The following is a 57671-nucleotide window of genomic DNA, read 5'->3' on the forward strand; positions in this document are numbered from 1 at the left end:
GACGGCGTCCCCGGTGAGCCCGGCCATCACCTGCACGAACCTGGTGAGGACGTCGTCCACCGGCCCCCGATGGCAGGGCACGCCCAGGGCCAGGCACTCGGCCGCGACCGCGTCGTCCGCCGCCCGCGTCGTGGTGGCCACCACCAGCTCGTCGACCGCCTGCGACTCGCGTACGGCACGGACCACCCACCCCAGCACCGAGCGGCCGCCGAGGTCGCGCAGGACCTTGCCCGGCAAGCGCGTGGATCCCATCCGAGCCTGAATGATCCCGACAATACGCACCAGTGCCCCATTTCCCCGTGTGACTGTGCGTTATGCATTGATTGCGTTATGCTACCGGCCAGGCTTCTGGCATGTAGCCGTCAGTTCGGGGGACCCCTTGAGCATTCTCAGTGGATCGTCAGTGTTGGTCACCGGAGGCACGGGGTCCTTCGGCAGGGCGTTCATCCGCCACGCGCTCGACTCGCTCGGCGTGCGCAGGCTGGTGGTGTTCTCCCGCGACGAGCTCAAGCAGTACGAGCTCCGTCAGCTCCTCGGCCAGGACGAGCGATTGCGCTACTTCATCGGCGACATCCGCGACAGGGAGCGGCTGACCCGGGCCATGCACGGCGTCGAATATGTCGTGCACGCCGCCGCGCTCAAGCAGGTCGACACGGCCGAGTACAACCCGTTCGAATATGTCAGGACCAACATCGCCGGCTCGCAGAACGTGGTGGAGGCCGCCATCGACTGCGGCGTGCGCAAGGTCGTGGCGCTCTCCACCGACAAGGCCTCCAGCCCGATCAACCTCTACGGCGCGACGAAGCTGGTCGCCGACAAGCTGTTCGTGTCGGCCAACCACTACGCCGCCAGCCACGAGACCCGCTTCTCCGTGGTGCGCTACGGCAACGTGGTGGGCAGCCGCGGCTCGGTGGTCCCGTTCTTCCAGCGCCTGGCCGCGCAGGGCGGCGTCCTGCCGATCACCGACAAGCGGATGACCCGCTTCTGGATCACCCTCGACCAGGCCGTCCGGTTCGTGGTCGACTCCTTCGAGCTGATGCAGGGCGGCGAGCTCTACGTGCCGCGCATCCCGAGCATGCGCATCCTCGACCTGGCCGACGCGCTGGCGCCGGGCTGCCCGATCGACGAGATCGGCATCAGGCCGGGCGAGAAGCTGCACGAGGAGATGATCAGCCCCGACGACGGCCGCCGGACGCTGCTCCTGTCCGACCGCTACGTGGTGCAGCCGACGATCGCGGACTGGGGCTACGTGCCACCGGCCGGCGGCGAGACGCTGGCCGAGGGGTTCGCCTACCGCTCCGACGCCAATGACCTGTGGCTGTCGGTCGACGACCTGCGCGCCATGGTCCCGGCCGGCGCCTGATGCTCCCCTACGGGCGGCAGTCCATCGCCGAGGACGACGTCCGGGCGGTGACCGAGGTGCTGCGCGGCGACTGGCTGACCACCGGCCCCGCGGTCGACCTGTTCGAGGCGGAGCTGGCCCGGTGGACGGGCGGCGTGCCGTGCGTGGCGGTCACCTCGGGCACGGCGGCCCTGCACGTGGCCTATGTGGCGGCCGGGGTCGGGCCGGGCGATGAGGTGATCACCTCGCCGCTGACGTTCGTCGCCACGGCCGCCACCGCCGCGCTGCGCGGCGCCCGAGTGGTCTTCGCCGACGTCCAGCCCGACACCGGCAACCTCGACCCGGACGCCGCCGCCGCCCTGGTGACCGGCCGGACCCGGGCGATCACCGCCGTGGACTACGCGGGCCATCCCGCCGACTACGACGAGCTGCGGGCGGTCACCGACCGCTGCGGCGCGGTGCTGATCGGCGACGCCGCGCACTCCATCGGCTCGGCCTACAAGGACCGGCCGGTGGGCGCGCTCGCCGACCTCACCACGTTCTCCTTCTTCCCGACCAAGACCGTGACCACGGCCGAAGGCGGCGCGGTCGCGGCGGTGGACCCCGGCAGGTTCGCCACGGCGGCCCGCTTCAGAAACCACGGCCTGGTCAGGGACCCGGCCGAGCAGCGCGACCCCGAGCACGGCGGCTGGCACCAGGAGGTGCACGACTTCGGCCTGAACTACCGGCTGCCCGACGTGCTCTGCGCCCTGGGCGCCAGTCAGCTGCGGCGGCTGGGCCGCTTCCGTGCCCGGCGTGCCGAGCTGGTCGCCCGCTACAACGCGCTGCTCGCCGGGCTGCCGGGCCTCACCCTGCCCGCCCAGCGGACCTACACCGCGCCGAGCTGGCACCTCTACCCGCTGCGGATCGGCGACGGCCGCAGGCGTGAGGTCTACGAGCGCATGCGGGCGGCGGGCATCGGCGTGCAGGTCAACTATCTGCCGGCCTACTGGCATCCGGTGTTCGAGGATCTCGGCTACCGGCGCGGCCTGTGCCCGGCGGCCGAGGCCTACTACGCCGAGCAGCTCTCACTGCCGCTCTACCCCGACCTCACCGACGCCGAGCAGGGCTGGGTCGTCGAATGCCTGGCCGCCATCCTGACCTGACTCAGCGCTCCTGGTCGCAGGCTTGGCCGCCATCCTGACCTGACTCAGCGCTCCTGGTCGCAGGCTTGGCCGGCATCCTGACCTGACTCAGCGCTCCAGCAGCAGCAGGCAGCCGTCGTCGCTCCTGTCGACGAGGAAGCTGCGGCCCTCGACCCGCACGGGTGGCCGGTCCTGGGTGCGGACCAGGGTCCGGATCGCCCGTCCCTGGTCGATGACGACCTCCCACCACGACTCCTCGCCGACGGACTCGTCGATGCCGGCGAGCGGCACCCGGGCGTGGAACTCGCGCCCCGCCAGCGTCGCCGGGAAGTACATCTCCTCGCCGTCGCTCCTGCGCACCAGCCTGATCACCGGCTCGCCGTCGCCCGGATCCGTCAACTCGCCGGAGAAGACCAGGTCATCGCCGTCCACCTGGCACTGCCGTACCAGTGCTCCGGCCCGGCGCAGCCGCAGTCCCCACGCGCCCTTGACGGCGAGCGCGGGGACCAGCCACACCCCCGCGCGGCGGCGCGGCGGCGGGGTCACCGGCGGCAGCCGGCGATCGCCGCGCACCTTGCCCTCCACCCGCAGCCCCGGCCTCCTGAGCCCGACCCACAGATCCCAGTGGCCGAGCCGGGCGAGCTGCGCGGACGTCATCGCCGCCGGGTCGAAGGCGAACCGGAACGGGTACGCGTGCTCCGGCGCGCACCCCCCGTCGGGCAGCTCGGCGCTTCCCCACGCCGGGGACGCGCTCTCCTCCGACAGCGGCACCCGCTCGCCCGTCCTGCGCTCCTCCAGCCACACGCTCACCCGCACCCGGCCCAGCGCGCTCACGTCGAACCGGCCGACACTCACCCGGCCGACACCGTTCAGCACGCCGCCGCGCCACTCCAGCTCCACCAGCCTGCCCGTCGGACTCAGCTCCTCCGACACCTCCGACAGGGATCCCGGCAGGGCCGGATGCCGGCCGTACCAGCGCTTGCGCAGCAGCCCCGCGGGGCTGAGCGGGGGGTGCAGGAGGCCGTCGCGCGCCTGTGCGAAGACGTGCGCCACCTCCTCCAGGCGGCGCTGGTGCAGCAGGCGCACCAGCACGCGGAGGGCGAACGGCAGGCTCGTCAGCGCATCCGGCCGGACACCGTCGAGATAGCGGACGACCAGGTCCACCAGATCGTCGCCGGCGGTGGCGCCGAGGCCGGCGATGGCCTCGACCGCGACCGCCATGTCGATCTCCAGCGTGTCCCGGTCGAACTCCGGCCGCAGCCCGCGCGCCCGCGCGTCCAGCAACGCGGCCGTCTCCAGCACCGACAGCAGGCGGTCACGCAGATTGTCCGGCTCCAGGCGGCGCTGGGTGATCGAGGCGCCCGGCTCGTCACGCTGGCGCCAGTGGTAGACGACCTTGTGCAGCACGTCCACCGCGCCCGCGCCCACGTGGGCGGCGATGGCGACCGGCTGGTCCTCGTACATCCGGTCGGGGAAGCTCAGCCCGAGCGCGTCCCAGAAGGACCGCCGGTAGACCTTGTTCCACAGCATGCGGTCGCGGATCAGCAGCGGGTGGCGGGTGATGTGGGTGCGGGTGGCCGGCTCGGCGAACGCCTCCTTGTGCGCCCACGACGGGATGAGCAGGTTGCGGTGCAGGCGCATGACGTTCCCGCAGGCCAGGTCGGAGCCGGTCGATTCGAGCGAGGCCACCAGGCGCTGGAACGCCGCCCGTGGCACCAGGTCGTCGCCGTCGACGAAGGCCAGGTAGCGGCCGCTCGCCTGCCGTACGCCCGCGTTGCGGGCCCGCCCGACGCCGAGATTGGCCTGCCGGATGAGGCGGATGCGCCCGTCCGCCGCCGCCCTGGCGGCCGCGACGGCGGCGCCGTCGTCACGGCTGCCGTCGTCCACGCAGATCACCTCGAAGTCCCGGAACCGCTGCGCCGTCAGCGAGTCCAGGCAGGGGCCGAGGTACTTACCGACGTTGTGAAAGGGCACGATCACGGAGAGGACCGGCACGTGAGCTCCTTTTCTTCAGCCGGACAGCAGGCGCATGACCCTGCGGGCCACCTGCCGTGGCCGGGACAGACGTCGTGACAGGCGGTAGCCGAGCGTCCTGCGGTAGGCCGAGGCCTTGCGCTGGGTCCTGCGCAGCTTGGCGCGCGCCCTGACCAGCTCCCGCTCCCGGTAGGTGAGCTTGATCTCCAACCGGCCGATCCTGGCCAGGGCCATGGTGAGCTGGTCGGTCAGGCGGTCGCGGGTTCTGAGGAGGTCGCGGTAGGCGGGGACCGCCTGCTCCCCGGGCCCGCCGAGCTCGGCGTCCAGCTTGCGGGCCAGATCCAGCTCATCCTGGTCGTACGAGCGTCCGGCCATCCCGCAGAGCGTCAGCGTGAGCTGGTCGGCCTGCAGCGGCCACGGCCACGGGTGGTGATGCCCGGCGGCCAGCAGGCGGACCGCGAAGCGCCACAGAATACGGCAGAGCACCACATCCGGTGCGGGTGACGACTGTGGAGCGGGCCCGGCGCCGATGGCGGCGAACCGCTCGCCGTCCCACACCAGACTGTCGGTCGCGGCCGCCGCGTCCCCGCCCTCCTCCACCCACCCGGCCAGCGCGCCGAGCAACTTCCGCACGGCCCGCACGTCCTCACGGGCACACGCCTCGACGAGAATCTCCTCCACGACCCTCCCCGCCGGAATCGGCCGCACCTCCCCCGAAGGCAACCGCCGCACCCCGACCTGCCCTGTTCCGGCAGAGCCTCGGTGTACGGCCCGCGCCTGGGGGATCTCGTGGGCCACCTGCGCAGGCACCCCGTGTACGGCGCTCTCGTGAGCGGCCTGTGCGGGAACCTCGTGAACGGCCGTCTCGTGAGCGGCCTGCGCGGAAGTCACCTCATGTACGGCCTGGCCCTCTTCTATCAGGCCGAGCGGTAGGTTCATCGGCTCTGACGACGCCGGGGGCCTGGTGGCCACGGCGAGCCAGAGGGGGGCGAGCTCCTCGCCGAGCCGGTGCCTGAACACCAGGCGGGTCAACCGCAGCGGGTCGGCGACCAGCATGCGGTCCTCGGCGCGGGCGCTCAGCGCGAACGCCAGCGCCTCCGGCAGGTCATGGGCCAGCGCCTCACGTGACAGCAGCGCGCGCGGCGCCCGGCTGTCCGGGTAGGCCGAATAGCATCGCCCCACCTCAAGCCCGGCCGACTCCAGAGCGGCGTCGAGGGCGGCCGGCCCGTCGGGGTAGGTCGGGTCGAAACCGTGCGGCTCCCACTGGTCGTCACCGCCGTCCCGGTCGGGAGGCCGTGCCTCGACGAACCTGTCCACGCCCAGGTCGTTGCGGACCCCGAGGACCAGCCGCCCGCCCGGCGCGACGAGCGCGGCCAGCGCGGCCAGCGACTCCCGCCAGGCCGCCGCCGGCGCCTCCGCCGAGTGCGTGCGCCCCAGCCCGTCCAAGGCCAGCACCAGGTCGTACGGCTCATCGCCGGTGAACGCCTCCAGCCTGCCACAGTGCACGGCGAGGCCGGGGTGGCGTTCGCCGAGCGCGCAGGCGTCGGGGTAGGAGCGCAGCAACACCGCCGCGGCCGAGGCACGGGCGACCACCTCGTCGACGAGCGCCTGCGGATGCGGCCCGACCAACAGCACCCGCCCCGACCGCGGACCCGGCCCCGAACCTGGCTCCGACCCTGACCTCAGGCTTGCTTCCGGGCCTGGGGCTGGGCCTGGCCCTGACCTCAAGCCTGAGTCCGGGTCTGGGTCCAGGTGCGGGTCCAGGTGCGGGTCTGGGTCCGAGTGGGGGTCTGGGGGTGGGAGGAGTCTGGTGATCAGTTCCAGGGCCACGCCGTGCCAGCCGGTGAAGCCCGACGCGTTGGACAGGTCGGACCACAGCAGCATCTCGCCGCCGATCAAGCGGACGTTCTCGGATGCCTCGGTCATGCGCATCGCACCCGCTCCCAGCCGAACATTCGCCGTAGCTCCTCAGGTGTCGCCTGATAGTCGAATCCCAGCTCCCGCCGCGCGGTCTGACCGGCCAGCTCGGGGTCGACGCGGACGCCGTGCAGCTCGGGCCACAGGCGCAGGCGGCGCGCCGTACCGCCGTATTCGGGCCGTTCGTCCTCCAGCTGCATCGGGTCTCCGTAGACGGCCACCTCGCAGCCCACCGAGGCGCCGTAGAACACGGCGCTGCCGAGCCTGTTGGAGGCCACCCGGCGATGGCGTCTGAGCTGCGTGAGCTGCTTGCGCAGGAAGTCACGCCCGGCGCCGTCCCAGCGCGACCCCCGCTCGCCGTGGCTGATGACGCGGAACCCCTGCGACTCGTACGCCTGCCGAATGTCGGGATTCGCGAACTCCAGCCAATATAGGCATATTGTCACGCGACCGGACTCCACGTCCTTTATTTCGGCGGCGAGGCGCGCGTGGTCGCCGCGGACGGAGTGTTTCTCCCAGCCATGAAAGGGATACCAGATCGTGCCCTCCCGTTTGGCCTTGGCCCCGAGATCGGGCTCCAGGTCAAGCAGATAGATCCACGGTGCGCCGATGAGATAGTGGCCACGACGACCCATCGACCACCCTCTCCTGAGAAGCACCTCTGACCAGACAAAACGGGGATATCCTGGACTACACCAGTGATCATTCGGCGGAAACCCATGCAGATAGTTCCAGCCATGCTGAAGGAATCCATGGATTCGCTTAGGCGTTTCGTCCACCAATCCGCAGTATCGCGCGAATATGCGGGAGTGACCGTACCAGTGGTTGGATTCGTCCATTGTTTCCCCTTTAGCGGTTGGCGCGCCCCATCCGACGTTCCCAGCCCTTCAGGGACGCCACCCGCCGTTATACGGTTCCATTACTCGCGACGGGGGCTTGGTTTCAGTTGACCCAGGATCACAGCTACACTACGTCTCGTCTTGACGACAGAGAGTGAGTGCACATGAGCCATCTCGACCGCCTGCGTGCCGTCTTCCGCAGCTCGCTTAACCTTCCGTCCGACGCCGAGGTCGACGGCCTCGAATACCGTGCCATCCCCCAGTGGGACTCCCTCGCCCACATGTCGCTCATCGCCGCGATGGAGGACGAGTTCTCCGTCATGATCGACACCGACGAGATGATCGACATGAGCTCATTCGCCAAGGCAGCGCGGCTGTTGGAGAGACATGGCATCGGCGCAGCGGCCCTGTGACCCCCGGATCGTCCTGGTCACCGGCTCGACGACGGGCATCGGCCGCGCCGTCGCCATGAGGCTCGCCATCACCGGGCGCACCGTCATCGCGCACGGCCGCGACCTCGACCGCACGACCAAGGCCGCGGCCGAGATGGCCGCGCTCACCGGCGGCCACGTCGAGGCCGCGCACGGCGACGTCTCCGACCCCGCGGCGGTCTCCGCGATGGCCCGCGAGATCCACCAGCGTCACGGCCGGCTCGACGGCCTGGTGGTCAACGCCGGCATCCACGCGGCCGGTCTGCTCGGCATGACGCGCGGCGACACGGTCCGCGACCTGTTCGAGGTCAACGCGATGGGAGCCACGCACACCCTGCAGGCCACGGTCCGGCTGCTGCGCAGGGGCACCAGCCCGTCCGCCGTCCTGGTCTCCTCGATCGCCGGCCGGCAGGGCGCCCCCGGCCAGGCCGTCTACTCCGCCACCAAGGCCGCGATCCTGGGCCTGGCCAAGGCCGCCGCCAAGGAGCTCGGCCCGGCCGGCATCCGGGTCAACGCCGTGGCGCCCGGCTACATCCAGACCGGCATGCTGGCCACCCTCGACGACGACGCGCGCGCCGCCACCGTCGCCGCCACCCCGCTCGGCCGTCTCGGCACCGCCGATGACGTGGCCGCCGTCACCGCCTTCCTGCTCTCCAGCGACGCCTGTTTCATCACCGGTCAGGTGATCGGGGTGGACGGCGGGCTGGTGCTGTGACCGATGGACGACCCGATGGATTACCTGCCACACCCGCACGCCCGCCTCATCGTGGCCGGCGAGCCGGGCGACCTCGGCGGTGGGCGGCTCGCCGCCCGGGTGAGCCGCACCGCCCAGGCCCTGGCGGAGCTGCCGCCGGGCCCGCTGTTCTGCGGCATGCGCAACGACCTGCCCTCGGTGCTGCGTTACCTCGGCGCCTGGCAGGCCCGCAGGCCGGTGGCCCTGCTCGACCCGGATCTGTCCGCCGCCGCGCTGGCCGCGCTGGTCACCCGGTTCAGGCCCGCCGCCCTGCTCGGCTTCGCCCAGGCTCCGCACGGCCGCAACATTCCGCACGGCACGACAGCGATCCGCCGCACCCCGCGCTCGGGCTCGGGCGATGAGGTGGGCGAGCCGCATCCCGAGCTGGCCGTCCTGCTCGCCACCTCAGGATCCACCGGCAGTCCCAAGCTGGTGCGGCTGTCCAGGACCGCCGTGCTGGCCAACGCGCACTCCATCGCCGAGGCGCTGGCCCTCGGGCCCGACGAGGTCGCGCCCACCAGCCTGCCGCTGCATTACAGCTACGGCCTCTCGGTGCTCAACAGCCATCTGGTGGCGGGGGCGAGCGTGGTGCTGACCGACGCCGGGCTGCTCGAACGGTCCTTCTGGAGCTCACTCGACGATCATCGGTGCACCTCACTGGCCGCCGTCCCCTACCAGTACGACATGCTGCGCAGGCTGCGCTTCGACCCCGCCGAGCATCCCGCGCTCATCACCCTGACCCAGGCGGGCGGGCGGCTGCGGCCCGAGCTGATCGACGAGTTCGCCGCCAAGGCCGACTTCTACGTGATGTACGGCCAGACCGAGGCGACGGCGCGCATCGCCGTGCTGCCGCCGAAGCGGCTGGCCGATCGGCCCGGCTCGGTAGGGCAGGCCGTTCCCGGCGGACGGCTCGCCATCCAGGAGGGCGAGGTCGTCTACCACGGGCCCAACGTGATGATGGGCTACGCCGAGACGGCCGCCGACCTGGCCAGGGGCGAGGACCTGGACGGGGTGCTGCGCACCGGCGATCTCGGCCGGCTGGACGACGACGGGTTCCTCTACCTCACCGGCCGGGTCAAGCGCATCGCCAAGATCTTCGGCGTCCGGGTCAACCTCGACGACGTGGAGCGGATCCTGCGTGACTGCGGGCCCGTCGCGGCGACCAGCGGCGACGACCGGGTCACCGTGTGGGCCGAGGGCCTCGACGTCAAGGGCTGCGCCGCCCTCGCCAGGCGGCTCGGCACCGAGCTGCGCCTGCACTGGAGCGGTTTCGACGTGCGAGGCGTCGACCGGCTGCCCCTGCTCACCACCGGAAAGATCGACTACGTCGCGCTGGAGGCCAGGACATGACCGTTTTCACGCGGTCCGCAGCCGAGAGAGAGGCGGCTCTGCTGCCGGAGCTGGCCGCGCTCACCGAGCGGCATCGCCGTGCCTGCGAGCCCTACCGGCGGATTCTGGACGCGATCGGCTCCGCCGCGCCCTACGCGCGGGTGGCCGACCTGCCATGGCTGCCCGTACGCCTGTTCAAGACGCACGAGCTGCGCAGCGTGCCGGAGGAGCAGGTGTTCAAGGTGCTCACCTCCAGCGGCACCACCGGCCAGGTGCCCAGCCGCATCTACCTCGACAGGCAGGCGGCGGCCACACAGCCGCGCATGCTGGCGGCGACGTTGCGCGCGGTGCTGGGCGAGCGGCGGCTGCCCATGCTGATCGTCGACAGCCGCTCGGTGGTGCGCGACCCGACGCTGAGCGCTCGCGGCGCCGGCGTGCTCGGCATGATGAACCTCGGCAGGGACCACACCTTCGCCCTCGACGAGCGGGGGGTTCTCAACCACGAGGCGGTCAAGGGCTTCCTGGCGCGCCACGGCGGCAAGCCGTACCTCATCTTCGCCTTCACCTTCATGGCCTGGCTGCACCTGCGTGAGCTCGGCATGGACCTGTCGCAGGGCGTGCTGGTGCACTCCGGCGGCTGGAAGAAGCTGGCCGCGCAGTCGGTGGACAGCGCCGAATACCGCAGGCAGCTGGGCGAGGAGTGCGGCCTGCGGCGCATCCACAACTTCTACGGCATGGTCGAGCAGATCGGCACCGTCTTCCTCGAAGGACCCGACGGCGGTGGCCTCTACTGTCCGGACTTCGCCGACGTGGTGATCCGCGACCCCGACACGTGGCAGGAGGCGCCGCCGGGCGTGCCTGGGCTCATCGAGGTCGTCAGCACGCTGCCGACCTCCTATCCGGGGCACGTCCTGCTGACGGAGGACCTCGGTGTCGTGCACGGCGTGGACGACGGGATCTGGCCCGGCAAGCGCTTCTCCGTGCTCGGGCGGCTTCCCCGCGCCGAGGCGCGCGGCTGCAGCGACACCCACGGGCTGGCGGCCGCGTAATGCTCGACGTCAGGTTCCCCGCCGGTCCGCCCGTGCCCGTGGACGACCTGCTCGACCAGGTGACGGCGGGAGGCCGCCTCTCGGTCGGCGACGAGCGGATCCGTGACTTCCTCAGTGCCTTCGGCAGGCGGCTGCTGCGCCCCACCCTGTCGCGCCGGCACCCCGAGCTCGGCTCGCTCGGCTTCTTCCTGCGCCGCAGCGAGCTGCAGCGCACCATCGAAGGGCTGCGCGGCGAGCATGTACGGGTGCCGCGCGGCCTCGTCTTCCACATCCCCCCGGCGAACGTCGACACCATCTTCGTCTATTCGTGGGCGCTGTCGGCCCTGGTGGGCAACCGCAACGTGGTGCGCCTGTCGCCCCGGGCGGGCACCGTCGCCGCCACCATCGTGAAGACGCTGCAGGAGACGCTCGACGACGCCGATCCCATCGTGGCCGCGACGCAGCGCATCGTCTGCTACGACCGGTCCGAGTCGATCACGGCCACCCTCTCGACCGCCTGCGACCTGCGGGTCATCTGGGGCGGCGACCGTACCGTCGACGAGGTTCGCAAGCATCCGCTGCCGCCCTACGCGCGTGACCTCGCCTTCCCTGACCGGTCGTCGTTCGCGGCCGTCCGGGCGACGGCCTGGCTGTGCGCGCCGCAGGCCACCCGGCAGACGGTCACCGAGGGGTTCGTCAACGACTCCTACTGGTTCGACCAGGCGGCGTGCTCCTCGCCGCGTACCGTCTATTGGGTGGGGTCGCGCGCCGACTGCCACGCGGCCCGCGCCGACTTCACCACCCACCTGTCGCACACGGTGACCGAGCGGGGCTGGGCGGTGGACGCCGCGATGGCGGTGGAGAAGCGGGTGTCCACCTACGGCCTGGCGGCCGACGGCTCGGCCGGCGCCATCGACTTCCACGGCAACGCGCTGGCCAACGTCACGCTCGCGACGGCCGTGGCGGCGCCCCGGCGCTGGCTCGGCACCGGCACGTTCGCCCACGCCCGGCTCGACTCCCTGACGGAGCTGGTGCCCCTGGTGGGCCGGCGGGACCAGACGATGACGCACTTCGGCTTTCCCCGGGCCGAGTTGCTGGAGCTGGCGCGGGCGCTCGCCGGGCGCGGCGTCGACCGCATGGTGCCTTTCGGCGACGCGCTGAGCTTCCACCGCGTCTGGGACGGCGTGGACCTGGCCTCCGAGTTCACCCGTCTGGTCACCGTCTCCGCCTGACCTCACCATGCCATCCGCCACACCATCCCGCCGACCTCCTCCCTCTCCTCCCGCACGCCGTCTCGCCGCCCCGAGACCTCGCCGCGAGCCCCCGCCATCTCGTCACCTCCCCGGTCCTCCACCGGCCAGATGGTCTGTACGACCGCTACTCCCGACCGCCTGCTCTGCCTGGACGCCTGGTCTCGCCAACCTTCCGCCGGCCGGGACGCTCTCCCGGCACCGCCGGCTTGGCCGACCGGTGCCTGGAACGGGCGGCTTGGTGGGCTGAGGTGGGCGTACGAGGTCGGTTTTCTGCTTTTGGGCGGTGCTGGATGTCGTGTGATCTTTTCGGGGGGACGGATGACGGTTGTGGTGTCGGCGAGGGCGACTGCCGGTGCGAGGCGGAGGAAGGTGCGGCGGCCCAGTGCGGGGTGGGTGCCGGCGGGGTTGGTGGCGGTCGCGGCGGTGGTCGTGCTCTGCCGGTTCGGGGTGCCGGTGGCGGAGGTCGCGGCGTTCGCCGGGCATGTCGGGGTGGGGGTGATGGTGCCGGGAGTGCTGCTCTGGCGGGCGCTGGGGCCAGGGGGTGGATCGCTGCCCGTTGACCTGGCGGCGGGGCTGGCGCTGGGGTACGCGGTGGAGGTGCTGGTCTACATCGCGGCGCGGGCGGCGGGGGTGCCGCTGGCGGTGGTGGCGTGGCCGGTGGTCACGATCGGGGCGTTCGTCGTCGTGCCGCGGCTGCGGCGGCATTGGCGTGGGGGTGGGGTGCGGGTCCCGGTCGGGTGGGCGTGGGCGATGTCGGCCGTCGTCGGCTACCTGCTCGTGTGGAGCGCGCAGCAGTTCTATCGCGTGCACGGGCTCGCGTGGCCGGGGAACGCGGCGCCGTACGTGGACATGTCCTATCACTTGGCACTTCTGGGGGAGATCAAGCATCATGTTCCGCCGACCTTCCCGATGGTGCTGGGTGAGCGGCTGTCCTACCACTGGTTCGTGTACGCGGAGATGGCCGCGACCAGCTGGGTCACCGGGATCGAGCCGCAGACGCTGCTCTACCGCCTGACCGCGCTGCCCATGCTCGCCGGGCTGGCCGTGCTGGTCGCCGCCGTCGGCTGGCGGCTGACCGGACGGCCCTGGGCGGGAGTGGCCGCGATCCTGGTCACCTGCTTCGTCTGCTCCCCCGAACTGCACGAGGGCGGCCTGGACCTGTTCACCACCCGATCGCTGTTCACCGCGTGGCTGAGCCCGACCCAGAACTTCGGGGCGTTGCTCTTCGCCCCGGTGGTCCTGTTGCTGGTCGGCTTCCTGCGTTCGGGGCAGGGGCGATGGGCCGCCGTGTCGATCCTGCTGGTCGCGCTGATGGGTGCCAAGGCCACGTTCCTGCCGCTGGTCCTGGGCGGGCTGGCGCTGGTGCTGGGGATGTCGTGGCTGGTACGCCGGCGGCTGGACCGCACGGCGATGATCGCCGGGGGCATCGCGCTGGCCTGCCTGGTGACGGCGCGGTACGCGCTGTTCGGCGGCGGGTCGCAGGGCATGACGATCGCGCCGCTGGACACCATGCGCCGGGCCTGGGCGATGGCCGCGGACCTGACGAACACGGAGATGGCCGGCGCTCCCCTCGGCGACCTGCTCGGCTTGGGGGTCCTGCACCTGACCTGCCTGATCTGCGTGTGGGCGGGGCTGGCCGGCCTGGCCACGTATGGGGCCGTGCCATTCCACCCCGCCGCCGTGCCCTCCCACACCGCCCGGCCGCCCCACCCCGCCGGACCGCTCCATCCCGCCGGGCGGTGGGGGATGCTGCTCGATCCGGCGGTGCTGTTGCTGCTCGGAATCGGGGCCGCGGGGGTGGGCGCCATGCTGGTGCTCGGGCACCCGGCCGCCTCGCAGCTCTACTTCCTGGAGGGCGCCCGGCCGTACCTCTCGATCGCGGCGGTCGCCGGTGGGCTGACGCTCCTCCGGACGTGCCGGCGGCTCCGGCCGGTGGCGGGGTGCGCGCTGGTGCTGGGCACGGTCCTGGCGGTGACCGTCAAGGCGGTCATGGGCCCGGCCCTGCCGGTGCCGCCGCACGATCTGCCGGGCATCGCCCTGCCCTATCTGGTGCTCGGGTTCGCGGCCTGGGTCGTCTGGCTGGCGCTCGTGTGGTGGCGCCGACCGGCGGCGCTGGTGCTGGTGGCGCTGGCCATGGGCTACGTGCTGCCGGGCACGGCCGCCAAGGTGGTCGATCAGCTCGGGCCGCCGGGAGATTTCACTGTCACGCTGCCCGAGGGGGGCATGGAGGCGTCCAGGTGGCTGCGGGACCACTCCGCGCCGGACGACGTGGTGGCGACGAACGGCCACTGCCGCCCGCTGCGCAGCCCCTACTGCGACAGCCGCCACTACTGGGTGTCCGCCTACAGCGAGCGGCGGGTGCTGGTGGAGGGGTGGGCCTACGCGGAGAGCACGCTGTCGCGGGCCCCGCTGACCGACGAGTCCTATCTGAGCCTGGGGTTCGCGGACCCGGTGCGGCTCGCGGCGAACGACTCCGTCTTCCTCGCCCCGTCCGCCACCAACATCGCCCGACTCGTCCGTGCCTACGATGTGGAATGGCTTCTCGTCGATGGAAAGGCCCCGCCGCTCGGGCAATTCGCCCGGCTGCGTTTCCGCAGTGGCGCCTGCTCGGTCTACCAGCTTTGATCCCGCCCTGAGACCCCAGCGCCAGCCCGGAGTAAAAAGCTCGTCCGCTCCGAGCATGTCGAAGGGGAATCACCCATCCGCGCGTGGCCCGGCTGAGCACCATTTCCGTAGTCCTGGCCCCAAGCGATCGGGGAGACCCATGGAAACGCGCGTGCGCCCCGAGGCCGGTGTCCGCGATGGTCCGGCCAAACTCGCGACCGTCGACATCGTCATTCCCGTGCTCAACGAGGAGCGGGCGCTGCCCGGCTGCGTCCGTACGCTGACCGCCTTCCTCACCGAGTCCTTCCCCCTGCCGTGGCGCGTCACGATCATGGACAACGGCAGCACCGACGGCACCTGGCCGATCGCCGAGGCGCTGGCCGCCGAGTTCGAGCAGGTGTACGCCGGGCGGCTGGCGACGGCGGGGCGGGGGGCGGCGTTGAAGGCGGCCTGGCGTGACAGCCCGGCCGACATCGTCACCTACATGGACGTCGACCTGTCCACCGGGCTCGGCGCGCTGTTCCCGATGGTGGCGTCGCTGGCCAGCGGGCACTCCGAGATCGCCGTGGGCACGCGCCTGTCGCGCGGCGCCCGTATCCAGCGCTCGCTGAAGCGGGAGGTGATCTCGCGCGGCTACAACGCGCTGCTGCGGTTCGGTTTCGGGGTCGGGTTCAGTGACGCCCAGTGTGGTTTCAAGGCGGCCAGGACGGACGTGGTGAGGCCGCTGCTGGACCGGGTCGAGGACGACGCCTGGTTCTTCGACACCGAGCTGCTCCTGCTGGCCGAGCACAACGGGCTGCGCGTGCACGAGGTGCCCGTGGACTGGGTCGAGGACCTGGACTCACGGGTCCGGGTGCTGAAGACGGCCGTCGATGACCTGAAGGGGCTGGCCAGGCTCGCCTGGTCGATGTCGCGGGGCCGGGCGGTGGTCGAGGTGCCCCGGCCGGCCGAGCCCGCGCCCACGCATCCGGACGCGGTCGTCGCCGCGCCCCGGGCGGCCGCACTGGCGACGTTCGTCTCGTTCGCCGTCGTCGGCGCGTTCACCACGCTGCTGTACGCGATGCTCTACCTCCCCTTGCGGGAGTTCCTGTCACCGGTGACGGCGAACCTCGCCGCGCTGATCCTCACCGCGGTGGTCAACACCGAGGCCAATCGCCGGTGGACCTTCGATCGCCGGGGCGGGAAACGTACCGGACTGCATGCCAGGGCGGGGCTGATGTTCCTCGCCAACTACGCTCTCACCACCATGGCCGTGCTGGGCCTGCACGCGCTCGTCCCGGCGGCGGGGCGGCTGCTCGAAGTAAGCGCGGTCGTCGCCACTTACGGCGTGCTCACCCTCACCCGATTCCTCGCACTCGACCACTGGGTCTTCGCCCGCTCACGGAGCTGATTCACTCTTGGACGCCACGGAAATCCGGCAACTGGTCGCTCTTGAGCGTACCCACTGGTGGTATCGGGAGCGGCGCGCCATCCTGCGCCGGGAGCTGCGCGCGCTGGGCCGGCCCGGACGCGCGCTCGACGTGGGCGCGGCGGGCGGCGGCAACACCAGGGTGCTGGTGGAGCAGGGCTGGGACGCCACCGCCACGGACAGCTCGCCGGTGGCGGTGCAGATCGCGCGTGAGCGCGGCCTCAGGGCGGTGTCGGCCGACGCCCGCAGTCTGCCGATCGAGTCGGCGAGCGTCGATCTGGTGACCGCCTTCGACGTGCTGGAGCACATCAGGGAGGACTACCTGGTCACCGAGGAGTTCGCGCGGGTGCTGCGGCCCGGCGGGCACGCGCTGATCGCGGTGCCGTGCGACATGAGACTGTGGTCGTCGCATGACGACGCGGTCGGGCACGTACGCCGTTACTCCCGCGACTCGCTGGTCAGGGTGGTAGAGAAGGCGGGGCTGCAGGTGGAGCGGGTCTGGAGCTGGAACGTGCTGCTGCGCCCGCTCATCGCCCGGCATCGGCGCGGCTCGACGGGAAGTGACCTGCGGCGGATGCCGGCCGTCGTCAACGCGGGCCTTTCCGCGGTGGTCATCGCCGAGCGTTACCTACCTGTCCGGTCTGGCAGAGGGGTAAGCCTTTTCCTGCGGGCTCGGCTCGATGATTTTGGTTCTAAAGTATCGATGTGTTGATTCACGGTTTAATCACCGCTTCGTTGGTGTTCGCCGGGTCCCCTGCCGCGGCCGTACAGGCGAAGGTCGACTGCGCCAAGGTGAAGTGCCTCGCGCTCACCTTTGACGACGGGCCGGGCAAGACCACGCCGGCCCTGCTCGACGTGCTCAAGAAGGAGCGCGTCAAAGCGACGTTCTTCCTGGTGGGCAAGCGGGTCGCGGAGCGGCCCTCGGTCGCGCGACGGACCCTCGCCGAGGGGCACGCGATCGGCAACCACACCTACACGCACCCCTGGCTGACGAGGAGGCTCGACGACGACATCATCCGAGAGCTCCAGACCACCCAGGAGGCCATCAAGGACGCCACCGGCCTGACCGCGACGATGTTCCGGCCGCCGTACGGGCGCACCGACGACCGCGTGCTCTATCTCGCGAACCAGTACGGTCTCGCGCAGGTGATGTGGACGGGCACCACGCTGGACTGGGACCTGCGCGACGCCAAGAAGATCAAGGCCGCGGTCCTGCGGCTGGCCAAGCGCGACGGCGTGCTGCTCATGCACGACACGGTCCCGCAGACGGTCAAGGCCATGCCGGGGATCGTCAAGGAGCTGAAGAAACGCGGCTATCACCTGGTCACGGTGCCGACATTGCTGGGGGTCAAACGGCTGAAGTCCGGGACGAGCTACCCGTAACCGATGCGGGTTCCTTGGGTGGCGGTGGCCACCTTCGCCGCCATCCAGACGGTCCTGGCCTGCTGGTGGGCGGCTTTCCACCCGGGGCTCTTCAGCCGCGACTCGGTGCAGTACCTGAGCCACACGATGGCCGGCCCGTGGGTGAGCGACCACTCGGTGCTGTACGACGCGCTGCTGTGGCTCTCCTTCACCACTACTGGCGATCTCGGCGCGGTCACCTTCGCCCAGACCACGGCCATGGCCTGCGCCCTGACCTATCTCGCCCAGTCGCTCAAAGCGCTCGGAGCGCCCCGGCGGACGACGACGGCGGTGGCGCTCGCCCTGCCGTTCCTGCCGACGACCGGCGCGTTCACGGTCACGTTCTGGAAGGACGTGCCGTTCACCGCCTGCGCGATCGCGGTCGCGGCGGCCTGCGCGGGCCTGGCGGCGCGCCGGACGCTCACGCCGGCGAGGCTGACGGGCCTCGGCACGCTGCTGGTCCTGCTGAGCCTCTTCCGCCCGAACGGCTTTCTCATCGTGGCCGTCACCGTGGCCGTGCTGCTGGTCGTCATCAAGACCCAGCGGGTACGGCTCGCCCTCGTCGGGGCGGTCGCGGCGGCGCTCCCGCTGCTGCTCAACAACCTGATCTTCCCGCAGTTCGGCATCATGCCCCCGACCAAGACGTACGTCTTCCACACGGCCTTCGCCGACCTCGCCGTCGCCTACCGGGAACGTCCTGAGCTGTTCACCGAGCAGGACCGGGCGCTGCTGGCGTCGGTGGCGCCGCTGACCAGATGGACCGAGGGCGGCACCTGCTCCACCGTCAACCCGCTCATCTGGCGCCGCGACTTCGTCTGGGCCCAGGCCGACGCGCACACCGGCGAACTGCTCGGCCTCTGGAGCCGGCTTCTGGTGGCCGAGCCCGCCCTGGTGCTGGACACCCGCCTGTGCCGGGGCGCGATCGCCTGGAGGGTCGCGGCGGAGGCCGGCACCTCCACCTACCGCCTGTCCCTCAGCCCCACCACCGACACCTACGTGGGCCCGCACAAGGTGCCCGACTTCCCCGAACGGCACCTGCTCTCACTGCGCCCCCTGTCCCCCGGCCTGCACCTGGTGGCGCTGACGTGGCTCACCACCACGCTGGAGCCGCGCTTCGACTGGCTGCTGTGGCGGGGCGCGCTCTGGTCCTACCTGTCGTACGCGGCCGTCGCGCTCGCCGCCTTGGCCCTGCGCAACAGGTGGGTGCCGGCCGTGGCCGCGATCGTGGTGGGACAGCAGCTCGCGATCCTGGCCAACATCTCCGCGCAGGACTTCCGGTATCTGGCCTCGCCCATCTTCATCGGCGTCCTGCTGGTCCCGTTGCTGGCCGGCGCCTGCGTGCGTCCGCTGCGGCGCCGGCCCGCTCCGTGACGCTCCGGTCAGTGGCGTGGCAGGGTGGCCAGCACCAGGTTGGGGTCGGTGGCGGTGGTGTAGGCCGCGCTGGGCACATGGAGGGTGCGGCCCCGTACGGCGACGGAGGTGGGATTCTGCAGGCCGTCGGCGGCGGTCAGCAGCGTGGTGACCTTCCCCTTGGCGCCGACGCGGACCACGCGGCCGGTGGTGATGAGCGCCGCGATGACCTGGTCGCCGGCGAAGGCGAAGTCGTCGATGCCGGCCAGCCCTTTGGCCTTGACCGTGATCGGCCCGGGGCGGCCCTGCCGGAGCGGGATCCTGAGCAGGGTGCCCTTGTCGAGGTTGCTCGCCCAGACCGCGCCGTCGCGGACCTTCAGGCCGTTGACGCCGATGAAGCCGGTCGAGGCGAGCTCCGGCGCGGACGACCACACGCTCGCCCGGTGGCCGCCCAGCCGGACGGTGGAGATGGTGCCGAGCGCGGAGTCGGTGATGTAGAACGTCTTCGACCGCTCGTCCAGGGCGAGCCCGTTGGGCAGCCCGGTGGCCGGCAGCGCGGCGACGCGGGTCGGGGTGCCGCCTGACCGCAGCCGGTAGAGGCCGGTGGTCTCCGCCGAACCGCTGGCGTACAGGAAGTACAGCGTGCCGTCGGTCGTGCGGACGATGCCGGTGGTCAGCGCGAACTTCAGCACCGGGGTGTCCGCGCCGCCGTCCGCCGGGGCCGGCAGCGTGGCCAGGATCCGCGTCTCCCCCTTCTTGGTGACCAGGGCGACCTGCCGGGCGGCCGCGAAGGTGACGTACGCGCTGCCGTCCGGGGAAAGGGCGATGTTCTCCGGCATCTGGCCCTTCGCCAGGTCGAAGTGCACCGCGATCCGGGACGGCACCGTCTCCTGGGGCAGGCTCACCGTGGTGGCCGAGGCCGTCCCCCCGGTCAGAGCCGCCGTGAGGGCTGCGGTGACGACCGCGACGGTGGTCATGTTCTTGCGCATGGTTGTTCCTCGATCTCCATAAGTGTTCTTGGGCACGCTGAATACGGCACTCGTGCCGAGCGCCCAGGATTTTTACTGATAAAGGCGGCTTTCTACCGCCGGATCGGGCGGTCCTGCCTGGCGGCCGGCCCGGTGGCGACGCTGTGGACCAGGAGCGTCATCGCGGCGTGCGACGGCGAGCCGGCCTCCGTGGTCGCGACCACGATCCGCTGGTCCACCTCGGAGCGCAGGCTCTGCTGGGTGACCTGCATGGTCCCCACCAGCGGATGGCGCATCTCGTAGACCTCCGCCCCGCTGCCGGCCTTGACCCGGTGATCCGCCCACATCGCCGCGAACTCCGGGCTCTTCACCAGCAACTCGCCGACCAGCGCCGCCAGCGGGGAGTCGTCCGGATGCTGCCCGGACACCATCCGCAGCGTCGCCACCACGGCGCGAGCCTTGGCCGGCCAGTCGGCGTACAGCGCCCGGGTGTGCGCGTCCAGGAACATCAGCCGCGCCATGTTCGGACGCCGCGCCGGATGATCGGGCCCGTCCATGGTCACGTGCCCGGCGAACAGGGCATGTCCGGTGGCGTTCCAGGCGAGCACGTCGCTACGCCGGCCGAGCACCACCGCGGGTACATCCCCCAGTGCGGCGACCAACTGCCGCACCGCGGCCGTGACCCGCTCCGGAGCGGGTCGCCGCCCGCCGGGCCGGCGCCGGGTGCCGGCGGCCAGCCCGTGCAGGTGCGCCCGCTCGGCGTCGTCGAGCCGCAACGCCCCGGCGATGGCGTCCAGCACCTCGGCCGAGGCGTTGGCCGACTGGCCCTGCTCCAGCCGTGCGTAGTACGACGCGCTCACCCCGGCGAGCAGCGCCAGCTCCTCCCGGCGCAGCCCGGACACCCGGCGCTGGTCGCCGTAACTCATCAGGCCGACGTCTTCGGGCCGGAGCTGTGAACGGCGGGTCCGCAGGAACTCACCAAGGTGTCGCTTCGGGGTCATGTCCCCATAGTGGCGGCCGTGCCGAGAACCAGCCACGCCCTCTCAGGGATACCCAGTCGCTGACAGAGTTGACCTCAAGCTCGGTTGAGGTCACATGCTGTCGGGAGACATCCCAAGGAAGTGAGCGACATGCGAATAGTAGAAGTGACCGAGTTCGGTGGACCGCAGGTGCTGGTGGCGCGGGAGGCTCCCGATCCGGTGGCCGGCGCGGGACAGGTCGTGATCGAGACGGCCGTCGCGGATGTCCTGTTCCTCGACACCCAGCTGCGGGAGGGTTGGGGAGAGGGTTTCTTCCCCATGACGCCGCCGTACGTGCCGGGCGACGGGGTGGCCGGACAGGTCGTCTCAGCCGGGGACGGGGTGGATCCCGCATGGGTCGGCCGCCGGGTCATGGCCAGGACCGGCGCGCCGGCGGGTGGCAGCGACTCGATCGTGGCACCGACCGGCGGTTACGCCACTCGGGCCGTCGCCTCGGTCGAGGCGCTGATCCCGGTCCCGGACGGGCTCGAGCTCAGTCAGGCGGTGGCGCTCCTGCACGACGGTCCGACCGCGACGGGGTTCGTCGACAATGCCGCGATCCGGCCGGGCGAGTGGGTGCTGATCACCGCTGCGGGCGGCAGCCTGGGCATCGTCCTCGTGCAACTCGCCCTGGCAGGGGGCGCCCGGGTGATCGGAGCCGCGCGCGGGACACGGAAACTGGACCTGGTGCGGGAGCTGGGCGCCGAGGCGGCGGTGGACTACACCGAGAACGGCTGGCCCGAGCGGGTGCGTGAGACGACCGGCGGGAAGGGCGTGGACGTGGTGTTCGACGGCGCCGGTGGCCCCCTCGGCAGAAGCGCGCTGGAGGTGACGGCGAGCGGCGGCCGGTTCTTCGCCTATGGTGCCGCCAGTGGCGGCTTCGCCGAGGTCACCCCGGACGAGGCCGCCGGCCGGGGCGTGCGCCTGGTCGGGATCATGGACCAGGTGTCCGACGCGGCGGAGGTGCGGCGGCTCACCGAGCGAGCCCTCGCCAAGGCCGCGGCCGGGCATCTCAGGCCGCACGTCGGGCAGACGTTCCCGTTGGAGCGGGCGGCCGACGCGCATGCCGCGATGGCCGCGCGCACGGCCATCGGCAAGACCCTGCTGGTGTGCTGACGCCGCCTCTCAGCGGCACCGCTGCGGCGGTTTCTACTCCCACTCGATGGTGCCCGGGGGCTTGCTGGTCACGTCGACCACCACCCGGTTGACGTCCCTGACCTCGTTGGTGATGCGGGTGGAGATGCGGGAGAGGACGTCGTAGGGCACGCGTGCCCAGTCGGCCGTCATCGCGTCCTCGGAGGTGACCGGGCGCAGGACCACGGGGTGGCCGTAGGTGCGGCCGTCTCCCTGGACGCCCACCGAGCGGACGTCGGCCAGCAGCACCACCGGGCACTGCCAGATCTCCCGGTCGAGGCCGGCCCGGGACAGCTCCTCGCGGGCGATCGCGTCGGCCTCGCGCAGCAGGTCGAGCCGCTCGCGCGTCACCTCGCCGATGATCCGGATGCCGAGGCCGGGGCCGGGGAACGGCTGGCGCCAGACCATGGCGGTCGGCAGGCCGAGCTCCTCGCCCGCGCGGCGTACCTCGTCCTTGAACAGCGTCCGCAGCGGCTCCACCAGCTTGAACTGCAGGTCCTCGGGGAGGCCGCCGACATTGTGGTGGGACTTGATGTTGGCGGTGCCGGTGCCGCCGCCGGACTCGACCACGTCGGGGTAGAGGGTGCCCTGGACCAGGAAATCGACCGGGCCGTCGGCCATGATGGCCCGCTGCTCGTCCTCGAAGACGCGGATGAACTCGCGGCCGATGATCTTGCGCTTCTCCTCGGGGTCGCTGACGCCTTCGAGGGCCTTCAGGAACCGGTCCGAGGCGTCCACGACGCGCAGGTTGACGCCGGTGGAGGCGACGAAGTCGCGCTCGACCTGCTCGGCCTCGCCCTTGCGCAGCAGGCCGTGGTCGACGAAGACGCAGGTCAGCCGGTCGCCGATGGCGCGCTGGACGATGGCTCCGGCCACCGCGGAGTCGACGCCGCCGGACAGCGCGCAGATCGCGCGCCCGTCGCCGACCTGCCGGCGGACCGCCTCGATGGACTCCTCGACGATGTTGAGCATGGTCCACGTCGGCCGGCAGCCCGCCGCGTCGAGGAAGTGCTTGAGCACCTGCTGGCCGTGCTCGGAGTGCAGCACCTCCGGGTGGAACTGCACGCCGTAGAGGCCGCGCCCGGGGTGCTCGAAGGCGGCGACCGGGGTCTCGCCGGTCGAGGCCGTGACCGTGAAGCCCTCGGGGGCGGCGGCCACGCTGTCGCCGTGGGACATCCACACCTTCTGCGCGGCCGGCAGCCCGGCGAAGATCACACCCTCGGTCAGCACGTCCAGGGCGGTGCCGCCGTACTCGGCGACGCCCGTGCGGGCCACCTCGCCGCCCAGCGCCTGGGCCATCGCCTGGAAGCCGTAGCAGATGCCGAATGTGGGCACCCCGGTCTCGAACAGACCGTGCGGGACGTCCGGGGCGTTGTCGGCGTAGACCGAGGAGGGCCCGCCGGACAGGATGATGGCCTTCGGCTTCTTGGCCAGCATCTCCTCGACCGGCATCGTCGAGGGCACGATCTCGGAGTAGACGTGGCACTCGCGCACCCGCCTGGCGATCAACTGTGCGTACTGCGCACCGAAGTCGACGACGAGCACTGTGTCGAATTCAGACACCGAGAGAACCCCCCAAAAGGCGAATGCGGTGCTGCCAGTCTATCGGCCGCGCACTCAGACAATCGCGCCGAGGAGCCCCAGGGGCGGCGAGCCCAGATCGAGCATGGCCTTGTGGAAACGCTGCAGCGTGAAACCCGCGCCCCACTCGCGCCGCGCCTGCTCGCGCAGGTCCATGATGACCAGCTTGCCCCAGGTGTAGCGGCCGTACGTCGGGTCGAAGGAGGCCCGCCTGGCCTCCGCCAGCGCCCCCGGGCCGACCAGGTGCGTGTCTGACTCGAAGCGCCTGGCCGCGTCCTCGACGGTCATGGCCCCGGTGTGCACGCCGATGGCGCAGGCGAGCCGGGTGACGCGGATCAGCGCCTCCACCCAGACGCCGATCTCGAAGCGCGGGTCCTGCGCCTCGAAGCCCTCCTCCACGCAGAGCTCCTCGGCGTAGTGCGCCCAGCCCTCGGCGAACGACATGGACTGCAGCAGCCGCCGGACGTCCGACCCGGCCCGGCGCAGGGCCAGGCCGTGCGAGAAGTGGCCGGGCGCCACCTCGTGCACGTTGATCGCGGGCAGGGTGGTCTCGCTGAAGATCTCCAGCCACTCCTCGGCGTCCCGCTCGGGCCAAGAGGGGTCGGGCGGGGTGATGTGGTACCACGAAGGGCCCTCGGGCTCGCCCGGCGCGTTCCACGACATCATCGCCATCGCCCACCTGCGCGACTCCGGCGCGAGGCCGACCAGGCACTCGCCGTCGTGGTAGGGCACCAGGTCCTTCTCGGCGGTGAACGCGATGGCCTTGCGCGTGCCGACCCTGGCCGCCTCGATCACGCCGTCGGCGTCGGGGTGCTGCTTGACCAGCTCGCGGACCACGTCGAGGGGCGGCCGGTCCCGCTCGCCGAGCTTGGCGCAGCCGTCGGCCAGCCGCTCCAGCAGCCTGCCGCGCTCGGCGTCGGCGCGCTCGGCCAGCTTGCCCAGGTCCACCTCCAGGCCCTCGCCGGCGCCCATCAGCCGGGCCAGCGCCGCAGCGCCGAGCGAGGCGTCCGGGTCGCCCTCGGCCGCCGCCCGCTCGATGTGCGTGACGAGCTCGCGGTGGGCCTTCAGCGCGCTCTCGTCGGTGATCCCCGCGGCCAGGCCCTTGACCGCGCCGAGCAGGGAGCTCGCGACCGGGGCGCTGAGCCGGTCGAGCGCGGCGACCGCGTGCCGCACGGCCTCGGGCCAGCGCGCGAGGTGGGCCGCCTTGGCGGCGGCCCGGTCCCGCTCCGGGCCGTAGTCGCGGTCGTAGCAGGCCAGGTCCAGGTTGGACAGGTGGTAGAGCGGGTTGCCGCGGTGCAGCTCCAGCTCGCCGAACTGGGCGCGCAGGCCCTCCTCGAACACCCGCAGGTGCCGGGCGTCGTACGGATCCTCCGGCTCGGCGCCTTCACCCAGCCGCGCCAGCCCGGCCCGCACCCCGTCGGGCGAGAGGTCCTGGATCATCCCGTCGTACTCGTGCCTGCCGCCCAGCTCACGCGCCTCTGCCACGGCCAGGTCGGTGATGGCCCGCAGTCGGGGCTCGAGTTCCGTCATGCTCGCGACGCTAGCGCAAGCCGCTCGATCTTGGAATCGATTACGGCCACCGCCGGCCCGGCGCATCGGGCAGGTGAGCGGGCCGCGACCCCGTCTAGCCCAGGGGGTGGCTGACCCAGACGTTGGGCTCGACGTAGACGGCGTGGTCGCGCTCGACCTCGCAGTGCACCGAATTGAGCGCTCCGGGCACCTCGACCTCGCCGGACCGGTCGAACGGCAGCCCGGTCCAGCGCCGCCATTCGTCGAGCGTGCCGGGCACGACCATGGAGCGCGGCGCCACCTTGACGATCTTCCCGCCCGCCCGTACGTGCACGCGCAGCCAGGCGTCGTGGGGCAGGCCGTCGGCCTGGGTGCGGAAGGCGTACTCGGTCATCGGGGTGTGGGGTTCGAGGTGTTTCCGGTTGGGGCGGACGGGGGCTAGGAGCTCCTCGAAGCCCCGCTCGGCCGCGTTGTCGCGCATGGCGAGGAGCATCCGCGAGGAGAGGCCGCGGCCGAGCAGGTCGCGGCGGACGGTGATCTCCAGGGCCGAGATCCTGTTGGGGCGGGTGCCCCTTTCCCTGGTCAGCCAGGCTCGCCGGATGGCGCCGTCCCAGCCGTCGTCGGACGGCTCCGCGCCGTCGAAGAAGAAGGGCACGGTGAAGCCCCGGGCCACGAGCCTGCCCGGCTCCGCGTCGTCATCGGCCACCAGTGCGTATTCGGGGTAGACGCGGACGACGACGTCATAGAAGAGGTCGGCGAGCGGGTCCTGCATCATGAACTCCGGCCAGGAGGTGTCCATGTCCCACAGCGTCGAGGCGAACTCCGGGCGCTCCGCCAGGGTCGTGATCCGAAGGGTCATGCGGACCATCTTCACATAGGACGCAGAACTCTTACATTCGACGCTATGCGCCCATGCCATCCATTAAACCGGGAAAACCGGCCGTACACCGAAATTTACGTCGCTGTACGGCCAGCATCGCCGTGGATCAGTCGCTCCCGCAAAGCCCCCCAACCGGCCATCCCAGGGCGGCTGACCACGATCATGGCGTTCGTTACCGTCTTGCGACCTCCATGACTACTGATCAGTAGGTTTTGTCGATGGGCCAGTATTTACTCATGCCTAACATCGCGCCGCTGAGCCCGGGAGATCCACGCAGCCTCGGCGGCATGGACCTGCTCGGCCGGCTGGGTGAAGGCGGGCAGGGCGTCGTCTACCTGGCCACCGACCCCTCAGGCACGCGGGTCGCGATCAAATGGCTGCGGTCCGACCAGGCGGCCGACCAGGTGAGCATCGGGCGCTTCCTGCGTGAGGTGGAGGTCGCCCAGCAGGTGGCGCCGTTCTGCACGGCGGCGGTCCTGGGCACCGGCGTGGAGCTCGGCCGGCCCTACATCGTGAGCGAGTTCATCGACGGCCCGTCCCTGCATCAGGTCGTCCAGCAGGACGGCCCGCGCACCGGCACGACCCTGCACCGCCTGGCCATCGGCACCGCCACCGCCCTGGCCGCGATCCACCAGGCCGGGATCGTGCACCGCGACTTCAAGCCGGCCAACGTGATCATCGGCGCCGACGGGCCCCGGGTGATCGACTTCGGCATCGCCCGCGCGCTCGACGCGACCTCCACGCTCAGCAGCATGCCGGTCGGCACCCCGTCCTACATGCCGCCCGAGCAGGTCATGGGGCATCAGGTCGGCCCCGCCGCCGACCTGTTCTCGTGGGGCGGCACGATGGTCTACGCCGCCTCCGGCAACGCGCCGTTCGGCAGCGACACCATGCCCGCGGTGATCAACCGGGTGCTCAACCGGCCGCCCGAGCTGACCGGGCTCGACGGCACGCTGCTCGAGGTGGTCGCGGCGTGCCTGGACAAGGACCCGGCGCGGCGGCCCACCGCCGAGCAGGTCATCATCCGGCTGCTGCAGCGGCCGGTCCCCCGCTCCGGCATCCTCGCGCAGGGCTCCGCGGCGGCCATCCCGGCCGAGTCGCGGCCCGCCCACTCAGCCCCGAACCCGGCCGCGTCGTGGCCCGCCCACTCAGCCCCGAACCCCGCCGCGTCGCGGCCCGTCCACTCAGCCCCGAACCCGGCCGCGTCGTGGCCCGCCCCCGCGGCCTATCCCGCGCAGCCGCCCATGGCGGCCCACGCCGGACAGCCTCGGCCGGCGCCCGCGGCGAAAGGCCGGACGTTGCTCGTCATGGGCGCGGCCGTGGGGTGCGCGCTGCTGCTGCTCGCCGGCGTGATGACGGTCAACCACCTGAACCGGACCACGGTCGCCGCGCCCCGAACGAGCCCCACCCCCACCACCCCCACGCCCACCCCCACCACCCCGGCGCCGGCGCCGGCGTCCACCGTGCCCGCCAAGGGCACCCCCCTGCGGGTCCCCGGCGGCTCGATCACCATCTACGAGCACGAATCCGACCCCATCACGCTGACCTCCTACGAGGTCTACGACGAGAAGGGCAAGGAGTGGGTCGACTACGCCAGGCGGAACCTGACCGGCGCCTTCGTCAAATACCCGCGCAACAAGGAGTCGCTGGTCTCGCCCGACGGCCGCTACCTGGCCACCCGCGGCAAGAACTACTCCGCCGACGACTTCGACTTCATCGAGATCACCGACCGCCGCTCGGGTGGCGAGGTCACGATCGAGACCGTCCGCTCGCCCCTGCAGAGCACCATCCGGTCATGGTCCAAGGACGGCTCCAAGATCCTGCTCAACATCGAGGAGAAGACCGGCGACGAGTGGTACTACGTGGGCTTCGGCATCGTCGACGTGGCCACGAGCGAGCCGGAGATCGTCATGGTCCGCGACAAGCAGGTCCAGGAGACCGCCTTCGGCTGGGACAGCGAGGAGAACGGCGTGGTCAACGTCTACGGCGGCAAGAACCAGGGCCTGCGCTTCTACGCCCCCACCGGCAAGGTCGTCCGCGAGGCGCCCGGCATCGGCACGCTCGCCTCCGGCACCATGGACATGTTCTCCCCCTCCGGCCGGACCTTCGTCACCGACTGCCCCGGCGGGGGCGACGGCGACCACTGCCTCTGGAACTCCGCGACGGGCAAGCGGGTGCGCGCCTTCACCTCCCCCTGCGACAAGGTGCTCGGCTGGTACGACGAGACCCACCTCTACTGCTGGGAGCAGGACGACGCGTCCAGAGATGAGGTCCAGGTGGTCGACTTCAAGGGCAAGCTCGTCCGTAAGCTGATCGACATCGGCGATGACGTGGACTACAGCCCCATCTACACGCTGGACGTCCCCAGCGGCTCCTGAACCGCTCGCCGCCGGAATCCGTCATGAGGGCATGAAGACGCTGACGCGCCCGGTGCTGGTCGCCGCGGCCCTCGCGACGGCCCTGGCCGCCTGCACCCCGGCTCCCCAGGACGACAGACCCGTCACACCTCCGCGGCAGAGCCTCGGCGCCATCCGCCTGGTGGCGTACAACGGCTGCGACGATCTGCTCGCCGGGCTGCGCGCGAAGGCGGCCGAGAACGTCGGCCCGTGGGGGTTCGGCGGCCCCCAGATCATGTACATGGAGGACGCGACCGCGGCCAGGGCGAAGACCGCCGAGACCCCCGACCACTCCACGACCAACACGCACGAGGCGGGCGTGGACGAGCCGGATCTGGTCAAGACCGACGGCGACCGCGTCTACACCGTCAGCGGCGGCACCCTGCGGATCATCGACACCGCCACCAGGAAGGTCACCGCCTCCCTCGATCTGCCCGGCAAGGACGAGCGCGGCTACGCGCCCGCCGACCTGCTGGTCTCGGGCGAGCGGGCGCTGATCCTGTTCCAGGGCGGCGGCGGCCCGGCCATGAAGCGGGGCTTCGCGCCCCCCGGCGAGACCAGGTACGTGCTCGTCGACCTCGCCGGCCAGCCCAAGGTGCTGGGCACGATCAAGCCCGAGGGCACGCACGTGGACGCCCGGATGGTCGGCTCCACCGTACGCTTCGTCACCCGGAGCCAGCCGGACATCACCTTCCCCCAGACCAGGGACCAACTGCCCGAGGCCGAACGCACCCGGATCAACCAGCAGGTCGTACGGCGTGCGCCGCTGGAGGCCTGGCTGCCGAAGATCGAGATCACCGACGCCTCGGGTACGGTCAGGAAGGAGTCGGTCCCCTGCGAGCGGGTCAGCCACCCGGCCGGCTACTCCGGCACCTCCCTGCTGACCCTGCACAGCCTCGACCTGTCCCAGGGCCTCACGGCGGCGGGCAGCTCCCCGATCGGCCTGGCCGCCGACGGCGACATCGTGTACGGCACCGGGCAGAGCCTGTACGTGGCGAGCAACCCGCACTGGTGGTTCCCGATCCAACCGGCCGTCGTCGAGGAGAGTGCGCCCACGCCCAGCGGCCAGGAGTCGGCCGTGGCCCCGGCCACCGAGCCCGCCCCGGTGGAGCCCATGCCCACGGCCACGCCGACGCCTTCGGGCCCGCCGCCCGAGGAGACGGAGGTGCACCGGTTCGATGTGAGCAAGCCGGGCGCCCCCGCCTACGTGGCCTCCGGCAAGGTGCCGGGCCGGCTGCTGAACCAGTACTCGCTGTCCGAGCACGACGGCCACCTGCGGGTCGCCACCACCGTCACCTCCGCCGACGGCGACACCAGCGTCAGCGGCGTGCACGTGCTGGCCGCGGACACGCTGGCCGAGGTCGGCCAGGTCGGCGGCCTGGGCAAGGGCGAGCGCATCTACTCGGTCCGGTTCATCGGCCCGGTCGGCTACGTCGTCACCTTCCGCCAGGTGGACCCGCTCTACACGCTGGACCTGCGCGACCCGGCCAAGCCCGCGGTGACCGGCGAGCTGAAGATCACCGGCTACTCCGCCTACCTGCACCCCAGCGGCGACGGCAAGCTGATCGGCATCGGCCAGGAGGCCAGCGACAAGGGCCGGACGCTCGGCACCCAGGTCTCGCTGTTCGACGTGCGCGACCCGGCCGCGCCGCGCAGGCTGTCGCAGCTGTTCCAGAAGGACTCCGGCTCGGAGGCCGAGTGGGACCCGCACGCCTTCCTCTACTGGCCCAAGACCGGCACCGCGGTCATCCCGCTGAGCTCCTACGGCGAGGGCGTGCAGCGCAGCGGCGCGATGGTGTTGAAGATCACCGATTCGGAGGTGAGCAAGGTCGGCATGATCGAGCATCCGGCGGACCGCAACAGTGCTTACCCGCCCGGCATCCAGCGCTCGATGATGATCGGCGACTCCATCTGGACGTTCTCCTACGCGGGCGCGCAGGTCAACGACGCCGCCACGCTGGACAGGCAGGCCTGGATCCCGCTGGGCTCATGATCCCTCGGGAGCGGCGACCGGCTCGATCTCGGGGGCGCCGAGCCTGATGGCGTCGGCCGCGTGGTCGGTGTCCTGCTCCTGCGACAGGCGCTCAGCCTCGACCCGCTTGGTGAAGTACTCGACCTCGCGTTTGACCTGCTCGGCGTCCCAGCCGAGCGGGCCGGCGAGCAGCTCGGCGGCCTCCTGCGCGACCGCCACGCCCCGATGGAAGGTCTCGATGGAGACGTGGGTACGGCGCGTCAGCACGTCGTTGAGATGCCTGGCGCCCTCGTGGGTGGCGGCGTAGACGATCTCGGCGCGTAGGTAGTCGTCGGCCCCGTGCAGCGGCCTGCCCAGCGACGGGTCGTGCTCGATCAGCTCCAGCACCTCGTCGATCAGCGAGCCGTAGCGCTGCAGCAGGTGCTCGATCCTGGCCACGTGCAGGCCGGAGGTGTGGGCCAGCCGATGCCTGGCGTTCCACAGCGCCTGATAGCCCTCGGCGCCGGCCAGCGGGATCCGGTCCGTGCAGGAGCGCGGGACGCGCTGGTCGAGGCCGTGCGCGACGGCGTCGACGGCGTCCTTGGCCATGACCCGGTAGGTCGTGTACTTCCCGCCGGCGATCATGACGAGCCCCGGCACCGGGTGCGCCACCACGTGCTCGCGCGACAGCTTCGACGTCTCGTCCGACTCCCCGGACAGCAGCGGCCGCAGCCCAGCGTAGACGCCTTCGACGTCATCCCTGCTCAGCGGCACCGACAGCACGGCGTTGACGTGGTCGAGCAGATAGTCGATGTCGGCCCGGGAGGCGGCCGGGTGCTCCTTGTCCAGCGTCCATTCGGTGTCGGTGGTGCCGATGATCCAGTGCCTGCCCCAGGGGATCACGAAAAGCACGGATTTTTCCGTACGAAGGATGAGTCCGGTGACGGAGTGGATCCGGTCGCGCGGCACCACCAGGTGAATGCCCTTGGACGCCCGCACGTGGATCTGCCCGCGTCCGCCCACCAGCTCCTGGATGTCGTCGGTCCACACCCCGGTGGCGTTGACCACCTGCTGGGCGCGTACCTCCATCTCGCGGCCGGACTCCAGGTCGCGCACCCGCACCCCGGTGACGCGCTCGCCCTCACGCAGGAAGCCCACCACCTGGGACCGGGGCGCGACATGGGCGCCGTAGGTGGCGGCCGTCCGCAGCATGGTCATCACGTAACGGGCGTCGTCCACCTGCGCGTCCCAGTACTGCACCGCGCCGGTGAAGGCCGAGCGCTTCAGCGCGGGCGCCAGCCGCAGGGCCCGGCTCCTGGACAGATGCCGGTGCCCCGGCACACCCCTGGACACCCCGGTGGCGATCCCCAGCGTGTCGTACAGGGCCACCCCCGCCCCCACATAGGGCCGTTCCCACCCCATGTGGGTCATCGGGAACAGGAACGGCACCGGCCGCACCAGATGCGGCGCGATCCGCTGCAACAGCAGGGCCCGCTCCTGCAGCGCCTCCCTGACGAGCTCGAAGTTGAGCTGTTCGAGATAGCGCAGCCCGCCGTGGATGAGCTTGGACGAGCGCGAGGAGGTGCCCGAGGCGAAGTCCCGCGCCTCGACCAGGCCCACGTCCAGGCCGCGCGTGACAGCGTCGAGCGCGACTCCCGCGCCCACCACCCCGCCACCGACCACGACCACGTCCAGCTCGCGTGCGGCCATGGTGTCCAGTGCCGCACTTCGCTCGACCGGACCCAGCCGGGCCACGCGTCTTCCCGCCGCCATGACTCTCCTTGAGATTCGGGGCCTTGTCTCCTTGCGCCCCCATACTTACCCATTCATCGAGCCGCATTTGACTTCTCTCCGCCATGACGGGGATTCTCCCGCCTCGCGGCGGGGTGCTTACTGCTGCTTCTACGCCGCTTGCGCGGTGGAGGTTTCGGGCGGTGCCAGGGTCGGGATCGCCTTACCTGGTCTTACCTGCCCTTCACAGTCGTTTCGGGTGTCCGCCAGCCCGGCGGCCACGTCGTGCACCGACCTCGTGTCGTTCAGGCCGTTCACATCGTTCAAGTCGTTCAGGGTCTTCAGGCGGATACCCTCGGCCAGGATGTTGAGGGCTGCGGCGATGTCGCGGTCGTGGTGTTCGCCGCAGGAGGGGCAGTCCCAGGCGCGGACGTCCAAGCCGAGTTTCCCGATCTTGTAGCCGCAGCAGGGGCACAGCTGGGAGGAGGGATACCAGCGGTCGACGGTGATGAAGGTGCGGCCGTGGCGGGCGGCTTTGTCTTCCAGCAGGCGCAGGAAGGTGCCCCAGGAGACGTCGTTGACGCTCTTGGCCAGCCTGCCCCGGGCCAGGCCCCGCACGGCCAGGCCCTCGACCGCTACCGCTTGATTCTCGCGGACGATCGCAGTGCTGACCTGGTGCAGGAAGTCCCGGCGCGCGTCGCCGGCCTTCGCATGCTGACGGGCGACTTTGATGCGGGCCTTGGTGCGGTTGGCGCTGCCTTTCTGCTTACGTGCCAGGGCGCGCTGGAGTTTCTTCAGCTTGCGCTCTCTGCGGCGCAGCCATTTGGGGTTGACGATCTTTTCGCCGTTGGAGGTGACCGCGTAGTGGGTCAGACCGAGATCGATCCCCGTCTCCGCATCGCTGCGGGGGAGGGTCTGGCTGTCGTCCGGCACGTCGACGACGAAGGAGGCGAAGTAGCGGCCCGCCGGGTCCTTGATGACCGTCACGCTGGACGGCGGAGCGGGCAGCTCGCGTGACCACCGCACCTCGATCTCACCGATCTTCGCCAGATACAACGCATCCCCGGCACGGCCGGGGCGGAGCTTGAACGCGGTGGTGGTGAACCGGGCCGACTGGCGGTGATCACGGCGCGACTTGAACACCGGCAATCCCATCTTCGGGCCTTTGCGCTTGCCCGACACCGAGTCGAAGAAGTTGCCGTAGGCCACGTCCAGGTCCCGCAGCGACTGCTGCAACGGCACCGGCGACACCTGTGCGAGCCAGTTCCGTTCAGGAGTGCGCTTGGCGGCGGTGATGCACAGCTGCTGCAACCGTGGGCCGCTGATCCGCGCCCGGTCGGCTTTCCACGCGGCCTTACGCCGGGCCAGCGCGTCGTTCCACACTGCCCGGACACACCCGAACAACCGAGCCAACGACTCCCGCTGAGGCGCGTCCGGATACAGCCGGTAGTTGTAGCGCAGCTTCACCGAACACCACCCTCTCCATGACGACACAACGCAGCCACTAACAGTGTGCAAGAAATCGCACACGTTCCGCGAATTCGAACATACTAACGACTGCCCTATGGCCACGCCATACGCATACCGACGCGGCATACATCAACCGACAACGCCGACCAACGCGACCGTCCGTGGCCCGCGCCACGTGCTTCTGACTCCCCCACCTACCGGCGGGCCATCCCCTGACGGGAACCGCATTCATCACCGGCCTGAACGCCGGGGCCTTCTGCGAACCCTCGGTAACGCAGCGGACTCCGTACAGACCCCCGATCAGGCGCGGATCACGGTCACTCCGGCGTCGGAGAGCCGGGTCGCGGCCAGGTCGGGAAGCTGTGCGTCGGTGACGAGGGTGTCGATCTGCTCGATGGGGCAGATACGGGAAAATGCTTTCTTCCCTATCTTCGAGGAGTCTGCCACCACCACGACCCGCGCGGCACGGGTGATGAGCAGATGATTCACGCTCGCCTCGCCCTCGTGGTCCGCCGAAGCGCCGAGCTCCACGTCCAGCCCGTCCACGCCGAGGAAGGCCACGTCGAGCGTCACCTGCTCCAGCACGCCGGACGCGAGCGGGCCGATGAGCTCGTAGGACTGCTGCCTGGCCACCCCGCCGGTGACCACGATCTTGACGTGCCGGCGGACCGTGAGCTCGGCGGCGATGTTGAGCGCGTTGGTGACGATGGTGAAGCCCGAGTCCAGCGTGGCGCGGGTGGCCAGCACGCGGGCCAGCTCGGAGGTGGTGGTGCCGCCGTTCAGGCCGATCACCGCGCCGGGTTTGACCAGCTCGGCGGCCGCTTCGGCGATGCGCTGCTTCTCGCTCCCGTGCCTGGCCGTCTTGTAGCGCAGCGGCAGGTCGTAGCTGACGCTCTGGGCCACCGCGCCGCCCCGGGTGCGCATGAGCATCTGCTGCTGGGCGAGCTGGTCGAAGTCGCGGCGGATGGTCGCGGTGGAGACGTCGAGCGCCTGGGCCGCCTCCTCCACGGAGAGCCGGCCTTCCTGGGCGAGCAGCTCGAGGATCGCGTTCCAGCGGTCATAACGGGACACGATCCTCTTTCCTTCGCCGGAATCGTCAGATGGCAAGCGTGGCATATGGGAGAGCACGCAGCCACCGATGCCCATTTAAGCTTGGTTCTGATATAAAAAGTGCAGAAACAAGCAAATTGTCGGAGGCACTGGTGACCAGTCATACCGAAGCCGAGATCGCGTACGCCGAGCTGCGCGAGCGGGCCGGTCAGGGGGAGACCGACGCGTTCACCGCCTCCGCGTTCCCGGTCGGACGCGCGTACGACCGCGTGCTCCCGCCGACCCGCTTTACCACCACCCAGCGGGTGGCGGTGGCCAGGGCCGTCGCCCGCGGTCTCGACCCGGACGCGCCCATGCACCTCACGCGATCTGTGATTCTTTCCTCATGAGCCTCACACTCGCCGACGCCCGCATCGTGACCCCCGAGGGAGTTCACGAGGGGTGGCTGACCATCGAAGACGGCCGCATCACGCACGTCGGCCACGGATCGGCCCCCCGACCCGGTCACGGCCTCGGCGGCCGGCACGTGGTGCCGGGCTTCGTCGACATGCACAACCACGGCGGGGCGGGCGGCTCCTTCCCGGCCGGCGAGCCAGACGGCGCACGCGAGGCGGTGGCGCTGCACCAGCGGCACGGCACCACCACCATGGTGGCCAGCCTGGTCACCGACTCCCTCGACCGGCTGTCCAGGGCGGCCGCGTCGCTGGCCGAGCTCTGTGACGACGGTCTGCTGGCCGGCATCCACTTCGAGGGCCCGTACATCTCAAAGGCGCGCTGCGGCGCTCACGACCCCGCGCTGCTGCGCGAGCCGTCGCCGCAGGAGGTGGCCGGGCTGATCAAGGCCGGGCGCGGGCATGTGCGCATGCTGACGATCGCCGGCGAGCTGCCCGGCGCCCTCGACACGATCCGGATGGCCGCCGCCGAAGGCGTGATCGCCGCGCTCGGCCACAGCGACGCCAGCTACGACCGGACGCTGGCGGGCATCGAGGCGGGCGCCACCGTCGCCACCCACCTCTACAACGCGATGCCGCAGCTCGGCCATCGCGCCCCCGGCCCGATCGCCGCGCTGCTGCAGGACGAGCGCGTCACGGTCGAGCTGATCAACGACGGCGTGCACGTGCACCCGGCCATGCTCACGCTGGCCTGTGAGGTGGCGGGCCCCGGCCGGACGGCGCTGATCACCGACTCGATCTCGGCCACCGGCCTGAGCGACGGCGAATATCTCCTCGGCCCGATGCGGGTCGGCGTCGTCGGCGGGGTCGCCCGCCTGGTGGATGGTGGCTCGATCGCGGGCTCCACGCTCACCATGGACGTCGCCTTCCGCCGCAGCGTCCAGGAGCTGGGCCTGTCGCTGCCCGACGCGGCGCAGGTGGCCTCCCTGACCCCGGCCCGGGTGCTGGGCCTGGCCGATCAGGTCGGCTCGATCGCCGTCGGCAAGTCGGCCGACCTCGTGGTGCTCTCCGACGAGCTGGAGGTGGCCGGCGTGATGCGGCGCGGCGCCTGGATCGCGGAGCCCCGATGATCCTCACCGTGACCCTCAACGCCGCGCTCGACGTCACCTACGAGGTGCCCCGGGTCGACTGGGACGGCGTCAACCGGGTGGCGGCCGTGCACCGGCGGGCCGGCGGCAAGGGCGTCAACGTGGCCCGCGTGCTGGCCGCGCTCGGCCAGGAGGTGCTGGTCACCGGCCTGGTGGGCGGGCCGACCGGCGAGGCGGTGGAGGCCGACCTGCGGGCGGCCGGGCTGCCCGCGGCGATGGTGCCCATCGCCGCCGACTCGCGCACCACGCTGGTGGTCTCGGACGCTCCAGGCCCTCCTGACGGTACGCGGACCGCGCTGTTCAACGAACCCGGGCCGCAGGTGACCGACGACGAGCTACGAAATTTCGTGACAACGTATGGGGTCATGTTGGCAGACGCGCGGGCGGTGGTCCTCTCCGGCAGCCTGCCGCGTGGCGTCCCCGCCGACACCTACGCGAGACTGGCGGCCCTGGCCTCGGCCAAGGGCGTGCCGGCCATCGTGGACGCCGACGGCGAGCCACTGCGCCTCGCGCCGCAGGGCCGGCCCGCCATCGTCAAGCCCAACGCCGAGGAACTGGCCCGGGCCGTGCCGCACGGCACCGTCGAGGAAGGCGCCCAGGCACTGCGCGGCCAGGGTGCCGAGTCCGTGGTCGTGTCCATGGGCTCGGCCGGGCTGCTGGCGGTCACCCCCGAAGGCACGATTCGCGCGCGGATGCCGTACACGGTCGAAGGCAACCCGACAGGGGCCGGCGACTCGCTGGTGGCAGGGCTGGCACTGGGCCTGGTGCAGCCGTCATCGTGGCACGACACGCTGAGGACGGCGGCCGCGCTCGGCGCCGCGGCGGTCGCGTCGCCGGTGGCCGGCGACTTCGACCGCGACGTCTTCAGCGACATACACCCCTTGATCGAGATCGCATAAGGAGCCCGCCATGCCCCTCGCCACCGTCGGCGACATCATCCGCGACTCACCCGCCGGGGTGGGCGCGTTCAACGTGATCCAGCTTGAGCACGCCACCGCCATCGTGGCGGGCGCGGAGGCGCTGAGCCTGCCGGTGGTGCTGCAGATCAGCGAGAACTGCGTGCGCTACCACGGCGAGCTTGAGCCCATCGCGCTCGCCGCGCTCGCGGTGGCCAGGCGGGCCGAGGTCCCCGTCGCGGTGCACCTCGACCACGCCACCGACCGCGCGCTCGTCGAGCAGGCCGTGGAGCTGGGGCTGGGCTCGGTCATGTTCGACGCGTCCGCGCTGCCCGACGAGGAGAACGTCGCCGTCACCGCGAGCGTGACCGCCTGGTGCCACGAGCGGGGCGTGTGGGTGGAGGCCGAGCTCGGCGAGGTCGGCGGCAAGGACGGCGTGCACGCCCCCGGCGCCCGCACCAAGCCGGACGAGGCGGCCTCCTACGTGGCCAGGACCGGCGTCGACGCGCTGGCCGTCGCCGTGGGCACCTCACACGCGATGACGACCAAGGACGCGGTGCTCGACCTGGCGCTGATCGCCGAGCTGCGGGCCACCCTGACGGTCCCGCTGGTCCTGCACGGCTCCTCCGGCGTGCCCGACGAGATCCTGCGCGAGGCCGTACGCGAAGGCATGAAGAAGATCAACGTCGCCACGCACCTGAACAAGGCGTTCACCGGCGCGATCCGCGACTATCTGCACCACGACGAGAAGGTGGTCGACCCTCGCAAGTACGTCAACGCGGGCAGGGACGCGGTGACCCGCGAGGTGACTCACCTGCTCGGCGTCCTGACGGGCTGAGAGGCGGTGGCCCGTGAGGTGGCACGCCCGCTCGGCGGGCTGACGGCCTGAGACGCTCGGCGGGCTGAGGGGCCCCTATCCGTCCAGTTCCGCCAGGACCCGTTCGGCCTGCCTGCGGAAGGTGCCCGGCGGGTTGCGCGGCCCCTCACCCGACAGCAGGAACAGCCAGGTCAGGGCGTGCAGCCTGCGGCACTCGCGCAGCCGGGTGCGCTCGGCCGCCGGCAGGTCGAAGTGGCGCAGGACGTCGATCTCGCCGTCCACCCACATCGACACGTGCTGCGACAACTCCGCCAGCTCGAAGGCCCGGTCGCTGCGGCCGGAGTCCTCGAAGTCCACGATCCGCACCCGCTCGCCGTCCCACAGGAAGTTCGCCAGGTTGCCGTCGCCGCCGCCGAACACCGGCCGTACCCCGCCGTCGTCCGGCCGCCACCGCGCCAGCCACCGGCAGCCCTCCCGGACGGCCCGGTCGGCCACCGGGTCCTTGCCCGGCCAGTGCTCGCACCACTCGCGCACCTGCTCGGCGAGCGCCTGGGCGTGCCAGTTGCGCAGCGGCACCCCGGCCAGGACCTCGGGCGGCACGGCGGCGTGCAGCTCCGCGACGGCCGCGGCCATCTGGCGGGTGTGCGCCGCGGGCTCGGGCAGCCCGCGCAGCGGCCGGCCCTCGATCCGGGACATGATCACGCAGCCGTGGAAGGAGATCGGCCTCGGCGCGAGCCCCGGAGCGTAGCGGGCGAGCAACGTCAGCGCCCGCCACTCGCGCTCGGCCGCGTGTGGCCTGTCTTCTCTGTAGTGCTTGGTGACGACATCACCCAGCATCTCGATCGTGTGCGTCCCCTGCAGATCGGCCACCCCCGCATGTTAGGCGAGCACGCGGTCCACGGCGCTCGCGACGAGGCCGTCGATCTCCTCCTCCGTGAAGATGTCGGGCAGGGTGAGGCGCTCGACCACCAGCCAGTTGAGCGCCAGGTAGAGCAGCAGGACGGCGGTGGTGTCGCCGGGCAGGCCGGATTCCCGGTGGTGGCTGACGTTCGCGTCGATGTCCGCGCGGATCCGCTGGGTGAGCACGGCACGCAGTTGCGGCCGCCTGGTCGCCTCCAGCCGCAGCTCCAGCAGGGCCAGGTAGCCGGAGCGGAAGGCGGAGATCCGGCCGACGGTCTCACGCATGAGCGCCAGCAACCGGTCGCGGTCGCGCGGCCCCTCCAGGCTCAGCTCGAACGTGCGCGCGTCGGGCTGGAGCCGCTCGTAGATTCTGCTCCCCACCTGGGTGAAAAGCTCGTCACGGTTGGCGAAGTAGTTGGTGGCGGTGCCCATGGGCACCTTCGCCTCCGCGTCCACGGCCCTGAACGTCAGCCCGCGCGCCCCCTGCTCGGCCAGCACCTCGATGGCGGCATCGATCAGCGCCGCCCGCCTGGCCACGTTCTGTCGCGCCAATTGACACCACTCCAGTTGTAGTACTACGTTCAAACCACTTCAACTATAGTACTTCTTGGGGAGTGACCAACTGTGCGAAAGCTCGTTTACTACATCGCGATCTCCATCGACGGTTACATCGCCGGCCCCGGCGGCGAGTTCGACTTCTACCCCGTGGCCGACGACCTGGCCGCCTACCTGAACGACCAGCATCCCGAGACCATCCCCACCCACCTGCGGGCCCAGCTCGGCCTGGACGCGCCCAACAAGCGCTTCGACACCGTCCTCATGGGCCGCGGCACCTACCAGCCCGCCCTCGACGCCGGAATCACCAGCCCGTACGCCCACCTGCGCCAGTACGTGATCTCCAGCAGCATCCCCGGGATCACCGACCCGGCGGTCGAGCTCGTCTCCGGCGACCCGATCGGCCTGGTCCAGCGCCTGAAGAAGGAGGAGGGCATGGACATCTGGCTCTGCGGCGGCGGCAAGCTGGCCGGCTCCCTGCTGCCGGAGATCGACGAGCTGATCGTCAAGTGTTATCCGGTGGTGGCGGGCTCCGGCGTACCGGCCTTCGATGGCGAGTTCCGCCCCACGGCCTTCACCAACACCGGCACCCGCACCTTCAGCAACGGCACGGTGCTCCTGACCTACGTCCGCGGCTGACCGGCGGGCGCCGTACAGCATCGGGAGGCGCCGTACAGCATCGGCCGGCGCCGTGCAGTACCGCGCGAGACCCGAACAACATCGGCTCAGCGCGCGAAAGGCGCGCCACGTCGGTGGCGCGCCTTCGGACAGGCTGGTCAGCGCTGGGTCGGCGCGACGACGACCTCGACGCGCTGGAACTCCTTGATGTCGGAGTAGCCCGTGGACGCCATGGTCCGCTTCAGCGCGCCCATGAGGTTCATCGAGCCGTCGGCGATGCTGGACGGCCCGTGCAGGATCTGCTCCAGCGGGCCGACCGTGCCGAACTCCACCCGGCGCCCGCGCGGCAGGTCCGGGTGGTGGGCCTCGGAGCCCCAGTGGAAGCCGCGCCCCGGCGCCTCGGCGGCCCTGGCCAGCGGGGAGCCCACCATGACGGCGTCCGCGCCGCAGGCGATGGCCTTGGCGATGTCGCCGGAGGTGCCCATGCCGCCGTCGGCGATCACGTGCACGTAGCGGCCGCCGGACTCGTCCATGTAGTCGCGGCGGGCCGCGGCCACGTCGGAGATGGCCGTGGCCATCGGCACGGCGACACCCAGGACGTTGCGGGTGGTGTGCGAGGCGCCGCCGCCGAAGCCGACCAGCACGCCCGCCGCGCCGGTGCGCATCAGGTGCAGCGCCGCGGTGTGCGTGGCGCAGCCGCCGACGATCACCGGCACGTCCAGCTCGTAGATGAACTGCTTGAGGTTGAGCGGCTCGGCCCGCCCGGAGACGTGCTCGGCCGAGACGGTGGTGCCGCGGATGACGAAGATGTCCACGCCCGCGTCGATGACCGCCTTGTGGTATTGGACGGTGCGCTGCGGCGACAGCCGGACGGCGGTGGTCACGCCGGACGCCCGGATCTCCTCGATGCGGCGCCCGATCAGCTCTTCCTTGATCGGCGCGGCGTAGATCTCCTGGAGCCTCCTGGTCGCCGCCTCGGCGTCGAGCGACGCGCACTCCTCCAGCAGCGGCGACGGGTCGTCGTACCGGGTCCAGAGACCTTCGAGGTCGAGCGGCGCGAGACCGCCGAGCCGGCCGATCTCGATCGCGGTGGCCGGCGAGACGACGCTGTCCATGGGTGCGACGATCACGGGAAGCTCGAACCGGTAGGCGTCGATCTGCCAGGCGATCGAGACCTCTTCCGGGTCGCGGGTGCGCCGCGAGGGCACAAGGCCGATCTCGTCGAGCGAGTAGGCGCGGCGGCCGGACTTGCCCCGGCCGATCTCCACCTGCTGAGTCATGGATTACCTTCTGTGATAGTTCGGAGCTTCCACGGTCATCTGGATGTCGTGGGGGTGGCTCTCCTTGAGGCCCGCCATCGTGATCGGCATGAGCTCGCAGTCGGTGTGCATCTGAGTGATGGTGCGACATCCGGCATACCACATGCCCTGGCGCAGGCCGCCGACGAGCTGGTGCGAGACGGCGGAGACCGGGCCGCGGTAGGGGACCTGGCCCTCGATGCCCTCGGGGATGTATTTGTCCTCGCCGCCGACGTCGGCCTGGGCGTAGCGGTCCTTGCTGAAGGAGGTGCCGCCGCGCTCGCGGTTGCGCACCGCGCCGAGCGAGCCCATGCCCCGGTAGGACTTGAACTGCTTGCCGTTGATGAAGATCAGCTCGCCGGGCGACTCCTCGCAGCCGGCCAGCAGCGACCCGAGCATGACCGTGTCGGCGCCCGCGGCGATGGCCTTGACGATGTCGCCGGAATATTGCAGGCCGCCGTCGCCGATCACCGGGACCCCGGCGGGCGCGCAGGCGAGCGAGGCCTCGTAGATGGCCGTGACCTGCGGCGCGCCCACCCCGGCCACCACACGGGTGGTGCAAATGGAGCCGGGCCCGACGCCGACCTTGACCGCGTCGGCACCCGCCTCGACGAGCATCTGGGCGCCGGCCCTGGTGGCGATGTTGCCGCCGATGACGTCGACCTTGCTGTTGGCCTTGACCTTGGCGATCATGTCGGCCAGCCCCTTGGAGTGGCCGTGCGCCACGTCCACGACCACCACGTCCACGCCGGCCTCGATGAGCGCCTTGGCCCGCACCTCGGCGTCGCCCCCGACGCCGACTGCGGCGCCGACCACCAGGCGGCCGTCGGCGTCCTTGGTGGCCAGCGGATATTGCTCGCTCTTGGTGAAGTCCTTGACCGTGATGAGCCCGCGCAGCCTGCCGTCGGGGTCGACCAGCGGCAGCTTCTCGATCTTGTTCTGCCGGAGGAGGTCGTAGGCGTCGTCCCGCGAGACCCCCACGGGGGCGGTGACGAGCGGCATCTTCGTCATGACCTCGCGCACCGGCCGCTCCTGGGCGGTCTCGAAGCGCATGTCGCGATTGGTGACGATGCCGACGAGGATGCCGGACGCGTCGGTGACCGGCACCCCGGAGATCCGGTACGTCGCGCAGAGCCGCTCGACGTCGGCCAGCGTGTCGTCGGGGCTGCAGGTCACCGGGTTGGTCACCATGCCCGCCTCGGACCGCTTGACCAGGTCGACCTGCTGGGCCTGCTCCTCGACCGACAGGTTGCGGTGCAGGATGCCGATGCCGCCCTGCCTGGCCATGGAGACCGCCATCCGGGCCTCGGTCACGGTGTCCATCGCCGCCGAGACCAGCGGGATGGACAGGCTGATGCCACGTGACAGTCGGGTGCGGGTGTCGGCGTCACCTGGCTGCAGGTCTGAATACGCCGGCACGAGCAGCACGTCGTCAAAGGTCAGACCTGTCGCGGTGAACTTGGACATGCTGCGGCCCCTCCCGCCGATGCGCTGAATGAGCCAAGTCTAGGGCCTGCGTCCAAACGCATGTGATGCCGGGAGGACGATGGCCCCCACGGCCCGTCGTACTCCCGGCATCGGCATGCTCCCGGGAGGTGGGACGGTCGGTGTCACCGTCCCACCTCCGCCATCGGCACCCGGGCTGAGCGCGCGTTACGCCACCGAACCCCCCTCCGCGTCCTGATGGCCGGCGCTGCCCGGCCCTTGGGGGCCGACGCAGAGTTAAGCGTGAGTTACGCAACGGCACAGCGCAACGTGAAAACGTGCAATTGCACTAAGCTGCACGCCGCACCGATGACTCCGCCGCAACGAGCGGACAAGTGGGGAATGCCGGGTTATTCTCGCGGCACGCCTGTCCCCCTACGGAGCCCGACACCATGCGCAGCGAGCATCAGACCATGCCCCAGCCGCTCGAAACGCTGGGCCTGGGCCCCACCCAGACGGCCGTTTACGCCGCCGTACTGCGCCTGCACCGGGCTACCCGCACCGAGCTCGCCGCGGCCATGGACGACCCGGTGGAGAAGGTCGGCAGGGAGCTCGACCAGCTCGTCGCGCTCGGCGTGGTGGACGAGCAGTCGGGCGAGTATCTCGCCCGGCACCCGGCCGCCGCGCTCGGCCGGCTGGTCGCCGAGCGGCTCGACCGCCTGGCCGAGGAGAGCCGCAGGATCGACTCCGCGCTCGGCTCGATCCGCGGCCTGATCCGCGACTACGACGCCGGCCGCGACTACCAGAGCGGCACCTTCCCCGTGGAGCTGGTCAGCGGGGCCGACGTGCTGTACGAGAGCGTCGTGGGCATGGCGGTCCAGGCGCCGCCGATGACGCTGCTGACCGCCATCCCGGACGAGCGCACCATGATCGACTTTGCCCGGAAGTACGCCGACCCGTGGATCGACGCACAGCGTCAAGGGCTGCTGCGCATGCGGACGCTCGTCCCGGTCGACACCCTGGTGCTCCCCGGCGTACGCGACCAGCTCACCCGCATGGTCGAGGCGGGCGGCCAGGTGCGCACACTCGACCAGGTGCCGAGCTGGTTCGTGGCGGCGGGACCCGACGCGGCCGGCCTGCCCGCGCTCTGGGGCGGCAACCTGCCCGAGCACGCCTACAACTTCTATCTGATGCGCGCCCCCATCGTGGTGGGCATGCTGCACTCCCTCTTCGACGAGCTGTGGGGGCGCGCCATGCCCCTGCCCTGGCTGCCGGCGGGCCGCGAGGGCGGCGGCATGGTGCAGGTGCTGCGGCTGGCCGCGCAGGGCATGTGCGACGAGTCCATCGCGCGCCACCTCGGCGTGTCGGTCCGTACGGTACGCGCGAGATTCGCCGACGCCATGTCCGAACTGGGCGCTCAGTCACGCTTTCACGCAGGTGTGGAGGCCGCTCGGCGCGGCTGGCTGGGCCAATGACCGCCGTTGACACCGCTTCGGTCATATGGTGGGAAGGTGCTGGAAGACGTCCCCCGCGACCCGTTCGCGGACGACCCTGACGACCCGTCCTCAGCGATGGGCGAGCTCGACGACGCCGAGCCTCTCACCGCCGCCGAGCGGGACGAGGCGATCACCGACCTGGCGGACGTCGAGGTCTTTCGCTCCGTGCTGGAGCCGCAGGGGGTGCTCGGCCTCGTGCTCGACTGCCCGGAATGCGGCGAGCAGCACTTCTTCGACTGGGACCTGCTGCGCGGCAACCTGCGCCAGATGATCGAGCTGGGCCGGCCCCAGGTGCACGAGCCGGCGTATTTCCCGGACCCGGACGAATATGTCAGCTGGGAGTACGCCAGAGGTTACGTCGACGGCGTCATCGACACCGAAGAGCGCCACTGATCGACCACGTCGCCACGCAGGACGGCGAGCACCCGAGCCGCGGGATCCCGGCGGTCGGGAACCTCCCCCGCGGCGAGCGCGTCGAGCAGTGCGTCGCTCTCTTCCTCTGGCGTCAAGCCGACTCCAGCTCGGCCATCTGCCTCAGCCTGGCCAGCGCCCGATGCTGGGCGACCCGGACGGCTCCTGGTGACATGCCGAGTACATTACCGGTCTCCTCGGCCGACAGGCCCGACACCACCCGCAGCAGCAGCAACTCCCGCTGGTTCGGCGGCAGCCGGGCGAGCAGCCGGCGCGCGTGCTCCACCTCGATGTAGCGGACCACCGTCTCCTCCGGCCCCGGCCCGTCGTCGGGCCCGTCCGGAAGATCCTGAGTGGGCACGGCCGAGCGCACGGAACTGCGCAACGCGTCGGCCACCTTGTGCGAGGCGATCCCGAACACGAAGGACGCGAAGGGCCTCCCCATGTCCCTGTATCGCGGCAGCGCGGACAGGACCGCGATGCACACCTCCTGGGCGACGTCATCGGCAATGTGATATTGCCCGGTAACCCTGCCCAGCCTGGCGCGGCAATACCGCACCACCATCGGACGCAACTCGCCGAGCAAGGATTCGATCGCACTGCGATCTCCCTGCACAGCGAGGCTCGTTAGTTCCCTTAGGTCGGAGTCATCCGTCCGTGCCGGAAGTCTCGACGCGAGCCTTACCCCAATTTTGGCGTCGGCGACGCTTCCCTCGCTCACGTTAGGCATGATGCCCGCACTGATCGGGCCTGTCGTCATCGCGAACGGCTACGGATTGGTCACATTGACGAGACGATAACGGTCAGTAATCGATCGACAACACTAAGCCTTTCCGTCTGGCACCATATTTCACCCGATAACCCGAAATGCACGACATTCGTCAGACGCCGACGCTTAACACTCACTTCAGGTTTACTCCAATAAACCCGCATTCTTTCCCCAAGTTCCCCCACAACACAACAACCTGCGCAACATCACATACCGCATACCCCCCGCCCCGACGGCGCCACCCAAGCCAAGCCGACCCCTCGTACAAGACCACGCGCGCCGTACGGCGAGTGGCGCGTGCGGCATGCGGCGGGGTGACAGGCGGCCGGTGGCAGACGGCCGGTGGCGTGTGTGGCGCGTGTGGCGGGTGATAGGCAGCGGGGCGCCGGGTGGTGGGCGGTGCGTTCCGGCGGGCGGCCGGGGGCGGGTGCGTGAGGGGCGGCCGGTGGGGCGTGAGGGGCGTCAGGTGGTGAGGGCGTCAGGGGCGTCAGGTGGTGAGGGCGTCAGGGGCGTCAGGTGGTGAGGGCGTCAGGGGCGTCGGGTGGTGGGGGCGTCAGGGGCGTCAGGGGCGTCGCCCGACTGTGCCGCAGGGCGCCGGAGCGTGGGACACAGGCTCCTGCGCGGGTAGCGAGGCCCTGCGGCGGGCATGCCACGAAAAACTCGCCGCAGGAACACGTACGGCCCGCGCCGACGAATCGGGCGGGCCGTGCGGTGGAGCTGGTGTGGCTAGTGGCCGTGGCCGTGACCGTGGCCCTGACCAGCGGAGGCCTCTTCCTCTTCGGGCTTGTCCACCACGAGAACCTCGGTGGTGAGCAGCATGCCCGCGATGGAGGCGGCGTTCTGGACGGCCGAACGGGTGACCTTGACCGGGTCGATGACGCCCTGCGACAGCAGGTCGCCGTACTCGCCGGTGGCGGCGTTGAGGCCGTGTCCGGGCTTGAGCTCGGCGATCTTGTGCGTGACGACGTAACCCTCGAGACCGGCGTTCTCGGCGATCCAGCGGGACGGCTCGACCAGCGAGCGGCGCACGATGGCGACACCGGTGGCCTCGTCGCCCGTGAGGCCGAGGTCGTCGAGCTCCTTGGCGACGTGGATCAGCGCGGAGCCACCACCGGAGACGATGCCCTCCTCGATCGCGGCGCGCGTCGCGGAGATCGCGTCCTCGAGGCGGTGCTTCTTCTCCTTGAGCTCCACCTCGGTGGCCGCGCCGACACGCAGCACGCACACACCGCCGGCGAGCTTGGCCAGGCGCTCCTGGAGCTTCTCGCGGTCCCAGTCGGAGTCCGACTGCTCGATCGCGAGCTTGATCTCCTTGACCCGGTCCTCGATGGCCTTGGCGTCACCGGCGCCGTCGACGATGGTCGTGGCGTCCTTGGTGACGACGATGCGGCGGGCGGTGCCGAGCACCTCCAGACCGACGTTCTCCAGCTTGAGGCCGATCTCCTCGCTGACGACCTGGCCACCCGTGAGGATGGCGATGTCCTGCAGCATCGCCTTGCGGCGGTCGCCGAAGCCGGGAGCCTTGACGGCGACAGAGGTGAAGGTGCCGCGGATCTTGTTGGTGACCAGAACGGCCAGGGCCTCGCCCTCGACGTCCTCAGCGACCACCAGCAGCGGCTTCTTGCTCTGCGCGATCTGCTCCAGCAGCGGCAGGAAGTCCGCGATGGAGGAGACCTTGCCCTGGGTGAGCAGGATGTAGGCGTCCTCCAGGACGGCCTCCATGCGCTCGGAGTCGGTGACCATGTAGGCCGACAGGTAACCCTTGTCGAACTGCAGGCCCTCGGTGAACTCGAGCTCCATGCCCATGGCGTTGGACTCTTCGACGGTGAGCACACCGTCCTTGCCCACCTTGTCGAACGCCTCGGCGATCAGCTCGCCGATCTGGGCGTCCTGCGCGGAGATCGTCGCGACATTGGCGATCTCCTTCTTGTCCTCGACCGGACGGGCGCTGGCCAGCAGCTTGTCGCTGATGGCCTTGGCGGCCTGGTCGATGCCGCGCTTGAGCGACAGCGGCGAGGCGCCGGCGGCCACGTTGCGCAGGCCCTCGCGGACCATCGCCTGGGCCAGGACGGTCGCGGTGGTGGTGCCGTCGCCCGCGACGTCGTTGGTCTTGGTGGCAACTTCCTTGGCGAGCTGGGCGCCGAGGTTCTCGTAACGCTCCTCCAGCTCGATCTCACGAGCGATGGTCACGCCGTCGTTCGTGATCGTCGGGGCACCGAACTTCTTGTCGATGACGACGTTGCGGCCACGGGGGCCGAGGGTAACCTTTACGGCGTCCGCGAGGGCGTTGACGCCGCGCTCAAGCGCGCGGCGAGCGTTCTCGTCGAATTCCAGGATCTTCGCCATTTTGCTGAGAGTCCTCTCCTGGCGTCGAAAGCCCCGAACGCGGTATGCGTCCGGGGCCCCGACACAACCGGCTTACTTCTCGATGATCGCGAGAACGTCGCGGGCGGAGAGCACGAGGTACTCCTCGCCGCCGTACTTGACCTCGGTGCCGCCGTACTTGCTGTAGAGGACGATGTCGCCCTCGCTGACGTCGAGCGGAATCCGCTTGTCGCCGTCCTCATCCCAGTTGCCGGGACCCACCGCGAGGACCTTGCCCTCTTGCGGCTTCTCCTTGGCGGTGTCCGGGATGACCAGACCGGAAGCGGTGGTCTGCTCTGCCTCAAGCGGCTGAACCACAATGCGGTCGCCGAGCGGCTTAACGGGAACCTTGGTGGCGGTCGTCACGATCGGACCTCCCCTTCAGATATGAATGATCTAGAAGAGGCGACCAGCGGGGCCTGCCGTCGCGGGTGCCAGACCTGCCTCGTCGCACATTGGCACTCTCAAGGGGAGAGTGCCAACAGGAAACATATGCAAGAGGGGCTTGACAGTCAACACGAACTCGTCCGCTGAGAGCGATCAGGACCGAGTCTTCGCCTGGATAACCCCTGGTTGCGGGGTTTCTGAAGTCCCAGCCTAGGTGCAGCCAGGAGGATCCCTCCGCACGTCGCGTCGGCGCGCCGTACGGCTGGAGCCGGCGGACCCGGCCGGGCGGATCGGCGGGGGCGCTAACGTCGTACGTCGTGGACTTCGACGCCTTTCGTGAGCTGCTGACGCCGCGCGGCCTGCGGGCGCTCGGCGAGGCCGAGGAGCTCGTGGGCGCCGATCCGGTCGTGGCCGCCACCAAGCTGCGCAGGACCTACGACGCCGCGCTGACCTCGGCCGCGCTCACCCAGGCCGGGCTCAGGGACCGGGCGCGGGCGAAGTTCGGCGCGGACGCGGGGCTGATGTACTTCACGCCGCACGGCCTGGAGCAGGCGACCCGCGCCGAGGTCGCCGAGCACCGCGCCCGCCGCCTGGCCGCCGGGCCCGGCCTGCGGGTCGTGGACGCGTGCTGCGGCATCGGCGGTGACCTGGTGGCGCTGGCCCGCGCGGGCTGCACCGTGGACGCCGTGGACACCGACCCGCTGACCGTCGCCGTCGCCACGGCGAACGCCGAGGCGCTCGGCCTCGCCGACCGGGTCACGGTCACGGTGGCCGACGCCGCGTCGGTCGCCCCCGAGGCGTACGACGTGCTGTTCGCCGACCCCGCGCGCCGCACCTCCAGGGGCAGGACGTTCGACCCGTTGGCCTACTCCCCGCCCTGGCCGGTGGTGCTGGAGCTGGTGTCCAGGTCGCGTCGCGCCTGCCTCAAGGTGGCCCCCGGAATCCCGTACGAGTTCATCCCCGACGCCGCCGAGGCCGAGTGGGTCTCCTACCGGGGCGACGTCAAGGAGGCCACCCTCTGGACCGGTGGCGACGAGGAGCGGACCGGCAGGCGGGCCACGCTGCTGCCCGGCTCGCACACCCTGGCCGCCACCGGCGTGCGGGCGGTCACGGGCCCGGTCGGGCGCTATGTGTACGAGCCCGACGGAGCCGCCATCCGCGCGCATCTCGTGGGTGAGGTGGCCGAGCTGGTGCGCGGCCGCCTTCCCGATCCGATGATCGCTTACATCTCCGGGGACGAGCCGATCGACACCCCCTGGGCCGCGAGGTACGAAGTCGACGAGGTGCTGCCTTTCTCGCTCAAGCGCCTCCGTACGGCACTCCGCGACCGCCAAATCGGAAATGTCACCATCAAAAAGCGCGGCTCGGCCGTAGATATCGAACGCCTGCGCCGCGACCTCCGACTTTCCGGCGTTAAATCCACTGTAATCATCCTGACAAGGATTATGGACAGGCCGTCAGTCATCATCTGCAACCCCAGCCCACCTGCATAAATGACAAATCAGGGCGATTCATCGATAAGCACGACGTTCTCCCTCGCCCCTGACGGACCATGATCGAAAGGCTATGGTGGCGGGCGGGAGTTCTCCCCCTATCGCGGTGAGCCGTGTTCTCCTTCTTCCATTTCTTGTAAACCGGACTCGCTACGCGGCAGACCGTCGACGAGCGAAGGAGCCTTTCGGTGGATCATTCGAACCACACCACCCTTCTGCAAGCGGGCGGCCAGACCGCCATCTCCGACAGGATGCGGGAGCTGCTGGCGCGTGCCGCGCAGGATCACGTGTACGAGCAGCGCACGCAGGGAGCCGTCCTCGACGAGATCCGGCAGCGGCTTGAGGGCATGGAGTGGCTTCTTCGCGAGGTGCGCGAGCGCGAGCTCGGCGGTCTCAGCGGCACCCTTGAGACGGTGAGCGGGCGGCTCGACGACATCGCGGCCAAGCCGCCGATGTGGGCCGAGGGGCTGGCCCAGCACGTGGAGGCGGTGCGCGATCACGTCGACGCCGTCGGCGAGCAGGTCGACGGCGTCGACTCCCGGGTGGAGTCGGTGCACGAGCGCGTGCACCCGGTCCTGGAGCTGCCGAAGCTGCGCGCCGATCTCGGCATCGTGAGCGAGGGCGTCGAGGAGACGCTCAGCAGGCTGCAGTCGGTGCTGGAGGTGACCGACGGCATGACCCAGCGGATGGGCGAGTTCACCACCAGGCTCGCCCAGGTGAGCGCCGGCATGGAGGTCGCCGCCGGCCGGTTCAACCGGATCGACAAGTCGCTGGCCGAGCTCAACGGCCGCACCGACCGCGTCGAGGGGGTGGTGCTGGACCTGTCCGACGGCTTGGACGAGCGGCTGGCCGCGACCGCCGAGCAGCTCACCGCCTCGACGGACCGGGTGAGCGTCAAGGTGGACGCCGTCGAGCAGCGCCTGACCAGCCGCCTGGACGACACCGAGCAGTCCCTCGGCACCCGGCTCGACGACACCGAGCAGCGCCTCACCGGCCGCGTGCACGACCTCTCCGGCCGCGTCGACAGCAGGGTGGACAAGATCGACGGCCGGCTGGTCGCGATCGACTCCCGCCTGGCGAACGTCGACCACCGCTTCGAAACCGCCGACCAGTCCCTCACCGACATCGGTACCCGCCTGCAGGGCGTGGACGCGCGGCTGGACGGGTTCGACACCCGCCTGACGTCCGTGGACGGCCGGCTCGTCGCCATGAACGGCGAGCTGGACGCCCGCCTGACCGGTCACGACGGGCGCTTCGACGCCCTGGACGAGCACCAGAGCGAGACCGCCGCCCGCGACGAGGACCGCTTCAACGGCCTCGACACCCACCTCAAGTCCCTGGATGAGCGGCTGGAAGCGGCCGAGGAGCACCTGACCACCCGCGTCGACGGCCTCGACGCCCACCTGACCGGCCTCACCACCCACTCCGAGCAGGTCGGCGAGACGCTGGAGGCCGTGAGCCGCCGCATCGGCCAACTCCCCGAGGCGCTGGCCATCGACGAGCGTCTCGGCGAGCTGCTCGACTCCCACCGGGCCGACCACGCCGAGCGCCTGGCCGAGGCGGCGGCCGCGCTCACCGAGGCGGTCAGCTCCCGCCCCGACCGCGAGGCGCTGGCCGAGACCGTGTCCGAGACGGTGACCGGCATCGTCGAGCCCGCCACCGCTGACCTCAACAAGCGCCTCGGCGCCCTGGAGGAGACCATGCTGGCCCTCGCCGAGGCCCTGCTGCGGCCCACCCGCGCCAAGGACTGAGCCGCGCGGGACTGAGCCGCGCGGGACTCAGACGCGCGGGACTCAGACGTGGACCGTCGTGATGGGCATCGAGGAGTCGGCGGGGATCTCCAGCGAGGACGGGGTGACGCCGGCCGCCACCAGGTCCGAGCCGAGCGCGGCGACCATGGCGCCGTTGTCGGTGCACAGCCCGGGGCGGGGGACGCGCAGCCGTACGCCGGCCGCGTCGCACCGCTCCTGGGCCAGGGCGCGCAGCCGCGAGTTCGCCGCCACGCCGCCACCGATCAGCAGGTCGCCCACGCCGTACTTACGGCAGGCCTGCAGGGCCTTACGGGTCAGCACGTCGACCACCGCCTCCTGGAAGGAGGCGGCCACGTCCGGCACGTGGATGCGCTCCCCCGCCGACTCGCGCGCCTCCACCCAGCGGGCGACGGCGGTCTTCAGCCCTGAGAAGGAGAAGTCGAGCGTGCCGTCGTCCATCTTGCCCCGGGGGAAGGCGACCGCGGTGCCGGAGCCCGAGGTGGCGGCCTTGTCGATGTAGGGGCCGCCGGGGAACGGCAGCCCGAGCACCCGCGCCACCTTGTCGAACGCCTCCCCCGCCGCGTCGTCCACGGTGGAGCCGAGCGAGATCACGTCCTTGGCCACGTCGGGCACCAGCAGCAGCGAGGAGTGCCCGCCCGACACCAGCAGGGCGATGCACGGCTTGGGCAGCGGCCCGTGCTCCAGCTGGTCCACCGCGACGTGCGCGGCCAGGTGGTTGACGCCGTAGAGGGGAATGCCGAGGCCGAGCGCGTAGGCCTTGGCCGCGGCCACGCCGACCAGCAGTGCGCCGGCCAGCCCCGGCCCGGCGGTGACCGCGATCGCGTCGATGTCGGAGAACCTCAGCCCGGCCTGGGCCAGCGCCGCCTCCACGGTGGGCGTCATCGCCTCCAGGTGCGCTCGCGAGGCCACCTCGGGCACCACGCCGCCGAAGCGGGCGTGCTCTTCCATGCTGGAGGCGATCGTGTTGGCCAGCAGGGTGTGGCCGGTGACGATCCCGATGCCGGTCTCGTCGCAGGACGTCTCGATGCCCAGGACCAGCGGTGCGTCAGCCATCCAGCTTTCTCCTCATCATGATCGCGTCGGTGCCGTCGTCGTAGTAGCGGCGCCGGACGCCGATCTCCTCGAACCCGAAATGCTGGTAGACGCCCCGGGCGACCGGATTGTCCTCCCGTACCTCCAGGAAGATCTCCCGCGCGCCTCGCTCGCCCGCCACCCGCAGCAGCTCGGCCAGCATCGCGCCGCCGATGCCGGTGCCGCGGTGGGACTCCAGCACCGCGATGGTCTGCACGTCGGCCTGGTCGGCGGCGACGGCCAGGCCCGCGTAGGCGACGATCTGGTCGTCCGCCTCCGCCACCACGTAGTGCCTGGTGCGCGGCTGGTCGGCGAGCTCACCGCGCATCATCCCCTCGCTCCACGCGTCGTACGGGAACGTCGCCTGCTCGATCGCCATCACCACCGGCAGATCGGCCACGGTCATCTGCCGCAGCTTCACGCCGTCACCCGCTTGGGCGCGCCGGGCACGACCGCGTCGGGCCGGCGCAGATAGACGGGGTGCGGCTGGTCGAGCGGCGTCCCCGCCGCGATGCGCTCGGCCGCGAGCGCGGCCAGGAATCCGGCGTACGGGTAAGCCGGCTCATGCGCGCGGCCGAGCGCCTCGGGATAGAGCCCGGCCCCGGCGCCCACCACCGGCAGTCCCTCGACGGGGACCTCGGCGGGCCGGGCGACGGACGGGCCGTCGAGCCTGGTGCGCCGATCGGCGTAGCGGGCCCAGAACACCTCCTTGCGCCGCGCGTCGGTGGCGACCAGGAACGGCTCGTCCAAGCCGCTGCCGTAGGCGATGGCGTCGAGCGTGCAGATGCCGTAGGCCGGCACGCCGAGCGTGGTGGCGAGGCCCTGCGCGGTCATCAGCCCGACCCGCAGGCCGGTGTAGGGGCCGGGGCCGCTGCCCGCGACCACGGCGGTGACGTCACGCGGCGACACCCGCGCCTCCGCCAGCACGCGCTCGACGGCCGGCGCCAGCAACTCGCCGTGACGCCGGGCGTCGATCGTGGTGGATTCGGCGAGCACTCGCGTCCCGTCGTGGAGCGCGGCGGTGACGGCGGGGGTAGCGGTATCGAAAGCCAGGACCAACACGACTGATTAGCCTACCCGCAGAGCAGGTCAGGCCCAGCCGGTCCGCCGCTTCAGCCACTCCAGCGCCACGACGCCCTGCGCCCGCTGGAACGCCCGGAGCGTCGGCAGCCCCGGCGGAGCCGGCCTCCGGCTCCTGCTGACCAGATAGCCGGTGAACGCGGCGATCACCCGGGTGACGCGGTCATCCGGGTCGGTGAAGAGCTCGTGCGGCGGCGGGCCGCCCTGCATGGCGACGGACGGCAGCATGGCCACCACGTCGAACCAGGCCGCGCCCACGCAGGCCCACGGCCAGTCCACGACGTAGACGCGCTCCTCGGTGAGCAGGACGTTGTCGGCCCGTACGTCGCCGTGCAGGAGCGTGTCGCCCTCGGCCGCCCGCGCCCAGCCGGACTCCAGCTCGGCCAGCGCGTCGAGGTGGCGCAGCGCCCACGGGTCCAGCCCGGCGGTGTCCGCGCCGCGCAGCCGGCGCCAGCCGTCGAACGACCCCTCGAACGCCTCGGCGATCGGCGGTGCGGCCATCGGCGCCGGCGTCAGCTCGGCGGACATCCGCGCGACGGCGGCCGTGACCCGGTCGAGCTCGTCGCGACGCCACGGCATCGCCGGGTGCCGGCCCTCGATGTCCTCGAACGCGAGCACCACCCAGCCGTCGACCTCGAAGGTGGCGATCAGGCGGGGAGCCGGGACGGAGGCGGGAAGCGCGGCGGCGATCTTGGCCTCGGCGCGGTAGATGCCGGCGGAGTCGGGGTTCGGCTCAGGGCCGACGGCCTTGACGAAGAGCCGGCGCCCGTCCGCGGCGCGCAGCCGCACGGCCGCCCCCGGGGAGAACCCGCCCGACTGCGTGACCGCCTCGGCCACGGGCCCGCCGAGCAGTTCCTCGACCGCGGCGCGAGCGGCCGGGTGCACCTCGTGCCAGGGCAGCCGGGTCCCCGCCGCGGGCGGATTGGTGTCCACGCTCATGAACCCATGATCCCAACCGGCGCAACCGAATTTGGGGAGGCGGAGGCCGCGAATCGAGAACCCGCGACGCAGGGCACGGCCGGAAGGCGCGGGAGGCGCAGGGTGCGGCCGGAAGGCGCGGGAGGAGGTCAGGCGCGGGAGGCGTACACGATGATGTTGTCGAGGTATTCGCCCGCGGCGCGGTCGAACCTGCCGCCGCAGGTCACCAGCTTGAGCCCGTCCTCCACGTACACCCGCCGGAGCGGAAAGGAGTCCTTGTGGACCTGCTCGACGCCGTCGACCTTGTACTTGACGACCTTGCCGTCGCTGCGCTCCACCTTGACGATCTCACCCTTGCGTACGTGTCTGAGCTTGTAGAAGACGGCCGGCGCGGTCTTGGTGTCGACATGTCCGACGATCACCGAGGCGCCCTTCTCGCCCGGCACGGCGCTGCCGGTGTACCAGCCGGCCATCTCGGGCTTCTCGTAGGGCGGCAGTTCGACCTCGCCGTCCTTGAGCCCGAGCTTCATCAGCGGCGCCTCCATGTCGATCGAGGAGATCTCGATGCTCTTCGGCACGACCGCGGCCGCCTTCTTGGGGGTGGACTGCATGCTCTGGCCGAAGGCGACCAGCACCAGCCCGGTCACGGCGCCGGCGAGCACCACCCGCCCGGGACGCGCCATCGCTAGGACCGGCTGCGGCGCTTGACCGCCACCCCGATCCCGACGGCCATCGCCAGGCCGAGCGCCAGGCCGACGCCGCCGAGCGGAAGGGAGGAGCTCTCGTCGACCTCCTGGCCGAAGGTGCCGCCGCCGCCGGCCCTGGGCGCCCTGGTGGGCACGTCGCTCGGCAGCGGGTCGGCCCTGGTGACTCTGAGGGTGGCCCGGCCCACGTGGTTGGTGCCGTCGCACTTTACGTCCACGCGGTACGAGCCGCGCTTGACGGTGCCGGAGACCTGGGCCTGGCCGCGCACCCACGCGCCGGAGGGCGAGCCGGTGGCGGCGGGACTGGCGGTCGCGGAGGTGGCGGGGGCTAAGGAGACCCCGGACAGGAAGGCTCTGGAGGTGGCGGTGCCGGTGTGGGCGGGGCCGCCCGAAGGCTCGGGGCAGTTGGCCAGGATCCACACGGTCGAGGTCTCACCGGCGGTGACGCTGTCGGGGTTGAGCTGGACCGAGATGGACTGCCGGGTGGCGGTCGCCGTGGGGCTGACCGGCGTGGTGGTCGTGGGGCTGACCGAGGTGGTGGGCGTCCCGGTCGGGGTCTCCGAACCCGCCGGTGGTGTTTGTGCCTCCGCTGCGCATCCCACGAGGCCGATCATGACGATGGCTCCCGCGTACGCGACTCGCCTGACCCTGAGCACCCGTCGCACCCCACTCCGCCGTCCTTCACCAAGCACCCAGCGAAACTGTGGATGCCGCCCCTCCTGAATACCCAAAATTTCTGGGCCAACCCTTACCAATGATCATGTTTCATGGCATCGGCGAGTTAGGTCAAGGGTGCCAGGATGATCGGGGCTTGGCGGTTGTTTTACTCTTTCGCCGTTTCGGACGGCGTGTCGCCCAGATTCACGCCCGCCCATCTGGCTCCGACGCCGCGCAGCGTGACCGTACGCGCCTCGTCGTCGGCCGTGCGGTCGAGGTGGATCTCCAGCCGTTCCTCGGACAGACCTTCGACCAGACCCTCACCCCACTCGACGACCGTCACCGACTCCTCCAGGGAGGCGTCGAGGTCGAGATCGTCCACTTCGAGGTCGCCGCCGAGCCGGTAGGCGTCGGCGTGCACGAGCGGGGGGCCGCCGCACAGCGACGGGTGCACCCTGGCGATCACGAAGGTGGGCGAGGTGATCGGCCCGCGCACCTTGAGCCCTTCGCCCACGCCCTGCACGAGGGTGGTCTTGCCGGCGCCGAGCGGGCCGGACAGGATCAGCAGGTCACCCGGTCTGAGCAGGGCGGCCAGGCGGGTGCCGTACGCGCGCGTCTCCTCGGCGGTGGACAGCCTCATTCCTGACCCACTCGCTTGATCAGGTCGCGCAGCGCGTCGTTGACCACCCCGGGGCGCTCCAGCTGGATCAGGTGGGAGGTGTCAGGGACCTCGGTGAGCTGCGCCTTGGGCAGCGCCTCGGCCATCGCCTTGCTGTGGTCGGGCGGTGTCAGCCAGTCCTTGTCGCCCACCACGATCGCCGTCGGCACCGGGTCGAGCACGTGCAGCGCCGACAGCTTGTCGTGGTTCATCAGCGCGGGGTAGAAGTCGGCGACGACCTCGGTCGGCGTCCCCCTGATCATGGATTCGGCGAAGTCGACCAGGGTCGGGCTGATGTTGCGTGAGTCGCCGAAGCCCATGTAGCGGGTCATCAGGAAGGCGATGTCGCTGCCCGCGTGGCGGGTGCGGTCGACCAGCGCGCCCCTGCGGCCCAGGAGGGACACCGTCGTGGGCGCCACCTTGTGGACGACCTTCGACACCAGGGCGGGCAGCCCGAGGGTCAGCTCGGCCAGCTTGCCGGCCGAGGTCGCGATCAGCGCGACGCCCTGGATCCTGTCGCCGAACAGCTCGGGGTAGCGGTCGGCGAGCGCCATGATGGTCATGCCGCCCATGGAGTGGCCGACGAGCACGCACGGCCCCGGCACGAACCGCTCGATCACCTCGGCCAGGTCCTCGCCCAGCCGGTCGATCGTGCTGTCGTCGGCCGCGCCGCGCTGCGAGCGGCCGTGCGAGCGCTGGTCCCACAGCACCATGCGATGGGTGTCGCGCAGATCCTTGCGCTGGTAGTGCCAGGACTCCAGGTTGAGACAGTAGCCGTGGCAGAACACGATCGTCAGCGGGGCGTCATGCGGGCCGTCGACCTCGACGTGCAGCGCCTTGCCGTCGGAGGTGGTCAGCGTGTGCTCGGTGCCGCCGAGCTCGCCGAACGGCTCGTTGGCGTCCAGGTCCGGCCGCAGCCTGATCCGGCCCACGGCGTAGCGCTTGGCCAGCGCGGCCGCGGCCACCCCGGCGGAGGCGGCGCCGACGATCGCGCCGGCGATTCCGACCCTTCGGCGTGTTGTGGTCGTCATGGACCCCATCCTTCGTACACCCGCGGCACCCGCGATCCGATCCTGGTCACGATCTCATGCGTGATGGTGCCGAGGTTATCGGCCCACTCCTGAGCGGTCGGCTCGCCCTGGGCGCCCGGCCCGAACAGGATGACCTCCTCGCCCGCGAGCAGCGGATCGTCCCCCATGTCGATCACGAACTGGTCCATGCAGACCCGGCCCGCCACCAGTCTTCGGCGGCCGCCCGCCAGCACCTCGGCCTTTCCCGTCGCGTGCCGGAGGATCCCGTCGGCGTAGCCGAGCGGCACCAGGGCGAGCGTGGTCTCGCGGTCGGTGACGTAAAGGTGCCCGTAGGAGACGCCGGAGCCCTCCGGGACCCGCTTGGTCATCGCGATCCGCGCCACGAGGGT

52 protein-coding genes (2 of these 52 cut by a window edge) are annotated in these 57671 nt (G+C 71.0%); 24 read left to right on the plus strand and 28 right to left on the minus strand.

Going from position 1 to position 57671, the window contains the following annotated elements; genetic code table 11:
* A protein-coding gene (locus IEY87_RS24725) for a cytidylyltransferase domain-containing protein (RefSeq protein WP_225277648.1) crosses the window boundary here: on the minus strand, window positions 1-282 show its start. It extends 447 nt beyond the left edge of the window; 282 of the gene's 729 nt are visible here — the first part of the coding sequence; its start codon is at window positions 280-282; its stop codon lies off the left edge, out of view.
* Between the two features lie 97 nt (window positions 283-379).
* On the opposite strand from IEY87_RS24725, the gene pseB reads away from it, so the two are divergent.
* Window positions 380-1363 carry a UDP-N-acetylglucosamine 4,6-dehydratase (inverting) gene (gene pseB, locus IEY87_RS24730; RefSeq protein WP_189141160.1) on the plus strand — a complete coding sequence of 328 codons (984 nt, stop codon included), beginning with the start codon at window positions 380-382 and terminating at the stop codon, window positions 1361-1363.
* A complete protein-coding gene (locus IEY87_RS24735) occupies window positions 1363-2487 on the plus strand; it encodes a DegT/DnrJ/EryC1/StrS family aminotransferase (RefSeq protein ID WP_189141161.1) in 1125 nt (374 codons plus the stop codon). Before pseB ends, IEY87_RS24735 begins: the two co-directional genes overlap by 1 nt.
* Window positions 2488-2574: 87 nt before the next feature.
* On the opposite strand, the gene IEY87_RS24740 is transcribed toward IEY87_RS24735, so the two are convergent.
* The 3 genes from IEY87_RS24740 to IEY87_RS24750 form a co-directional block, all read right to left on the minus strand.
* Entirely contained in the window at window positions 2575-4461 is a 1887-nt protein-coding gene (locus tag IEY87_RS24740) for a glycosyltransferase family 2 protein (protein WP_189141162.1), read from the minus strand.
* A 15-nt stretch (window positions 4462-4476) separates the two neighbouring features.
* Window positions 4477-6075 carry a hypothetical protein gene (locus IEY87_RS24745; protein ID WP_189141163.1) on the minus strand — a complete coding sequence of 533 codons (1599 nt, stop codon included), beginning with the start codon at window positions 6073-6075 and terminating at the stop codon, window positions 4477-4479.
* 287 nt (window positions 6076-6362) lie between these two features.
* Window positions 6363-6992: a hypothetical protein gene (locus IEY87_RS24750; protein WP_225277650.1), complete on the minus strand. Its 630-nt coding sequence runs from the start codon at window positions 6990-6992 to the stop codon at window positions 6363-6365.
* A gap of 368 nt (window positions 6993-7360) precedes the next feature.
* On the opposite strand from IEY87_RS24750, the gene IEY87_RS24755 reads away from it, so the two are divergent.
* The 10 genes from IEY87_RS24755 to IEY87_RS24800 all read left to right on the plus strand — a co-directional run bounded on the left by IEY87_RS24755 (window position 7361) and on the right by IEY87_RS24800 (window position 18754).
* Window positions 7361-7609 carry an acyl carrier protein gene (locus IEY87_RS24755; RefSeq protein WP_189141165.1) on the plus strand — a complete coding sequence of 83 codons (249 nt, stop codon included), beginning with the start codon at window positions 7361-7363 and terminating at the stop codon, window positions 7607-7609.
* On the plus strand, window positions 7584-8342 hold the full coding sequence (locus tag IEY87_RS24760) for an SDR family NAD(P)-dependent oxidoreductase (RefSeq protein ID WP_189141166.1): 759 nt from the start codon (window positions 7584-7586) through the stop codon (window positions 8340-8342). The genes IEY87_RS24755 and IEY87_RS24760 overlap by 26 nt, the downstream gene beginning before the upstream one ends.
* Before the next feature lie 15 nt (window positions 8343-8357).
* Window positions 8358-9710 (plus strand): AMP-binding protein, encoded by a 1353-nt coding sequence (locus IEY87_RS24765; protein ID WP_189141167.1) that lies wholly within the window; start codon window positions 8358-8360, stop codon window positions 9708-9710.
* Window positions 9707-10738 carry a LuxE/PaaK family acyltransferase gene (locus IEY87_RS24770; RefSeq protein ID WP_189141168.1) on the plus strand — a complete coding sequence of 344 codons (1032 nt, stop codon included), beginning with the start codon at window positions 9707-9709 and terminating at the stop codon, window positions 10736-10738. The genes IEY87_RS24765 and IEY87_RS24770 overlap by 4 nt, the downstream gene beginning before the upstream one ends.
* Window positions 10738-11949, plus strand: a complete 1212-nt coding sequence (locus IEY87_RS24775) for an acyl-CoA reductase (RefSeq protein WP_189141169.1) — start codon at window positions 10738-10740, stop codon at window positions 11947-11949. Before IEY87_RS24770 ends, IEY87_RS24775 begins: the two co-directional genes overlap by 1 nt.
* A gap of 390 nt (window positions 11950-12339) precedes the next feature.
* On the plus strand, window positions 12340-14595 hold the full coding sequence (locus tag IEY87_RS24780) for a hypothetical protein (protein ID WP_189141170.1): 2256 nt from the start codon (window positions 12340-12342) through the stop codon (window positions 14593-14595).
* A 139-nt stretch (window positions 14596-14734) separates the two neighbouring features.
* Window positions 14735-15964 carry a glycosyltransferase gene (locus tag IEY87_RS24785; protein WP_189141171.1) on the plus strand — a complete coding sequence of 410 codons (1230 nt, stop codon included), beginning with the start codon at window positions 14735-14737 and terminating at the stop codon, window positions 15962-15964.
* Between the two features lie 7 nt (window positions 15965-15971).
* The gene (locus tag IEY87_RS24790; RefSeq protein WP_189141172.1) at window positions 15972-16694 is read left to right on the plus strand and encodes a class I SAM-dependent methyltransferase; all 723 of its coding nucleotides are present in this window, start codon (window positions 15972-15974) and stop codon (window positions 16692-16694) included.
* On the plus strand, window positions 16688-17365 hold the full coding sequence (locus IEY87_RS24795; RefSeq protein ID WP_189141173.1) for a polysaccharide deacetylase family protein: 678 nt from the start codon (window positions 16688-16690) through the stop codon (window positions 17363-17365). Before IEY87_RS24790 ends, IEY87_RS24795 begins: the two co-directional genes overlap by 7 nt.
* 3 nt (window positions 17366-17368) lie before the next feature.
* Window positions 17369-18754, plus strand: a complete 1386-nt coding sequence (locus tag IEY87_RS24800) for a hypothetical protein (protein ID WP_189141174.1) — start codon at window positions 17369-17371, stop codon at window positions 18752-18754.
* Window positions 18755-18762: 8 nt separating this feature from the next.
* Here IEY87_RS24800 and IEY87_RS24805 read toward each other — a convergent pair whose 3' ends face one another.
* Both IEY87_RS24805 and IEY87_RS24810 read right to left on the minus strand, forming a co-directional pair.
* A complete protein-coding gene (locus tag IEY87_RS24805) occupies window positions 18763-19722 on the minus strand; it encodes a hypothetical protein (RefSeq protein WP_189141175.1) in 960 nt (319 codons plus the stop codon).
* A 92-nt stretch (window positions 19723-19814) separates the two neighbouring features.
* The gene (locus tag IEY87_RS24810) at window positions 19815-20702 is read right to left on the minus strand and encodes a helix-turn-helix domain-containing protein (protein WP_189141176.1); all 888 of its coding nucleotides are present in this window, start codon (window positions 20700-20702) and stop codon (window positions 19815-19817) included.
* Between the two features lie 129 nt (window positions 20703-20831).
* On the opposite strand from IEY87_RS24810, the gene IEY87_RS24815 reads away from it, so the two are divergent.
* Entirely contained in the window at window positions 20832-21836 is a 1005-nt protein-coding gene (locus IEY87_RS24815) for a zinc-binding dehydrogenase (RefSeq protein ID WP_189141177.1), read from the plus strand.
* 33 nt (window positions 21837-21869) lie between these two features.
* Here the strand turns inward: IEY87_RS24815 and guaA are convergent, their stop codons facing one another.
* From guaA to IEY87_RS24830, 3 genes are all read right to left on the minus strand, one after another.
* Entirely contained in the window at window positions 21870-23417 is a 1548-nt protein-coding gene (gene guaA, locus IEY87_RS24820; protein WP_189141178.1) for a glutamine-hydrolyzing GMP synthase, read from the minus strand.
* 54 nt (window positions 23418-23471) lie between these two features.
* The gene (locus IEY87_RS24825; protein WP_189141179.1) at window positions 23472-24965 is read right to left on the minus strand and encodes a DUF885 family protein; all 1494 of its coding nucleotides are present in this window, start codon (window positions 24963-24965) and stop codon (window positions 23472-23474) included.
* A gap of 94 nt (window positions 24966-25059) precedes the next feature.
* Complete coding sequence (locus IEY87_RS24830) at window positions 25060-25803, minus strand: N-acetyltransferase (RefSeq protein ID WP_189141180.1); 744 nt, start codon at window positions 25801-25803, stop codon at window positions 25060-25062.
* Between the two features lie 257 nt (window positions 25804-26060).
* Between IEY87_RS24830 and IEY87_RS24835 the strand changes: the two genes are divergently transcribed.
* The gene (locus IEY87_RS24835; RefSeq protein ID WP_189141181.1) at window positions 26061-28202 is read left to right on the plus strand and encodes a serine/threonine-protein kinase; all 2142 of its coding nucleotides are present in this window, start codon (window positions 26061-26063) and stop codon (window positions 28200-28202) included.
* Between the two features lie 31 nt (window positions 28203-28233).
* Window positions 28234-30213 carry a beta-propeller domain-containing protein gene (locus IEY87_RS24840; protein ID WP_189141182.1) on the plus strand — a complete coding sequence of 660 codons (1980 nt, stop codon included), beginning with the start codon at window positions 28234-28236 and terminating at the stop codon, window positions 30211-30213.
* Here IEY87_RS24840 and IEY87_RS24845 read toward each other — a convergent pair.
* The 3 genes from IEY87_RS24845 to IEY87_RS24855 form a co-directional block, all read right to left on the minus strand.
* Window positions 30208-31944 carry a glycerol-3-phosphate dehydrogenase/oxidase gene (locus tag IEY87_RS24845; protein ID WP_189141183.1) on the minus strand — a complete coding sequence of 579 codons (1737 nt, stop codon included), beginning with the start codon at window positions 31942-31944 and terminating at the stop codon, window positions 30208-30210. The genes IEY87_RS24840 and IEY87_RS24845 overlap by 6 nt on opposite strands.
* 129 nt (window positions 31945-32073) lie before the next feature.
* The gene (locus IEY87_RS24850) at window positions 32074-33396 is read right to left on the minus strand and encodes an RNA-guided endonuclease InsQ/TnpB family protein (protein WP_308112986.1); all 1323 of its coding nucleotides are present in this window, start codon (window positions 33394-33396) and stop codon (window positions 32074-32076) included.
* Between the two features lie 276 nt (window positions 33397-33672).
* Window positions 33673-34443, minus strand: coding sequence for a DeoR/GlpR family DNA-binding transcription regulator (locus tag IEY87_RS24855; RefSeq protein WP_189141184.1), 771 nt, complete (start codon window positions 34441-34443; stop codon window positions 33673-33675).
* Between the two features lie 131 nt (window positions 34444-34574).
* On the opposite strand from IEY87_RS24855, the gene IEY87_RS45960 reads away from it, so the two are divergent.
* Genes IEY87_RS45960 through IEY87_RS24875 form a run of 4 tightly spaced genes read left to right on the plus strand, consistent with a single transcriptional unit; the run spans window position 34575 to window position 37696 of the window.
* Entirely contained in the window at window positions 34575-34811 is a 237-nt protein-coding gene (locus tag IEY87_RS45960; RefSeq protein ID WP_225277651.1) for a hypothetical protein, read from the plus strand.
* Window positions 34808-35944 (plus strand): N-acetylglucosamine-6-phosphate deacetylase, encoded by a 1137-nt coding sequence (gene nagA / locus IEY87_RS24865; protein WP_189141185.1) that lies wholly within the window; start codon window positions 34808-34810, stop codon window positions 35942-35944. Before IEY87_RS45960 ends, nagA begins: the two co-directional genes overlap by 4 nt.
* Window positions 35941-36861: a 1-phosphofructokinase family hexose kinase gene (locus IEY87_RS24870; RefSeq protein WP_189141186.1), complete on the plus strand. Its 921-nt coding sequence runs from the start codon at window positions 35941-35943 to the stop codon at window positions 36859-36861. The genes nagA and IEY87_RS24870 overlap by 4 nt, the downstream gene beginning before the upstream one ends.
* A gap of 10 nt (window positions 36862-36871) precedes the next feature.
* Complete coding sequence (locus IEY87_RS24875; RefSeq protein ID WP_189141187.1) at window positions 36872-37696, plus strand: class II fructose-bisphosphate aldolase; 825 nt, start codon at window positions 36872-36874, stop codon at window positions 37694-37696.
* Between the two features lie 75 nt (window positions 37697-37771).
* On the opposite strand, the gene IEY87_RS24880 is transcribed toward IEY87_RS24875, so the two are convergent.
* Window positions 37772-38545, minus strand: a complete 774-nt coding sequence (locus IEY87_RS24880) for a phosphotransferase (RefSeq protein WP_225277652.1) — start codon at window positions 38543-38545, stop codon at window positions 37772-37774.
* A 9-nt stretch (window positions 38546-38554) separates the two neighbouring features.
* Window positions 38555-39127, minus strand: coding sequence for a TetR/AcrR family transcriptional regulator (locus tag IEY87_RS24885; protein WP_189141188.1), 573 nt, complete (start codon window positions 39125-39127; stop codon window positions 38555-38557).
* Window positions 39128-39199: 72 nt separating this feature from the next.
* Between IEY87_RS24885 and IEY87_RS24890 the strand changes: the two genes are divergently transcribed.
* Window positions 39200-39769, plus strand: a complete 570-nt coding sequence (locus IEY87_RS24890) for a dihydrofolate reductase family protein (protein ID WP_189141189.1) — start codon at window positions 39200-39202, stop codon at window positions 39767-39769.
* A gap of 137 nt (window positions 39770-39906) precedes the next feature.
* Here the strand turns inward: IEY87_RS24890 and IEY87_RS24895 are convergent, their stop codons facing one another.
* Complete coding sequence (locus tag IEY87_RS24895; RefSeq protein ID WP_189141190.1) at window positions 39907-41028, minus strand: GuaB3 family IMP dehydrogenase-related protein; 1122 nt, start codon at window positions 41026-41028, stop codon at window positions 39907-39909.
* A 3-nt stretch (window positions 41029-41031) separates the two neighbouring features.
* Window positions 41032-42513 (minus strand): IMP dehydrogenase, encoded by a 1482-nt coding sequence (gene guaB / locus IEY87_RS24900; RefSeq protein WP_189141191.1) that lies wholly within the window; start codon window positions 42511-42513, stop codon window positions 41032-41034.
* Window positions 42514-42923: 410 nt separating this feature from the next.
* Between guaB and IEY87_RS24905 the strand changes: the two genes are divergently transcribed.
* Window positions 42924-43946, plus strand: a complete 1023-nt coding sequence (locus IEY87_RS24905) for a helix-turn-helix transcriptional regulator (protein WP_189141192.1) — start codon at window positions 42924-42926, stop codon at window positions 43944-43946.
* Between the two features lie 36 nt (window positions 43947-43982).
* Window positions 43983-44360: a DUF5319 family protein gene (locus IEY87_RS24910; RefSeq protein ID WP_189141193.1), complete on the plus strand. Its 378-nt coding sequence runs from the start codon at window positions 43983-43985 to the stop codon at window positions 44358-44360.
* Window positions 44361-44472: 112 nt separating this feature from the next.
* Here the strand turns inward: IEY87_RS24910 and IEY87_RS24915 are convergent, their stop codons facing one another.
* The 3 genes from IEY87_RS24915 to groES form a co-directional block, all read right to left on the minus strand.
* The gene (locus tag IEY87_RS24915; protein ID WP_189141441.1) at window positions 44473-45108 is read right to left on the minus strand and encodes a sigma-70 family RNA polymerase sigma factor; all 636 of its coding nucleotides are present in this window, start codon (window positions 45106-45108) and stop codon (window positions 44473-44475) included.
* Between the two features lie 765 nt (window positions 45109-45873).
* On the minus strand, window positions 45874-47493 hold the full coding sequence (gene groL, locus IEY87_RS24920; RefSeq protein ID WP_189141194.1) for a chaperonin GroEL: 1620 nt from the start codon (window positions 47491-47493) through the stop codon (window positions 45874-45876).
* Between the two features lie 72 nt (window positions 47494-47565).
* Complete coding sequence (groES, locus tag IEY87_RS24925) at window positions 47566-47877, minus strand: co-chaperone GroES (protein WP_043623565.1); 312 nt, start codon at window positions 47875-47877, stop codon at window positions 47566-47568.
* Window positions 47878-48215: 338 nt separating this feature from the next.
* Here groES and IEY87_RS24930 point away from each other — a divergent pair, with 338 nt between their 5' ends.
* Window positions 48216-49391: a class I SAM-dependent methyltransferase gene (locus tag IEY87_RS24930; RefSeq protein WP_189141195.1), complete on the plus strand. Its 1176-nt coding sequence runs from the start codon at window positions 48216-48218 to the stop codon at window positions 49389-49391.
* Window positions 49392-49579: 188 nt separating this feature from the next.
* Window positions 49580-51142: a coiled-coil domain-containing protein gene (locus tag IEY87_RS24935; protein WP_189141196.1), complete on the plus strand. Its 1563-nt coding sequence runs from the start codon at window positions 49580-49582 to the stop codon at window positions 51140-51142.
* A gap of 42 nt (window positions 51143-51184) precedes the next feature.
* Here the strand turns inward: IEY87_RS24935 and tsaD are convergent, their stop codons facing one another.
* From tsaD to alr, 9 genes are all read right to left on the minus strand, one after another.
* On the minus strand, window positions 51185-52216 hold the full coding sequence (gene tsaD / locus IEY87_RS24940; RefSeq protein WP_189141197.1) for a tRNA (adenosine(37)-N6)-threonylcarbamoyltransferase complex transferase subunit TsaD: 1032 nt from the start codon (window positions 52214-52216) through the stop codon (window positions 51185-51187).
* Window positions 52209-52640, minus strand: coding sequence for a ribosomal protein S18-alanine N-acetyltransferase (gene rimI / locus IEY87_RS24945; RefSeq protein WP_189141442.1), 432 nt, complete (start codon window positions 52638-52640; stop codon window positions 52209-52211). Before rimI ends, tsaD begins: the two co-directional genes overlap by 8 nt.
* 11 nt (window positions 52641-52651) lie before the next feature.
* Window positions 52652-53296, minus strand: a complete 645-nt coding sequence (tsaB, locus tag IEY87_RS24950; RefSeq protein ID WP_189141198.1) for a tRNA (adenosine(37)-N6)-threonylcarbamoyltransferase complex dimerization subunit type 1 TsaB — start codon at window positions 53294-53296, stop codon at window positions 52652-52654.
* Window positions 53297-53323: 27 nt separating this feature from the next.
* The gene (locus IEY87_RS24955; RefSeq protein WP_189141199.1) at window positions 53324-54253 is read right to left on the minus strand and encodes a phosphotransferase family protein; all 930 of its coding nucleotides are present in this window, start codon (window positions 54251-54253) and stop codon (window positions 53324-53326) included.
* 128 nt (window positions 54254-54381) lie between these two features.
* Window positions 54382-54915, minus strand: a complete 534-nt coding sequence (locus IEY87_RS24960) for a class F sortase (RefSeq protein WP_189141200.1) — start codon at window positions 54913-54915, stop codon at window positions 54382-54384.
* A gap of 2 nt (window positions 54916-54917) precedes the next feature.
* Window positions 54918-55538, minus strand: coding sequence for a hypothetical protein (locus tag IEY87_RS24965; RefSeq protein ID WP_189141201.1), 621 nt, complete (start codon window positions 55536-55538; stop codon window positions 54918-54920).
* Between the two features lie 221 nt (window positions 55539-55759).
* Window positions 55760-56233 (minus strand): tRNA (adenosine(37)-N6)-threonylcarbamoyltransferase complex ATPase subunit type 1 TsaE, encoded by a 474-nt coding sequence (gene tsaE, locus IEY87_RS24970; protein WP_189141202.1) that lies wholly within the window; start codon window positions 56231-56233, stop codon window positions 55760-55762.
* Window positions 56230-57282, minus strand: coding sequence for an alpha/beta fold hydrolase (locus IEY87_RS24975; protein WP_189141203.1), 1053 nt, complete (start codon window positions 57280-57282; stop codon window positions 56230-56232). Before IEY87_RS24975 ends, tsaE begins: the two co-directional genes overlap by 4 nt.
* Window positions 57279-57671, minus strand: partial view of an alanine racemase gene (gene alr / locus IEY87_RS24980; protein WP_189141443.1) — the end only. It continues 738 nt past the right edge of the window; only the last 393 of its 1131 coding nucleotides appear in the window; its start codon lies off the right edge, out of view — the gene reads right to left on this strand; it ends in the stop codon at window positions 57279-57281. The genes IEY87_RS24975 and alr overlap by 4 nt, the downstream gene beginning before the upstream one ends.

Origin of the sequence: Nonomuraea glycinis (genome assembly GCF_014646515.1) — a bacterium.
Classification (GTDB): domain Bacteria; phylum Actinomycetota; class Actinomycetes; order Streptosporangiales; family Streptosporangiaceae; genus Nonomuraea; species Nonomuraea glycinis.

Excerpts from the sequence above, each read along its gene's own strand:
- groL (WP_189141194.1), bottom strand. The coding sequence starts at position 47,493 with ATGGCGAAGATCCTGGAATTCGACGAGAACGCTCGCCGCGCGCTTGAG.
- IEY87_RS24805 (WP_189141175.1), bottom strand. The coding sequence starts at position 19,722 with ATGCGCAAGAACATGACCACCGTCGCGGTCGTCACCGCAGCCCTCACG.
- IEY87_RS24895 (WP_189141190.1), bottom strand. The coding sequence starts at position 41,028 with ATGACTCAGCAGGTGGAGATCGGCCGGGGCAAGTCCGGCCGCCGCGCC.
- IEY87_RS24810 (WP_189141176.1), bottom strand. The coding sequence starts at position 20,702 with ATGACCCCGAAGCGACACCTTGGTGAGTTCCTGCGGACCCGCCGTTCA.
- IEY87_RS24960 (WP_189141200.1), bottom strand. The coding sequence starts at position 54,915 with ATGGCGCGTCCCGGGCGGGTGGTGCTCGCCGGCGCCGTGACCGGGCTG.
- IEY87_RS24825 (WP_189141179.1), bottom strand. The coding sequence starts at position 24,965 with ATGACGGAACTCGAGCCCCGACTGCGGGCCATCACCGACCTGGCCGTG.
- IEY87_RS24785 (WP_189141171.1), top strand. The coding sequence starts at position 14,735 with ATGGAAACGCGCGTGCGCCCCGAGGCCGGTGTCCGCGATGGTCCGGCC.
- IEY87_RS24775 (WP_189141169.1), top strand. The coding sequence starts at position 10,738 with ATGCTCGACGTCAGGTTCCCCGCCGGTCCGCCCGTGCCCGTGGACGAC.
- IEY87_RS24955 (WP_189141199.1), bottom strand. The coding sequence starts at position 54,253 with ATGAGCGTGGACACCAATCCGCCCGCGGCGGGGACCCGGCTGCCCTGG.
- IEY87_RS24755 (WP_189141165.1), top strand. The coding sequence starts at position 7,361 with ATGAGCCATCTCGACCGCCTGCGTGCCGTCTTCCGCAGCTCGCTTAAC.
- IEY87_RS24770 (WP_189141168.1), top strand. The coding sequence starts at position 9,707 with ATGACCGTTTTCACGCGGTCCGCAGCCGAGAGAGAGGCGGCTCTGCTG.
- IEY87_RS24870 (WP_189141186.1), top strand. The coding sequence starts at position 35,941 with ATGATCCTCACCGTGACCCTCAACGCCGCGCTCGACGTCACCTACGAG.
- IEY87_RS24840 (WP_189141182.1), top strand. The coding sequence starts at position 28,234 with ATGAAGACGCTGACGCGCCCGGTGCTGGTCGCCGCGGCCCTCGCGACG.
- IEY87_RS24875 (WP_189141187.1), top strand. The coding sequence starts at position 36,872 with ATGCCCCTCGCCACCGTCGGCGACATCATCCGCGACTCACCCGCCGGG.
- IEY87_RS24735 (WP_189141161.1), top strand. The coding sequence starts at position 1,363 with ATGCTCCCCTACGGGCGGCAGTCCATCGCCGAGGACGACGTCCGGGCG.
- tsaE (WP_189141202.1), bottom strand. The coding sequence starts at position 56,233 with ATGAGGCTGTCCACCGCCGAGGAGACGCGCGCGTACGGCACCCGCCTG.
- nagA (WP_189141185.1), top strand. The coding sequence starts at position 34,808 with ATGAGCCTCACACTCGCCGACGCCCGCATCGTGACCCCCGAGGGAGTT.
- IEY87_RS24765 (WP_189141167.1), top strand. The coding sequence starts at position 8,358 with ATGGATTACCTGCCACACCCGCACGCCCGCCTCATCGTGGCCGGCGAG.
- IEY87_RS24915 (WP_189141441.1), bottom strand. The coding sequence starts at position 45,108 with ATGCCTAACGTGAGCGAGGGAAGCGTCGCCGACGCCAAAATTGGGGTA.
- tsaD (WP_189141197.1), bottom strand. The coding sequence starts at position 52,216 with ATGGCTGACGCACCGCTGGTCCTGGGCATCGAGACGTCCTGCGACGAG.
- IEY87_RS24830 (WP_189141180.1), bottom strand. The coding sequence starts at position 25,803 with ATGACCCTTCGGATCACGACCCTGGCGGAGCGCCCGGAGTTCGCCTCG.
- IEY87_RS24760 (WP_189141166.1), top strand. The coding sequence starts at position 7,584 with ATGGCATCGGCGCAGCGGCCCTGTGACCCCCGGATCGTCCTGGTCACC.
- guaB (WP_189141191.1), bottom strand. The coding sequence starts at position 42,513 with ATGTCCAAGTTCACCGCGACAGGTCTGACCTTTGACGACGTGCTGCTC.
- rimI (WP_189141442.1), bottom strand. The coding sequence starts at position 52,640 with ATGACCGTGGCCGATCTGCCGGTGGTGATGGCGATCGAGCAGGCGACG.
- IEY87_RS24905 (WP_189141192.1), top strand. The coding sequence starts at position 42,924 with ATGCGCAGCGAGCATCAGACCATGCCCCAGCCGCTCGAAACGCTGGGC.
- IEY87_RS24815 (WP_189141177.1), top strand. The coding sequence starts at position 20,832 with ATGCGAATAGTAGAAGTGACCGAGTTCGGTGGACCGCAGGTGCTGGTG.
- IEY87_RS24845 (WP_189141183.1), bottom strand. The coding sequence starts at position 31,944 with ATGGCGGCGGGAAGACGCGTGGCCCGGCTGGGTCCGGTCGAGCGAAGT.
- IEY87_RS24835 (WP_189141181.1), top strand. The coding sequence starts at position 26,061 with ATGCCTAACATCGCGCCGCTGAGCCCGGGAGATCCACGCAGCCTCGGC.
- IEY87_RS24750 (WP_225277650.1), bottom strand. The coding sequence starts at position 6,992 with ATGGGTCGTCGTGGCCACTATCTCATCGGCGCACCGTGGATCTATCTG.
- IEY87_RS24800 (WP_189141174.1), top strand. The coding sequence starts at position 17,369 with ATGCGGGTTCCTTGGGTGGCGGTGGCCACCTTCGCCGCCATCCAGACG.
- IEY87_RS24975 (WP_189141203.1), bottom strand. The coding sequence starts at position 57,282 with ATGACGACCACAACACGCCGAAGGGTCGGAATCGCCGGCGCGATCGTC.